Source organism: Erwinia aeris (assembly GCF_041224955.1).
GTDB lineage: Bacteria > Pseudomonadota > Gammaproteobacteria > Enterobacterales > Enterobacteriaceae > Erwinia > Erwinia aeris.
On the sequence record NZ_JBGFFX010000012.1, the window covers coordinates 111104 to 168774 of the forward strand.

At 56.3% G+C, this 57671-nt stretch carries 53 protein-coding genes (2 of these 53 running past the window's edge); 21 read left to right on the plus strand and 32 right to left on the minus strand.

Going from position 1 to position 57671, the window contains the following annotated elements:
• Positions 1-880: the 5' portion of a tRNA guanosine(34) transglycosylase Tgt gene (gene tgt / locus AB6T85_RS18260; protein ID WP_125288399.1), read on the minus strand. 245 nt of this gene lie to the left of the window's left edge; only the first 880 of its 1125 coding nucleotides appear in the window; the start codon lies at positions 878-880; its stop codon lies off the left edge, out of view.
• A 94-nt stretch (positions 881-974) separates the two neighbouring features.
• The gene (queA, locus tag AB6T85_RS18265; RefSeq protein WP_369896351.1) at positions 975-2045 is read right to left on the minus strand and encodes a tRNA preQ1(34) S-adenosylmethionine ribosyltransferase-isomerase QueA; all 1071 of its coding nucleotides are present in this window, start codon (positions 2043-2045) and stop codon (positions 975-977) included.
• Between the two features lie 168 nt (positions 2046-2213).
• Between queA and AB6T85_RS18270 the strand changes: the two genes are divergently transcribed.
• Together AB6T85_RS18270 and AB6T85_RS18275 are read left to right on the plus strand one after the other, a co-directional pair.
• The gene (locus AB6T85_RS18270) at positions 2214-2795 is read left to right on the plus strand and encodes an ACP phosphodiesterase (RefSeq protein ID WP_369896329.1); all 582 of its coding nucleotides are present in this window, start codon (positions 2214-2216) and stop codon (positions 2793-2795) included.
• A gap of 177 nt (positions 2796-2972) precedes the next feature.
• Positions 2973-3575 carry a peroxiredoxin C gene (locus AB6T85_RS18275; RefSeq protein WP_125288397.1) on the plus strand — a complete coding sequence of 201 codons (603 nt, stop codon included), beginning with the start codon at positions 2973-2975 and terminating at the stop codon, positions 3573-3575.
• A 475-nt stretch (positions 3576-4050) separates the two neighbouring features.
• On the opposite strand, the gene AB6T85_RS18280 is transcribed toward AB6T85_RS18275, so the two are convergent.
• The 3 genes from AB6T85_RS18280 to ycgZ all read right to left on the minus strand — a co-directional run bounded on the left by AB6T85_RS18280 (position 4051) and on the right by ycgZ (position 5057).
• Positions 4051-4299 carry a biofilm/acid-resistance regulator YmgB/AriR gene (locus AB6T85_RS18280; RefSeq protein ID WP_125288395.1) on the minus strand — a complete coding sequence of 83 codons (249 nt, stop codon included), beginning with the start codon at positions 4297-4299 and terminating at the stop codon, positions 4051-4053.
• Between the two features lie 45 nt (positions 4300-4344).
• Positions 4345-4638, minus strand: coding sequence for a hypothetical protein (locus tag AB6T85_RS18285; RefSeq protein ID WP_253455080.1), 294 nt, complete (start codon positions 4636-4638; stop codon positions 4345-4347).
• A gap of 173 nt (positions 4639-4811) precedes the next feature.
• A complete protein-coding gene (gene ycgZ / locus AB6T85_RS18290) occupies positions 4812-5057 on the minus strand; it encodes a regulatory protein YcgZ (RefSeq protein WP_253455081.1) in 246 nt (81 codons plus the stop codon).
• Between the two features lie 268 nt (positions 5058-5325).
• Between ycgZ and AB6T85_RS18295 the strand changes: the two genes are divergently transcribed.
• The 6 genes from AB6T85_RS18295 to AB6T85_RS18320 all read left to right on the plus strand — a co-directional run bounded on the left by AB6T85_RS18295 (position 5326) and on the right by AB6T85_RS18320 (position 19704).
• A complete protein-coding gene (locus tag AB6T85_RS18295) occupies positions 5326-6561 on the plus strand; it encodes a histidine-type phosphatase (protein ID WP_369896330.1) in 1236 nt (411 codons plus the stop codon).
• Between the two features lie 224 nt (positions 6562-6785).
• Positions 6786-8474 carry a ShlB/FhaC/HecB family hemolysin secretion/activation protein gene (locus AB6T85_RS18300; protein ID WP_301252306.1) on the plus strand — a complete coding sequence of 563 codons (1689 nt, stop codon included), beginning with the start codon at positions 6786-6788 and terminating at the stop codon, positions 8472-8474.
• 9 nt (positions 8475-8483) lie between these two features.
• Complete coding sequence (locus tag AB6T85_RS18305) at positions 8484-9029, plus strand: toxin-activating lysine-acyltransferase (protein ID WP_369896331.1); 546 nt, start codon at positions 8484-8486, stop codon at positions 9027-9029.
• Positions 9026-18061, plus strand: coding sequence for a hemagglutinin repeat-containing protein (locus AB6T85_RS18310; protein WP_369896332.1), 9036 nt, complete (start codon positions 9026-9028; stop codon positions 18059-18061). Before AB6T85_RS18305 ends, AB6T85_RS18310 begins: the two co-directional genes overlap by 4 nt.
• A gap of 193 nt (positions 18062-18254) precedes the next feature.
• Positions 18255-18968, plus strand: a complete 714-nt coding sequence (locus AB6T85_RS18315; protein WP_369896333.1) for a hypothetical protein — start codon at positions 18255-18257, stop codon at positions 18966-18968.
• Between the two features lie 202 nt (positions 18969-19170).
• Positions 19171-19704: a VENN motif pre-toxin domain-containing protein gene (locus tag AB6T85_RS18320; RefSeq protein ID WP_369896334.1), complete on the plus strand. Its 534-nt coding sequence runs from the start codon at positions 19171-19173 to the stop codon at positions 19702-19704.
• Positions 19705-19804: 100 nt separating this feature from the next.
• Here AB6T85_RS18320 and AB6T85_RS18325 read toward each other — a convergent pair whose 3' ends face one another.
• Positions 19805-20212: a SymE family type I addiction module toxin gene (locus tag AB6T85_RS18325; protein WP_369896335.1), complete on the minus strand. Its 408-nt coding sequence runs from the start codon at positions 20210-20212 to the stop codon at positions 19805-19807.
• A gap of 743 nt (positions 20213-20955) precedes the next feature.
• On the opposite strand from AB6T85_RS18325, the gene AB6T85_RS18330 reads away from it, so the two are divergent.
• A complete protein-coding gene (locus tag AB6T85_RS18330) occupies positions 20956-21534 on the plus strand; it encodes an Ail/Lom family outer membrane beta-barrel protein (protein WP_369896336.1) in 579 nt (192 codons plus the stop codon).
• A gap of 113 nt (positions 21535-21647) precedes the next feature.
• On the opposite strand, the gene AB6T85_RS18335 is transcribed toward AB6T85_RS18330, so the two are convergent.
• From AB6T85_RS18335 to phoB, 7 genes are all read right to left on the minus strand, one after another.
• The gene (locus AB6T85_RS18335; RefSeq protein WP_369896353.1) at positions 21648-22142 is read right to left on the minus strand and encodes an Hsp20 family protein; all 495 of its coding nucleotides are present in this window, start codon (positions 22140-22142) and stop codon (positions 21648-21650) included.
• Between the two features lie 237 nt (positions 22143-22379).
• Positions 22380-23735: a proline-specific permease ProY gene (gene proY, locus AB6T85_RS18340; protein ID WP_301252297.1), complete on the minus strand. Its 1356-nt coding sequence runs from the start codon at positions 23733-23735 to the stop codon at positions 22380-22382.
• A 67-nt stretch (positions 23736-23802) separates the two neighbouring features.
• Positions 23803-25125 carry a branched-chain amino acid transport system II carrier protein gene (brnQ, locus tag AB6T85_RS18345; protein ID WP_253455086.1) on the minus strand — a complete coding sequence of 441 codons (1323 nt, stop codon included), beginning with the start codon at positions 25123-25125 and terminating at the stop codon, positions 23803-23805.
• A 382-nt stretch (positions 25126-25507) separates the two neighbouring features.
• Positions 25508-26611, minus strand: coding sequence for a cobalamin-independent methionine synthase II family protein (locus AB6T85_RS18350; protein ID WP_253455088.1), 1104 nt, complete (start codon positions 26609-26611; stop codon positions 25508-25510).
• A 175-nt stretch (positions 26612-26786) separates the two neighbouring features.
• Complete coding sequence (locus AB6T85_RS18355) at positions 26787-27710, minus strand: PstS family phosphate ABC transporter substrate-binding protein (protein WP_253455089.1); 924 nt, start codon at positions 27708-27710, stop codon at positions 26787-26789.
• A 16-nt stretch (positions 27711-27726) separates the two neighbouring features.
• The gene (gene phoR, locus AB6T85_RS18360; protein WP_253455091.1) at positions 27727-29040 is read right to left on the minus strand and encodes a phosphate regulon sensor histidine kinase PhoR; all 1314 of its coding nucleotides are present in this window, start codon (positions 29038-29040) and stop codon (positions 27727-27729) included.
• Positions 29041-29063: 23 nt separating this feature from the next.
• On the minus strand, positions 29064-29753 hold the full coding sequence (phoB, locus tag AB6T85_RS18365) for a phosphate response regulator transcription factor PhoB (RefSeq protein WP_125288383.1): 690 nt from the start codon (positions 29751-29753) through the stop codon (positions 29064-29066).
• A gap of 198 nt (positions 29754-29951) precedes the next feature.
• Between phoB and sbcD the strand changes: the two genes are divergently transcribed.
• Both sbcD and AB6T85_RS18375 read left to right on the plus strand, forming a co-directional pair.
• On the plus strand, positions 29952-31160 hold the full coding sequence (gene sbcD, locus AB6T85_RS18370) for an exonuclease subunit SbcD (RefSeq protein ID WP_253455092.1): 1209 nt from the start codon (positions 29952-29954) through the stop codon (positions 31158-31160).
• Positions 31157-34825 carry an SbcC/MukB-like Walker B domain-containing protein gene (locus AB6T85_RS18375; protein ID WP_369896337.1) on the plus strand — a complete coding sequence of 1223 codons (3669 nt, stop codon included), beginning with the start codon at positions 31157-31159 and terminating at the stop codon, positions 34823-34825. The genes sbcD and AB6T85_RS18375 overlap by 4 nt, the downstream gene beginning before the upstream one ends.
• Here the strand turns inward: AB6T85_RS18375 and AB6T85_RS18380 are convergent.
• Positions 34798-35754, minus strand: coding sequence for a LysR family transcriptional regulator (locus AB6T85_RS18380; protein WP_301252292.1), 957 nt, complete (start codon positions 35752-35754; stop codon positions 34798-34800). The two genes, AB6T85_RS18375 and AB6T85_RS18380, sit on opposite strands and share 28 nt — an antisense overlap.
• Before the next feature lie 98 nt (positions 35755-35852).
• Between AB6T85_RS18380 and AB6T85_RS18385 the strand changes: the two genes are divergently transcribed.
• Both AB6T85_RS18385 and AB6T85_RS18390 read left to right on the plus strand, forming a co-directional pair.
• Positions 35853-36287 (plus strand): DMT family transporter, encoded by a 435-nt coding sequence (locus AB6T85_RS18385; RefSeq protein ID WP_253455097.1) that lies wholly within the window; start codon positions 35853-35855, stop codon positions 36285-36287.
• A gap of 7 nt (positions 36288-36294) precedes the next feature.
• Positions 36295-36765: a DMT family transporter gene (locus AB6T85_RS18390; protein ID WP_253461091.1), complete on the plus strand. Its 471-nt coding sequence runs from the start codon at positions 36295-36297 to the stop codon at positions 36763-36765.
• A 199-nt stretch (positions 36766-36964) separates the two neighbouring features.
• On the opposite strand, the gene AB6T85_RS18395 is transcribed toward AB6T85_RS18390, so the two are convergent.
• Genes AB6T85_RS18395 through AB6T85_RS18405 form a run of 3 tightly spaced genes read right to left on the minus strand, consistent with a single transcriptional unit; the run spans position 36965 to position 38654 of the window.
• Entirely contained in the window at positions 36965-37612 is a 648-nt protein-coding gene (locus AB6T85_RS18395) for a DUF799 domain-containing protein (protein ID WP_301252291.1), read from the minus strand.
• Positions 37612-37965, minus strand: coding sequence for a DUF4810 domain-containing protein (locus AB6T85_RS18400; protein WP_369896338.1), 354 nt, complete (start codon positions 37963-37965; stop codon positions 37612-37614). The genes AB6T85_RS18395 and AB6T85_RS18400 overlap by 1 nt, the downstream gene beginning before the upstream one ends.
• A gap of 11 nt (positions 37966-37976) precedes the next feature.
• The gene (locus tag AB6T85_RS18405) at positions 37977-38654 is read right to left on the minus strand and encodes a CsgG/HfaB family protein (RefSeq protein ID WP_253455103.1); all 678 of its coding nucleotides are present in this window, start codon (positions 38652-38654) and stop codon (positions 37977-37979) included.
• Between the two features lie 238 nt (positions 38655-38892).
• Between AB6T85_RS18405 and AB6T85_RS18410 the strand changes: the two genes are divergently transcribed.
• On the plus strand, positions 38893-39294 hold the full coding sequence (locus AB6T85_RS18410; protein ID WP_253455104.1) for a cell envelope integrity TolA C-terminal domain-containing protein: 402 nt from the start codon (positions 38893-38895) through the stop codon (positions 39292-39294).
• Positions 39295-39330: 36 nt separating this feature from the next.
• Here the strand turns inward: AB6T85_RS18410 and qhpR are convergent, their stop codons facing one another.
• Positions 39331-40383: an AraC-like transcriptional regulator QhpR gene (qhpR, locus tag AB6T85_RS18415; protein WP_301252289.1), complete on the minus strand. Its 1053-nt coding sequence runs from the start codon at positions 40381-40383 to the stop codon at positions 39331-39333.
• A gap of 62 nt (positions 40384-40445) precedes the next feature.
• Positions 40446-41450: a phosphotransferase enzyme family protein gene (locus tag AB6T85_RS18420; protein WP_301252332.1), complete on the minus strand. Its 1005-nt coding sequence runs from the start codon at positions 41448-41450 to the stop codon at positions 40446-40448.
• Positions 41451-41668: 218 nt separating this feature from the next.
• Here AB6T85_RS18420 and eat point away from each other — a divergent pair, with 218 nt between their 5' ends.
• Positions 41669-43033 (plus strand): ethanolamine permease, encoded by a 1365-nt coding sequence (gene eat, locus AB6T85_RS18425; RefSeq protein WP_369896339.1) that lies wholly within the window; start codon positions 41669-41671, stop codon positions 43031-43033.
• A 92-nt stretch (positions 43034-43125) separates the two neighbouring features.
• A complete protein-coding gene (gene rdgC, locus AB6T85_RS18430) occupies positions 43126-44037 on the plus strand; it encodes a recombination-associated protein RdgC (RefSeq protein WP_253455107.1) in 912 nt (303 codons plus the stop codon).
• Positions 44038-44135: 98 nt separating this feature from the next.
• Here rdgC and ppnP read toward each other — a convergent pair whose 3' ends face one another.
• From ppnP to aroL, 4 genes are all read right to left on the minus strand, one after another.
• The gene (gene ppnP / locus AB6T85_RS18435) at positions 44136-44426 is read right to left on the minus strand and encodes a pyrimidine/purine nucleoside phosphorylase (protein ID WP_253455108.1); all 291 of its coding nucleotides are present in this window, start codon (positions 44424-44426) and stop codon (positions 44136-44138) included.
• Between the two features lie 44 nt (positions 44427-44470).
• The gene (locus tag AB6T85_RS18440) at positions 44471-45178 is read right to left on the minus strand and encodes an AroM family protein (protein WP_369896340.1); all 708 of its coding nucleotides are present in this window, start codon (positions 45176-45178) and stop codon (positions 44471-44473) included.
• A gap of 382 nt (positions 45179-45560) precedes the next feature.
• Positions 45561-45752 carry a YaiA family protein gene (locus tag AB6T85_RS18445; RefSeq protein WP_125288368.1) on the minus strand — a complete coding sequence of 64 codons (192 nt, stop codon included), beginning with the start codon at positions 45750-45752 and terminating at the stop codon, positions 45561-45563.
• 129 nt (positions 45753-45881) lie between these two features.
• Positions 45882-46406, minus strand: a complete 525-nt coding sequence (gene aroL, locus AB6T85_RS18450; protein WP_253455110.1) for a shikimate kinase AroL — start codon at positions 46404-46406, stop codon at positions 45882-45884.
• A gap of 298 nt (positions 46407-46704) precedes the next feature.
• Here aroL and AB6T85_RS18455 point away from each other — a divergent pair, with 298 nt between their 5' ends.
• Positions 46705-47400 (plus strand): DUF2076 domain-containing protein, encoded by a 696-nt coding sequence (locus AB6T85_RS18455; RefSeq protein WP_369896341.1) that lies wholly within the window; start codon positions 46705-46707, stop codon positions 47398-47400.
• Between the two features lie 53 nt (positions 47401-47453).
• Here the strand turns inward: AB6T85_RS18455 and AB6T85_RS18460 are convergent, their stop codons facing one another.
• From AB6T85_RS18460 to AB6T85_RS18470, 3 genes are all read right to left on the minus strand, one after another.
• The gene (locus AB6T85_RS18460; protein ID WP_301252283.1) at positions 47454-47906 is read right to left on the minus strand and encodes a YaiI/YqxD family protein; all 453 of its coding nucleotides are present in this window, start codon (positions 47904-47906) and stop codon (positions 47454-47456) included.
• An 80-nt stretch (positions 47907-47986) separates the two neighbouring features.
• Positions 47987-48430: a DUF421 domain-containing protein gene (locus tag AB6T85_RS18465; protein ID WP_253455113.1), complete on the minus strand. Its 444-nt coding sequence runs from the start codon at positions 48428-48430 to the stop codon at positions 47987-47989.
• 9 nt (positions 48431-48439) lie between these two features.
• A complete protein-coding gene (locus AB6T85_RS18470) occupies positions 48440-48958 on the minus strand; it encodes a hypothetical protein (RefSeq protein WP_369896342.1) in 519 nt (172 codons plus the stop codon).
• A 99-nt stretch (positions 48959-49057) separates the two neighbouring features.
• Between AB6T85_RS18470 and proC the strand changes: the two genes are divergently transcribed.
• Positions 49058-49867: a pyrroline-5-carboxylate reductase gene (gene proC / locus AB6T85_RS18475; RefSeq protein WP_369896343.1), complete on the plus strand. Its 810-nt coding sequence runs from the start codon at positions 49058-49060 to the stop codon at positions 49865-49867.
• A 40-nt stretch (positions 49868-49907) separates the two neighbouring features.
• Here proC and AB6T85_RS18480 read toward each other — a convergent pair whose 3' ends face one another.
• The 4 genes from AB6T85_RS18480 to cspE all read right to left on the minus strand — a co-directional run bounded on the left by AB6T85_RS18480 (position 49908) and on the right by cspE (position 53821).
• Complete coding sequence (locus tag AB6T85_RS18480; protein ID WP_301252279.1) at positions 49908-51437, minus strand: FAD-dependent oxidoreductase; 1530 nt, start codon at positions 51435-51437, stop codon at positions 49908-49910.
• Positions 51438-51673: 236 nt separating this feature from the next.
• Complete coding sequence (locus AB6T85_RS18485) at positions 51674-51823, minus strand: hypothetical protein (RefSeq protein WP_301252278.1); 150 nt, start codon at positions 51821-51823, stop codon at positions 51674-51676.
• 171 nt (positions 51824-51994) lie between these two features.
• Complete coding sequence (locus AB6T85_RS18490) at positions 51995-53197, minus strand: multidrug efflux MFS transporter (RefSeq protein WP_301252277.1); 1203 nt, start codon at positions 53195-53197, stop codon at positions 51995-51997.
• 411 nt (positions 53198-53608) lie between these two features.
• Positions 53609-53821 (minus strand): transcription antiterminator/RNA stability regulator CspE, encoded by a 213-nt coding sequence (gene cspE, locus AB6T85_RS18495; protein WP_125288360.1) that lies wholly within the window; start codon positions 53819-53821, stop codon positions 53609-53611.
• Between the two features lie 504 nt (positions 53822-54325).
• Between cspE and AB6T85_RS18500 the strand changes: the two genes are divergently transcribed.
• Both AB6T85_RS18500 and AB6T85_RS18505 read left to right on the plus strand, forming a co-directional pair.
• Positions 54326-54580: a biofilm development regulator YmgB/AriR family protein gene (locus tag AB6T85_RS18500; protein ID WP_301252276.1), complete on the plus strand. Its 255-nt coding sequence runs from the start codon at positions 54326-54328 to the stop codon at positions 54578-54580.
• 369 nt (positions 54581-54949) lie between these two features.
• A complete protein-coding gene (locus tag AB6T85_RS18505) occupies positions 54950-55456 on the plus strand; it encodes a redoxin domain-containing protein (RefSeq protein ID WP_301729907.1) in 507 nt (168 codons plus the stop codon).
• On the opposite strand, the gene AB6T85_RS18510 is transcribed toward AB6T85_RS18505, so the two are convergent.
• On the minus strand, positions 55453-55749 hold the full coding sequence (locus tag AB6T85_RS18510; protein ID WP_253455121.1) for an I78 family peptidase inhibitor: 297 nt from the start codon (positions 55747-55749) through the stop codon (positions 55453-55455). The genes AB6T85_RS18505 and AB6T85_RS18510 overlap by 4 nt on opposite strands.
• A 57-nt stretch (positions 55750-55806) precedes the next feature.
• Between AB6T85_RS18510 and AB6T85_RS18515 the strand changes: the two genes are divergently transcribed.
• Complete coding sequence (locus tag AB6T85_RS18515) at positions 55807-55989, plus strand: hypothetical protein (protein ID WP_369896344.1); 183 nt, start codon at positions 55807-55809, stop codon at positions 55987-55989.
• 32 nt (positions 55990-56021) lie between these two features.
• Here the strand turns inward: AB6T85_RS18515 and AB6T85_RS18520 are convergent, their stop codons facing one another.
• Positions 56022-57671: the 3' portion of a bifunctional diguanylate cyclase/phosphodiesterase gene (locus AB6T85_RS18520; RefSeq protein WP_301252274.1), read on the minus strand. It continues 948 nt past the right edge of the window; 1650 of the gene's 2598 nt are visible here — the last part of the coding sequence; the start codon falls outside the window, past its right edge — the gene reads right to left on this strand; the stop codon is at positions 56022-56024.

Genomic DNA, 57671 nt, shown 5'->3' on the forward strand with positions numbered 1-57671 from the left:
CATCTTTATATTTCGCGTTACGGATTTTCACCACGCCGTCAGTCACGAACAGGTGGCCGTTACGGGCATTGCGGGTAGGCATCACGCAGTCAAACATATCGATACCGCGACGTACGCCTTCAACCAGATCTTCCGGTTTGCCGACGCCCATCAGATAGCGCGGTTTGTCCTCAGGGATCTGCGGACAGACGTGCTCCAGAATACGGTGCATGTCCTCTTTCGGCTCGCCGACCGCCAGGCCGCCCACAGCGTAACCATCAAAGCCGATCTCTACCAGTCCTTTTACGGAGACATCTCGTAAATCTTCGTAAACGCCGCCCTGAATAATCCCGAACAGCGCGTTTTTATTTTCAAGCGAATCAAAGCGGTCGCGGCTGCGCTGCGCCCAACGCAGCGACATCTCCATCGAGCGTTTGGCGTAATCCCAGTCGGCAGGATAAGGCGTGCATTCGTCGAAAATCATCACGATATCGGAACCGAGATCGTACTGGATCTCCATCGATTTTTCAGGATCGAGGAAGATCTTGTCGCCGTTAATCGGGTTGCGGAAATGCACGCCCGCTTCGGTGATTTTGCGAATGTCGCCCAGGCTGAACACCTGGAAACCGCCGGAGTCGGTCAGGATTGGCCCTTTCCACTGCATAAAGTCGTGCAGATCGCCATGCAGCTTCATGATCTCCTGGCCGGGACGCAGCCACAGATGGAAAGTGTTGCCGAGAATAATCTGCGCGCCGGTATCCTGCACTTCTTCCGGCGTCATGCCTTTTACGGTGCCGTAGGTGCCCACAGGCATAAAGGCCGGGGTTTCCACCACGCCGCGATCGAAAACCAGACGGCCACGGCGCGCGCGCCCATCAGTAGTATCTAATTCAAACTTCACGTTGCCTCCATCAGAGAAACAGTCTGATGCTTAAGAGTTGACCTGCGCCCCGGTCGGGCGCAGGCGTCGCAACCGGACAAAGCCGGTTATGGCATTATTTACCGACCTGCTCGTTTATCGCCTGCGGATTGCGGGTGATAAACATCGCGTCGCCATAGCTGAAGAAGCGATACTTCTCCGCCACCGCCTGCTCGTAAGCGTGCATGGTGTGACGGTAGCCCGCGAAAGCGGAAACCAGCATAATCAGCGTCGATTCCGGCAGATGGAAATTGGTGACCAGCGCATCAATAACCTGATACTCATAGCCGGGATAAATAAAAATTTTGGTGTCGTCGAAGAACGGCGCAATCAACGCGTCTTTGGCCGCCGCCGCTGCGCTCTCCAGCGAGCGCACGGAAGTTGTGCCTACGGCGACGACACGGTTGCCGCGCGCTTTGCACGCCAGCACCGCATCCACCACTTCCTGCGGAACCTCAGCATACTCGGCGTGCATAATATGATCTTCAATGCTGTCCACGCGTACCGGCTGGAACGTGCCCGCGCCGACGTGCAGCGTAACGAAAGCGGTTTCAATCCCTTTCGCCCGCAGCGCTTCCAGCATAGGTTCGTCAAAATGCAGGCCAGCAGTAGGCGCCGCTACCGCGCCGGGACGTTCGCTGTAAACAGTCTGGTAAAGCTCGCGATCCGCGTCTTCGTCAGGACGATCGATATAAGGCGGCAGCGGCATATGGCCGACGGCGTCCAGAATATCCAGCACGGCGCGCTCGTCGTCGAAATGCAGCTCAAAGAGCGCGTCGTGACGGGCAACCATCGTCGCTTTGACGCTTTCGTCGTCGCCAAGCAGCAGCTCGGCGCCCGCTTTCGGCGCTTTAGAGGCGCGAATATGGGCCAGCACGCGATGCTCGTCCAGCATCCGTTCAACCAGCACTTCGATTTTGCCGCCGCTGGCTTTACGTCCGAAAATACGCGCCGGGATCACGCGCGTATTGTTAAAAACCAGCAGGTCGCCCGGATTGAGCAAATCCAGTAAATCGGTGAACACCCCGTGGGTCAGCGCGCCGTCCGGGCCGTTAAGGCACAGCAGACGGCATCCGCTGCGCTGGGCCTGCGGATAGTGGGCAATCAAAGATTCGGGCAACTTAAAAGAAAAATCGGCAACGCGCATGGTCATTCACAGTCAGGGAAATCAGGGCGCACATTCTAGCTGAAAACCCGCCAATTCTGAACCATTCGCCGCATCTATCGGTTAAACCGTCCGCCAACGGGCGTCGATGCGCTCTGCACGCCACTATCAACGGTATCCCGACACGGCAGAAGCCGATATACTGCCGCGATGAACTTTCTCGCTCACCTTCATCTGGCGCGGCTGGCCAACAGCTCCCTGCTCGGCAACCTGATGGCTGACTTCGTGCGCGGCAATCCGCGTGACGTCTGGCCTGATAACGTTGCCGCCGGCATTTTGCTGCACCGACGCGTTGACGTCATGACCGACGCCCTGCCGGAAGTCCGGGTCGCACGCGGTTTTTTCCGCCCCGAAACCTATCGCGTATCGCCTATCGCGCTGGACGTCATCTGGGATCACTTTTTATCCCGTCATTGGGATGAGATCGTGCCGGAAACGGCCTTACCGGATTTTTTACGTCAGGCGCGGGCGGAGATCGGCCCGCACCTTGCCACCACGCCGGAGCGTTTCCAGCATCTGAATCGCTATCTGTGGACGGATCGCTGGATGGAAAAGTATGCGGAAGCGCCCTATTTGCAAAACGTGCTGACCGGGATGGCCAGCCGCCGTCCTCGCCTGGCCGCGCTGGCAGATTGCTATCAGGATTTTGTTGATAATTATCAACAGCTCGACGCTGTTTTCCGGCAGTTTTATCCGCAGATGATGGCAAAAGCCCGCCAGCAGTTACTGTAGCCACGATTGCCGCTTGCCCTTTTGCTGAAAAAGGTTATTGTTGGCGAACACATTGAATAAAAAAGCTTTTTGATAGGTAAAGCCTATCAGAGAAATCGGCGGTTATCGCTGGTTTACAACGCTATCCCGCCCCATACTGGCGGCCGTTTCCCTTAATTTATCCTTACAGGAGTGACTATGGTTCTCGTAACTCGTCAGGCCCCTGATTTCACCGCCGCAGCCGTGCTGGGCAACGGTGAAATCGTAGAAAACTTTAACTTTAAAAAACACACCGCTGGTAAAGCCACCGTTGTGTTCTTTTGGCCAATGGACTTCACTTTTGTTTGCCCTTCTGAGCTGATCGCTTTCGACAAGCGTTATGAAGAATTCCAGAAGCGCGGCGTGGAAGTGGTCGGCGTCTCTTTCGACTCCGAGTTCGTTCACAACGCATGGCGTAAGACCCCAATCGATAAAGGCGGCATCGGCGAAGTAAAATACGCGATGGTTGCGGATATCAAACGTGAAATCCAGAAAGCCTACGGCATCGAGCATCCGGATGCAGGCGTTGCGCTGCGCGGCTCTTTCCTGATCGACAAAGCCGGTGTGGTTCGCCACCAGGTTGTTAACGATCTGCCGCTGGGCCGTAACGTTGATGAAATGCTGCGTATGGTTGACGCGCTGCAGTTCCACGAAGAGCACGGCGAAGTGTGCCCGGCTCAGTGGGAAAAAGGCAAAGAAGGCATGGGCGCTTCTCCGGACGGCGTAGCGAAATACCTGTCTGAGAACGCTGGCAAGCTGTAATATCTTTTTGCAGACTGCTGAATAGAGCTCGCTTCGGCGAGCTTTTTTTATGCGGGCAATTCAGGCGGCTTAAGCTTTTGATGCGGGCGCACCAGGTTAAATATACAGCACGCCGCGGCGGGCTGTGATAGTCTGTTTACAGGTACAGTTCAAAGAGGGAAGAGAGTGCCCAAAAAAGAGCAGGCGTATTCTTCAGAAATCTGTGCCCTCATTGGCAGAGCCGTAGCAGAGCTGCTGGAAAGCGGCGAACCGGTAGGACGACATAACATCCTGATTAGACTTCAGATTCACAGCGCACAAGCCACAGACGAAAACATGAAGGCCGCTATTCAACGCGCTTTCCGATCGATACTCGACCGCTTCCATTAACCCCTTATAGTCCCTGCACAACCCCTTTTTTCAACTGTCCCAGGCAACAGGCTTCGGCTATGGCTTTTTGCCGATCTGCATAAGCCGCCTGGGATGTGGGTGAAGGTTATGCGTCGTCAGGCGTGCGGGCCACCACCACTTCCAGCGCCTGGCGGAAGATATCCAGCTGGACGACATCAGAGGTGTTTTCCAGCTTTTCAATCAGCTTCAGGATAATCGCTTTGTTCGTTACGTAGCCACCGGCTGCCGCAATTTCTCTGATCACGGCGCCGATAACTTTGGTTTCCTGAGCCAGTAAATCACCTTCTCCCTGAAAATGTTCAAGGATGCCCGGCTCTGAAGAGTGCTGCTGCATAGTATTCGCCTTTATAAAGGGCGGGATATCCCCACCTGAATTGACTCAATGTTTTTTGGTGCCGTCCGGCGGGCCTTCGCTGGTAAAAAGGTGCGTCACGTTATCCACGTCTCGAATTTCGTGCGTATAGCGATTGTTACCAGTCTTTATATTATTTCTGACATCGATAATAGCCTGTTTGCAGGCACGGTGCCTGGCAGCGCTTTTTTCCACGGCGGCCATCGCCTGCAGCTGACGGATCAGCGCGGCGTTATTGATGGTAGCATCGGTTTTTAACAGCACCAGTACGGCCTCACCCAGCACTATATCAATCAGTTTTTCATCGTCATTTCTGTACATACCAGCTTCTCTGTATCAGTGATGTGGGCACATAAATAGCCACAGTTCCCGGAAGTAACCCTGGGAGGCAGCAGGTTTGCCAACCACCGCCGATCAAAGGGCCAGGCGGGAAAGCAGGCCGGGCCGAGCAGAAAAGTTAGGACGTCTGGTAATCATCATCCAGGCTTTGAAACTCAGTCCTCACGGCCAAACAACATGCCTATCAGCTCGTGATAATGCTTTTCCTGTTCCGCATCGGAGGCCAGTTCAAGCCGCCTCAGCAGTTTAGAACAGATCGCCTTGCGGTTAATATTTTTACCCGAACGCAGAATCTCCACCACGATCTGCCCCAACGTTTCCTGTTGAGAGGGCATCATCGCTTCACTGAAGTAGCGACTGATATCACCTTCAGTTTTCGGGTTAAATCCATCCTGACGCATACAGCCCCCTTCAGTTGGTAGGTTAAAACGTGTTTAAATAATTCTGCGCTTAAGTTAACCAGTTTCGGCAAATGTGTACAGCTATTTTGAAGTTGTACAAGCCGATTTCTTGTAGCAAAAAGTGCGGCCCGCAGTGTAATACTCTGTCAGCCTGTTTTTTGAGAGGGATATTCAGGTGTTATAGCAGGTGAAGCTGCGTTTTTCGCTCCCTACAAATTGAATAGTCACCAGGATGCTTTTGGCAGCACGAATCTTTAAGGATGTATGGATGTACAAGTTTTTCTCCGCGGTCGTGCTTTTTGCTGGCCTCACGGCTTTTTTTAGCCAGCCCGTACAGGCGGACTACGTGCTGGAAAAGGTAGTGGAAGTCAGCCGACATGGCGTTCGCCCGCCTTCGCCGGATAACCGACGAGCTATTGAAAACGGTTCGGCCCGGCGCTGGCCCGACTGGCTGACCGCAGACGGTAACCTGACCGGTCACGGCTATACGGCAGCCTGGCTGAAAGGACGTTACGAGAGCAGTTACTATCGTGAAGCGGGCCTGCTGGGCGAAGGCTGCCCGAAGGAACGGGATTTTCACCTGATAGCCAGTCCGATGCAGCGTACCCGGGCCACAGCGCAGGTGTTAGCCGAGGCGGCTTTTCCGGGCTGCGACATTGCGGCACATGTCATGGCGGCCTCGCTGTTTCAGCTTCCCAACGAGAAAGTCAGCCAGGAGCAGGCCGCGACGCATCGTCAGGAAGCGCTACGCGCGATGGGCGGCAGCCTGGCAGACGCGCAGCGGCGGCTGCAACCGCAAATCGACGCGTTAAAAAAAGCCGTCTGTCAGCCCGCCCGGCCCTGCCCTGTTTTCAGCCAGCCCTGGCAGCTTGCCACCTGGTCGAACGGCACGGTCGGCATTCAGGGACTGGATACGCTGGCTGCAATGGCGGAAACGCTGCGGCTGGAATGGAGCGAAAACAAGCCACTTAGCGAAGTGGCCTTTGGCAAGGTTAATAATCAGGCGGAACTGGCCGCGCTGCTGCCGCTGCTGAGCGCTAAATATGATTACACCAACGATTTGCCCACGCTGGCCAGCCGCGGCGCTTCAGGGCTGATGAGCCAGATTGCCAGCGCGCTGCGCGCAGGCGCGACCGGAGAGAGAGCAACCGACGCGCCGCCGGACGTGCGCTGGCTGCTCTATGTCGCTCATGATATCAATATCGCCTGGCTGCGTACCCTGTTGGATTTCCGCTGGCAGCAGGCCGATTATCCGCACGGCAATATTCCGCCCGGCGGCAGTCTGGTATTCGAACGGTGGCGATACAAGGGCGAGCGTTTTATCCGCATCTATTTTCAGGCGCAAAGCCTTGCCCAGCTGCGCGAGCTTACGCCACTCGATAAGCAGCACCCTCCGCTGCTGACCGAGCTGACGTTTCCGGGATGCAGGCAAATGGCCCCAGGCACGCTGTGTCCCTGGCAGGCCGCTATGCAGCGGATTGAAAAACATATTGCCCCTTTGTAAGGGAGGGGCCGATCGCCTTTCTCTGAAGCGCTGCTTCCTTAGTTCTGGCCGAAAGCAGGATCGGCTTCGGCCCCTCACCTTCCTGACCAGACAATATTTCTGATTGTAAATCAGAAAAACCCTACTTATCATAAGGCGATATAGTTACGCTGTCCGATCGACCCTCGATCGTTACGCTGAAAAATTCTTTATTAATTAAATAATTATTTGACAAGGATTCGTCAATGTTGGTTTTCAGCCATCGTTTCGCCCCGCTTTGCCTTTACAGCTTCATTTTCATAACCGCTATATTGCCGTTAAAAACACTTGCCGTAACGCCCGCTAACGAACCGCTGATTTTGCAGCGGCAAAATGCCCTGGAGCAGCAGTTGCGGCCCACAGTGCCGGACGTACGCCTTACGCCACCGGCCTCAGGTTTCAGTCGGCTGGTCTTTCCCCAGGAAAAACCCTGTTTCCCACTGAACCGGGTCGTTCTGAAGGGAACAGGCGCGTTACCGCACTGGCTGCCTTTACAGCGGATCGCCGGTCAGGCTGTTGGTCACTGTCTGGGCGGGAAAGGCATTAATCTGCTGATGAGCGCGCTGCAAAACCGCCTGATCGATCACGGCTACATCACGACTCGTGTGCTGGCGCCTTCACAGGATCTGAAAAGCGGCGAGCTGAAGCTGAGCATCCTGGCGGGAAAAATTCGTCAGGTGATGCTGACGCCGGAAAGCAACCGCTATTTCACTCTCTACAGCGCTTTCCCGGCCCACGCCGGAGACCTGCTGGATCTGCGTGATATCGAACAGGGGCTGGAAAACCTGCAACGGCTGCCTACGGTGCAGGCCAGTATGGAAATCGTTCCGGGTAAAGCACCGGGAGAAAGCGATATAGTGCTGCATCGACAGCAAAGCAAAATGTGGCGCGCTGGCGTCTCGCTGGATGATTCTGGCACCCGCAGCACCGGGCGTTATCAGGGCGGTCTGACGCTGTCGCTGGATAATCCTCTTTCACTCAGCGATCTCTTCTATCTTTCCGCCAGCGCTGGCCTGATCCATCACGGCGATAAAGGCTCCCGTAATTTTACCGGCCACTATTCGCTGCCTTTAGGTTACTGGGACGCAGGGATAACCGCCAACAGCTATGACTATCATCAGACGGTCGCCGGACTTAATCAGGACTATCGCTACAGCGGTAAAAGCCAGAACATCAGTTTCCGCCTTAGCCGCCTGCTGCACCGTAACGACCGTCAGAAAACCACCTTCAGCTGGGATATTCTGGCGAGGGAAACCCGAAATTATATCAACGACACGGAAATCGAGGTTCAACGTCGTCGCACGGCTGGCTGGCGTGCCGGACTTCAGCATCGCCATTATCTGCCCTGGTCCACGCTGGATGCGGGCATCAGCTACCAGCGCGGCACCCGCTGGTTTGGCGCCATCCCGGCACCGGAAGAATACTGGGGCGAAGGCACCGCGCTGTCAAAAATCCTGCAGCTTTCTGCCCAGTTGGAGACGCCTTTTACCCTGGGCAACCAGCGCTTTCGCCACAACCTGCAATACCAACGCCAGATAAGCCACACGCCACTGACGCCGCAGGATCAGCTGGCCATCGGCAGCCGCTGGACGGTACGCGGCTTTGACGGCGAACGGACGCTAAACGCCGATCGCGGGTGGTTCGTGCGGAATGATATCGCCTGGGCCACGCCGGTGCCGGCGCAGGAACTTTATCTGGGCGTTGACTACGGCGAAGTCGGCGGGAACGGCACGCAATATCTGGTCGGCAACCACCTCGCCGGGGGCGCTATCGGCATTCGCGGTTCGGCATTTAAAACAGGCTATGACCTGTTCGCTGCCGTGCCGTTCTCCAGACCCGACGGCTTCAGCACCAATCCGGTGTCGCTGGGCTTCAACCTCAACTGGCAATATTAAGAGGCAGGGATGCAAACAGGGCCTTATAACATTCATTCACCCATGATCCTTGGTGGGGATATGAGTGAAGCTGAAGCTTTCGGTGCCGCCGTCTGGTTATGGATGCACTCGGCAGCGCATCGCGACTTGCCTCTCCATGCGCTGCCGACGGTGCTTCTGCCCATCATTAAACGGCAACAGTATGCATTGGTTAGCCGCGACGCCAGACCGCTGTTTTTCTTAAGCTGGATGTGGCTGGACGACGTTGCCGAGCGACGTTACCTGAAACAACCGGCGATCAGCGTGCAGGATCGTGACTGGGCAAGTGGCGAGCGGATGTGGATCCGCGACTGGATAGCGCCTTTTGGCGATACGATGGCCATGCGTCGCCTGGTCGGCAATACCCTTTTCCCCGAGTGCTGCTTTCGTGCGCTCTATCACCGCGGGGCTGAAAAAGGTCAGCGGGTCATAAATTTCAAAGGCGATCGTATCAGTCATCAGCAGGCCAGAGCCTGGCGTGCTGCACATCCGCTGTCTGTTCCTGTTACAGAAATGCCAGTAAGGACGCTGTCATGAATAAGAACCTCTACCGTATTGTTTTCAACAAAGCACGCGGCCTGCTGATGGTCGTGGCGGATATTGCCGGTGCAGGCCGGGCGGGCGCATCGCCGTTTTCATCCGGTACCGGCCATACCCTCAGCCAGCTGATTGGTAAGGTTCATGGCGTGAGTTTTGCCCTGCTGCTGGCGCTGGGAGCTGTTCACCCCGTGCAGGCAGGTATCGTCGCCGATGGCAGTGCGCCGGGCGGCCAGCAACCCACCATTATTCATAGCGCCAACGGTACTCCGCAGATCAATATCCAGACCCCCAGCGCCGCCGGTGTTTCCCGCAATGTCTACAGCCAGTTCGATGTGGATAAAAAAGGCGTGGTGCTCAATAACTCACACGCCAACACCCAAACGCAAATTGCCGGAATGGTCAGCAACAACCCGTGGCTGGCAAAAGGGGAAGCGAAGGTCATTCTCAATGAGGTCAATGCACGCAACCCAAGCCAGCTGAACGGCTTTATTGAGGTTGCCGGGCAGAAGGCGCAGGTGGTGATTGCTAACCCGTCGGGTATCACCTGCAACGGCTGCGGCTTTATTAACGCAAACCGCGCCACGCTGACGACAGGTCAGGCGCAGATGAATAATGGTCACCTGACAGGATACAACGTTGGCCGCGGCGAAATTGTTATTCAGGGCAACGGACTCGACAGCAGCCAGCAGGACAGCACCGACCTGATTTCGCGCGCCGTCAAAGTGAACGCCGGTATCTGGGCAAATGAACTGAATGTAACGACCGGGCGTAATCAGGTCGATGCCGCACATCAGCGCATTGATAAAAAAGCGGATGACGGCAGCGCCCGGCCACAGCTGGCGATTGATGTTTCGCAGCTTGGCGGCATGTATGCCAACAGCATTCGCCTGCTCGGTACAGAATCCGGCGTCGGCGTTCACAATGCCGGGGCGCTGGGCGCGTCGGCCGGTGATGTTGTTGTCAATGCAGACGGTAAGCTCATCAACAGCGGCGCGATAAATGCGTCGCTAAATATACAGCTGGCTGCATCGGCAACGGTGGATAACCAGGGCAAAATTTATGCGACGGCCAATACGGATATTACAAGCCAGGCCAGCCTCAGTAACACCGGCCTTATTGCCGCAGGCGCAGACACCCGCATTTCGGCAGGCAATATTAACAGCGGCGCGCAGAGCGTACTCGCGGCCGGCGTTGCCAGCGACGGCAGGCTGGCATCGACCGGGAATTTAACGCTGACCAGCCGTGGTGAATTAAAGGCGCGCGGGCAAAATATGGCAGGCGGCCAGTTGAACGCCAGTGCCACGTCTGTCGATCTCAGCGGCAGCCAGACGTATGGTGACAGCATCAGCTTGCAGGCCAGTCAAGGGGATATCAGTACCGCAAACGCCAATCTTTCCGCCATGCATCAGCTGACGGCCAGCACACGCGGAACGCTCAACAACGACGGCGGAAAAATTGCCGCAGACCAGCTTAACCTGACAGCGAACCGCCTTTCGAACCAGAAAGGCACGGTGCAGCAGCTCGGACAACAGGATCTGCAACTCTCACATGCTGGGGGCATCAACAACCGTGAAGGCTCCCTCGCCAGCAACAGCAAAAATCTGACCCTGAACAGCGCCACGCTGGATAACCAGCAGGGAACAATTTTTCATGCCGGAGACGGCCAGCTTACGATTAATACCGGCAAGCTGGACGGCGCACGGGGCACGTTGGTCGGCAACGGTGCATTAAGCCTGAGCGGTTCGGTACTCAACCTGGATAATACCGTGACGCAGGCAACGGGAATTACGCTTTATGCCGACACGGTTTCACACCATTCAGGCCAGATGACGCAAAGTGGCAGCGGGCCGATGAACCTCAACGTCACCGGACTGTTAGATAACCTGGACGGTGCTGTCACCTCACAAGGTGCATTGTCGCTTAACGCCGCGCAGCTGAATAATCAGCAAGGCCGGCTGATTGCCGCTGGCCAGAATAATCTGCAACTGACGCTCGACGGCGCGTTGAATAACCGCGCGGGCATTATTGCCGCCGGTGGAGATTTAACGTCGCTGAGCGGCGCGGTTGATAACAGCGGCGGCCTGATCCAGTCGGGAGAAGCGTTAGATCTCAACAGCCGTGGCGCAACCGTACTCAATGCTGACAGCGATGTTCAGGGCGGCATCATCAGCGCGGGCAGCATGAAGCTGGCAACGGGAGACATTGATAACCACAACGGGCAAATTGCGGCGCAATCGCTGACGGCCACCACGGGTAATGTGAATAATCAGGCAGGTAAATGGCTGGCCGATGAGGCCATATCCCTGAGCAGCGGCGCGCTGAACAATCAGTCAGGCCGGCTGCAATCCGGCGGTACATTAACGCTCGACACCCACGGCCAGCGCACCGATAACACTTCCGCCGGGCATATTGTCGCCACGGGCGTATTGTCTGTTAACAGCGGTGAACTGGACAACCGCAGCGGGAAAATAGTGAGCGGCGACGATACCTCGCTGTGGACGTCTTTGCTCAATAATGATGGCGGTCAAATCTCTGCGCTGGGCGATCTTTCACTGACCAACCAGGGTGTGCAAAACAACGACCGCGGTCTGATCCAGAGCGCTAAAAATCTGCTGATTGATACGCAGGGAGCAATGCTGAGTAACAACAGAAGTGGCAGCACCGGCGGCATCACCAGCCAGGGCACTCTGACCGTTAAAGCCGGAGCGCTGGAAAATCAGCAAGGCGCGATGATAAGCAATCAGCAAATAACCCTTACTGCTGAGGATGTGGATAACCAGCAGGGACAGATTGTGGCCCTGGGCGATATCGCTGCCACGAGCCGGGCGCTGGACAATCAAAGGGGCACCTTGCAGTCCGGGCAAAACGTGCGGTGGAATACGCAGGGTTTTACGTTGAACAATCGGGGCGGCACGCTGAGCGCACAAAACCGGGTATCACTGGATACCGCTGATTTCGACAATCAGCAGGGGGTGCTGGCAGCCGGCGGCGCAATGTCACTCACCGCTGCCGTTTTCGATAACAGCCAGCAAGGGCACATTGCCAGCAAAGGCTCGCTGGATCTGACGACCCAGAGGCTCAGTAACCGTCAGGGACAAATCCAGTCATTGGGGGACATGGTTCTCAGCGCGGCGCAGTCGGTGATTGATAACGGTGCCGGCCTCATCCACGGTGCGGCCAATGTCACCCTCAACGCCGCACAGGCGCTTAATCAAAATACCCGTGCCGTCAGCCTGGGGATCCAGGGCAGCACTGTAACCCTCAATGCCACCGATCTGGACAACAGCAACGGGCAAATTCTGGCCGACGACGGCCTGAATTTAAACCTCGGCGGAGAACTGAACAACAGCACAGGTTTGCTCAGTTCGCAAAACAGTCTGAACGCACAGGCTCAGCAGATTATTAACAGCGCCGGTGATATTGAGGCGGGCACACTTATCCGCCTCTCCGGCGACGCAATGACCGGCGACGGTAAACTGTTATCGCTGGGCGACCTGACGCTCACGCTGACGAAGGACTTGCTCAACACCGGCAGCATTCAGGCCAACAACAATCTGAGCCTGACCACTCAAGGCAATCTGACCAACCAGGCATTGATCCAGGCAGGCCGCGTCCTCACACTGTCGGCAAACAACGTCTTCAACGGCGCGGCGGCAGAAATCAACGCAGGAACCACGCAGGTAAATGCGGCACATGCCGTGTCCAACTCCGGGCTTATCGACGGTTTTTACACCCGCATTAACGGGGAAACCGTCAGCAATATTGGCAGCGGGCGCATCTACGGTGACGCGCTGGCGATTAGCGCGGGAACGCTGAACAACCTGGCGGAGAATGGGCAAGCGGCTACGATTGCTGCCCGGCAAAGGCTGGATATTGGCGCCACCACCATTAACAACCGCGATCGCGCACTGATCTACAGCGATGGGCTGATGGCCGTCGGCGGCGCGCTCAATGGCGACTATCAGGCCATCGGTCAGGCCGCGACGCTGAACAACCACAGCGCGACCCTCGAATCTGCGGGGGATATGGCGCTAAATATTGCCAGTATCAACAATATCAATGACCACTTCTCACTGGAGAACGTACTGGTTTCTCAGGAAGATATCTCTGAGTATGAGGTCTCTCGTCTGAAAAATGGCGTGCGCTATAACGACAAAGATTACACCATCTACATCTATCAGGATGAGGTCAATATTCTTTGTATTGAAGGCGTTATCTGTCATACCACAGACGGCGATCGCTTCACCCATTACGCCTACACCCGCACCATCACCGAAGATCGCGTTAAAGAAAGTGACCCGGCGAAGATTATTGCGGGCGGCAACCTCGGCATCAATGCTAATGATCTCCTTAACGACAAGAGCCAGATTGTTGCCGGTGGCGCGCTGGCGCTTCAGGGGACCACTATCAATAACGTGGAAGTGGAAGCCAACCGTCAGACGAAAGATGTCGGTAAAGCAATCTTCTATTCCCGTCATCAAGACAAAGGCGGCGACTCATCAAAAGTTGATACCACAGATTACGTACCGCCCACGGTGATCCAGGCTATCGCCCTTAAACCCAGCACGGTGCAGGAATATACTCAGGGGCAAGGCAGCGGTCTGACTGTTTCCGATCGCCAGAACAGCGACATCAGCGGCATTGTTCAACATGCGGATAACCTGAATATCCTGCCTGATGCCGGGCCGAACGCGGGCAGTTTATTAGCAGTCATGCCGGGTGCGGTGACCCTGCCCGCAGGTAAAACGTTTGAAGTGAAAACCGGGAGTTCGGGCAGTGTCGTTCGCGCCATTGGGCCAAACACCCGCCTGCCGGATAATAGCCTGTTCCGCACGCACCCGGAAAACACCAGCCCTTATCTGGTGGAAACCGATCCGCGCTTTACTAACCAGAAAAAGTGGCTGGGCTCCGATTACATGATGGATGCCTTTACCAGCAATGCTGACAACGTCCTCAAACGCCTGGGCGATGGCTATTATGAACAGCGGCTGATTCGGGAACAGATCATTGCCCTGACCGGGCAGCGCTATCTTAAGGGTGCGCAAAATGATGAAGAGCAGTATAAGGCGTTGATGAACGAAGGTATCGCCTTCGGTCAAAAATATAACCTGACGCTCGGCGTGGCGCTGAGCGCTGAGCAGATGAGTCACATGACAGGCGATATGGTCTGGCTGGTTGCTCAGACCGTCCAGCTTGCCGATGGCAGCACGCAGCAAATACTGGTACCGCAGGTTTACGCTATGGTTCAGGCGGGTGACGTGGACGGCAGCGGCGCACTGCTGGCCGGTAAAAATGTCAGTCTGAACCTGAGCGGCGATTTGATTAACAGCGGACGTATTATCGGGCAGCAAAATACCCAAATCCTGGCTGACAATATTAATAGTCTGGGCGGGCTTATCCAGGGGAATGATGTCGCCGTGCACGCACGCACGGATATCAACAACGCAGGCGGGATATTCTCAGGTAATAGCAGTCTCTCGATCCTTGCTGGTCGTGACATCAATGCAATCACGACTACGCGCAGCGCAGAGAGCGCCGGTGGCGACTTTGTCCGCAACACTATTGACCGCGTGGCGGGTTTTTACGTTCAGCAGGCTAACGGCACGCTGGCGTTGCAGGCCGGGCGAGATATTAATCTTCAGGCCGCGCAGGTAATCAACAGCGGCGAAGGAGGCACGACGTCCGTTGTGGCGGGCCGTGACCTCAATCTGAATACGGTGACCACCGGAAGTAAGGACAACCTCAACTGGGGCGATAACTGGCTGCACCAGTCCACCAGCCAGCAGATTGGCAGTGAGGTGACCGGCGCGGGTGATGTACAAATGGTCGCCGGAAATAATGTGAACGTGACGGCAGGTAATATCTCCGCCAGCCAGCAGCTCAGCGTGACCGCAGGCAATGACATCAACCTTCAGCACGGCATCGATACTGAGACCTTCGATCAGCATTATAAAGCCACGGGCAGCAGTAGCTTTGGCTCCAGAACCACCACTGAAGTGCGCGATACCTTCAGCAATCAGACCGCCAGCGGCAGCCTGCTGAGCGGAGACAGCGTAAACGTGAAGGCCGGGCACGACCTGACCGTCACAGGCAGCAACGTGGTCGGTACGCAGGATGTCAGTCTTGCCGCCGGGAACGACCTGAACATTCAGGCCGCTACCACTGAGCAGCAAGAATCTCACTTCTACAGCGAGAAGAAATCGGGCCTTTCCGGTACGGGCGGCATTGGTGTGAGCATAGGAACAAACAGCCTGAAAACCACCGATGATGGCAAAACCCTCAGCAGCACGGGCAGCACCGTCGGCAGCACGCAGGGTAGCGTTAATCTGACGGCCGGTAACGGGCTGACCGTGAAAGGTTCAGACGTGCTGGCCGGGAAAGACATCAGCCTGAGCGGCAAGGAGGTCAGCATCCTCGCGGCGGAAAACCAGTCTTCACAAACGCATAAAACGGAGCAGAAGACATTCGGCCTGACGCTGGCGCTTTCCGGCACGGCGGGCTCGGCGCTTAACGCGGCGGTGACCACGGCTAAGCAGGCCAGTGAAGAGAGCGACGGCCGCGTGGCGGCGTTGCAGGGCATAAAGGCAGCGCTGAGCGGCGTGAGCGCGGCCCAGGCGGCACGGCTGGACGCGGCGAAGGGGGACGACCCGGCGAACAATGCGACCGTCGGCGTCAGTGTTTCTTACGGCAGCCAGTCGTCAAAATCTGAAAGTTCACTGACACAGACCACGCAGCAGGGCAGCGGCCTGACGGCGGGCGGCAACCTGAGCATCACCGCGACAGGAAGCGGCGTGAAAGGTCAGGACGGCGATATCACCGTGCAGGGCAGCCAGCTTCAGGCCGGTAAGGATATGCTGCTGTCGGCAAACCGCGACGTGAACCTGCTGTCGGCGGAGGAAAGCAGCAGCACGCGCGCCACCAACAGCAGCAAAGGCGGCAGCGTGGGCGTGGGCATCACCGCCGGTTCGGGCGGCACCGGCTTTAACGTCTCGGCGAGCGTGAACAAAGGCAAAGGCCACGAGAACGCGGACGGCGTCAGCCATGTGGAAACCACGCTTAACGCGGGGAACAACGTCAGCATCACCAGCGGCCGTGATACCGCCCTGACCGGCGCGCAGGTGAACGGCGAGGCGGTGAGGCTGGAGGTGGGCCGCAACCTGACGCTGACCAGCGAGCAGGACAGCGAGACCTTCGACTCGAAGCAGCAGAATGCCGGCGCGGGAGCGGGCTACACCTTCGGGGCGGGCACGGCAACGGCGAGCGTGAACGCGTCGCGGGATAAAATGAACAGCGACTGGCGGTCGGTGACGGAGCAGACGGGCATCTTTGCCGGAAAAGGCGGCTTTGATATTACGGTGGGTGAGCATACGCAGCTGGACGGCGCGGTTATCAGCTCGACGGCGCAGGCGGAGAAAAACCGGCTGGATACGGGCACGCTGGGCTGGAGCGATATCAACAATCACGCGGAATACAGGGTTGAGCACGCGGGTGCGGGTATCAGCACGGGTGGTTCCATCGGCAGCCAGTTCGAAGGAAACATGGCGAGCAATATTCTGGCGGGCCTGAACGGCTCGGACAGCGCCAGTTCCACCACCCACTCTGCCGTCAGCGAAGGCACGATAGTTATCCGCGATGAAGCAAATCAGCAGCAGGAAGTTGCAGAGCTGAGCCGCGACGTGGAAAATGCGAATCCGGGTCTTGCGCAAATCTTCGACAAGGAGAAAGAGCAGAACCGGCTGAAGGCGGCGCAGCTGATAGCGGAGATAGGGTCTCAGGTTGGCGATATCGCCAGAACCGAGGGCCAGATAGCCGGGGAAAAAGCGAAGCGTGACCCGGCAGCGCTTCAGGCGGCCAGAGAACAACTCGCCGCTTCCGGCAAGCCGTTCACGGATGCGGACGTGGCGAAGCAGGCGTACAACAACGCGATGGCGCCGTTCGGCACGGGAAGTGCACTGCAACAGGGTATCCAGGCGGCCACCGCTGCGATACAGGGTCTGGCGGGCGGAAATATCGGTCAGGCCATCAGCGGTGCGGCAAGCCCGTATCTGGCAGAGCAGATACACGTCCTGACGGAAGGCAACCCGGAAGCGAAAGCGATGGCCCACGCGGTCGTCGGGGCGGTAGCGTCTTACGCATCCGGCAACTCGGCGCTGGCAGGCGCGGCGGGCGCGGTCAGCGGCGAACTGATGGCCGGGCTGGTGATGAAACAGCTGTATCCGGGCAAGGAAGTCGGTGACCTGACGGAAACGGAGAAGCAAACCATCAGCGCGCTGGGCACGCTGGCGGCAGGACTTGCCGGAGGCGTCGCTGGTGACAGTGCGGCGAATGCTGTTGCGGGTGCCCAGGTTGGTAAGAATGCGGTTGAGAATAATTTACTCGGCGGTAGTGAAGATGCTCAGGCTGCATGGATACGCCAGCATGGCGTCGATATGGCGACCTGTTCTGACAATCCGAGTGGGGCCGCATGTCAGAAAGCAATGAATGAACGTGATGCCGTAGGGTTTGCGCTTGCTACAGGTAGTGTTGCCCTGTTACCGGGTGGCGCTCAGACTATGTGGGGTCTTGGAGCCGGTGCGAATGCAGGCATCAGTTATCTGGCGGATGGCACGATAGATCCGGCTAATGCGGCTATTGCTGGCTGGGTAAACGTTATCAGTATGGGTAACGGCCTGGCGGGTTCCATTGGCTGGAATGCTGCGGGCGGGGCATTAGGAAACTGGATAGACGATAAAGATCCTCTAACTGGAGCAATAACAAATGGTGTTGGTGCGGGTATTGGTTACGGTATAGGAAAGGGTATTTCTTGGGGGACTAATGCAGGGGCAAACTGGTGGAAAGATGGCTGGGATCCGAAATTCAATTCAACCTTACAGAAATATACAGAGATAAAAGGTGATTTTGGTATTTCGAAGGAAATGACACCAAGTAATTTCCCTGGTTTGACTGGTGATATTGGGGGAAGTATCACTTCAGAGTTAGGGGGAAAGTATACAGAACAAAAAATGAAGCAAGAGGAAAATAAGAAATGAGGTCAATATTACTGCTTGTTTTCTTTGTTTTGATTAGCATGCTGTCTATCTTCCTGACTGGTCTTGCTTTATATGCCATTGGAGAGTTTTTCTTCCTTTTTTATAAACAGATTCCAGTATCTTTTACTACGTATGATTTTTTGCTCATATGTAAAATCAGTTTTTATGTTGGTAGTTTTGTAGGAATGGTCATGTGGGTTGCAAGGTTATTAAAAGTAAAGGGTTTTTAACATTTGTAAAAGATTCCCGGCCCCTGAGTCGGGGATCTTACTTTATAGCTGAGAATAATTCACTCGGAGCAATGGGTGGATCAGACTTGGGCTTCTGGCTTGGTAAAATACCGGATGCTACAGCTGAGGATAAAGTGAAACTTGCAGCTGATATTGTGAAAGGTAACGCAGTAGTATCTGTACATCTGGCTGGTACTGTGGGACTGGGCGTATTACCGAAAGGCGCGCTGGTAACAGCAGCAATCGGTGGTGGCGCAAATACGATTATTCAGTATGTAGTTGATGGCAAAGTTAATTATACCGATGCGCTGATAGCCAGCTGGGTTGGCGCGGCCACATCAAACACCGGCCTGTTGGGTACGATAGGCTGGAATGCGGCAGGTGGAGCTACCTCAAACTATATTAAGGGTGATGATCAGCTAACCGGTGCAATAATAAGTGGCGGAACGGCAAGTATTGGTTATGGCGTTGGTAAAGTTATTCAGGGGCCACTGGAAAAACTGATTAACCCCAACTGGAAAAACTGGAAATGGGTTGAGATTGGTATGGGAGCTAGTAAACCTTTGCCATTAAGCCCAGTACCGGGTATCGCAGGAAATGTAGGTTCCTCTATTGGTTCCGAAGCATCGAATGCTCTCATCCAGGAACAGCTAAAAAACAAGCAGGAGAATAAGTAATGCAATCAAAATTTCGCCTGTTACGTTTTCTAGCGACAAATATTATATGGGTAATTGCTATATTCATTTTGGCAACATTGATATTTTTCATTATGAGAGTTGTTGCATTCTATTGGATAGGAGGAGAATTTTTATTCTCCTCTAATGACATATTTAAATCTTTTAAAATTAGTATGTTATGCGGGCCACTATGTAGCATAGGATGCTGGTTTTTATACTGGCACAAGAGCAGATACACGTCCTGACAGAAGGCAACCCGGAAGCAAAAGCGATGGCCCATGCGGTCGTCGGGGCGGTAGTAGCGTCTTACGCATCCGGTAACTCGGCGCTGGCGGGCGCGGTCAGCGGCAAGCTGATGGCCGGGCTGGTGATGAAACAGCTGTATACGGGTAAAGACGTCGGTGACCTGACGGAAACGGAGAAACAGACCATCAGCGCGCTGGGCACGCTGGCGGCAGGACTTGCCGGAGGCGTGACTGGTGACAGCACGGCGAATGCTGTGGCCGGGGCGCAGGCTGGGAAGAATGTGCCTGAGAACAATAACCTTTCACTGCCAGGCGGGCTAATGGGATACGGCCAGGCAGCTTCAACGCAGGGAATCTCAATGATTGATGCCGGAGCAACCATGGAAGAAACCAGTGCCGCGCTGAGTAAGAATGCGAAAGGTGATTTACCGGAAGGCGCAAATATTACTAAAGCCATTGTTGAGGGTTATAAAGATGGCGTACTGATTTGATAAACAAAATTAAGAGCCGAAAATCTCCCCCGTCAGATCCCCAATAAACAGGGATCCCGGCCAAAGCGCCGGGATTTTACCTTATAACCAGTCCGTTACCTCAGACAGGCCGCCACTCAATCGTCCCTTCCGGGATCTTACGGGGCCGCTTTTGCGGCGTGGCAATTACCCGGATAAACTCCTCAACCTGCCGTTGCTTGTGAGCCGAAAGCTTTTTACAGGCCTTACGCAGCGTGCTTACTACCTCCGGTTCGGCGGGCAGTTCCGGCGCGGGTTCACACATGCTCAGGATTAGGCAGCCCGGCAAAACCCGTACCTCAACCGCCTGCCCGGTTGCAAACCCCGCCTCTTCCAGCCAGTGACCTTTAAGGTTAAGACTGGGGCACTGGCTGTAGTATGTGGTCATACCGGTTGAACGATTTTCGTGACGTATGTTGGTATATCCCACTTTCAGTTTACGTAATGCTTTGGAAATACTCGCCTCTGGCTTAATATCATGCTCAGCCATGATCAACTCCTTACTAGTTGCTTGTGGTCAGCGGCGGTAAAGGGGTCCAGCCCAATATCGCCGCGCTAAAAATCATCTATCCACTTTTACTCTTCCTGCTTTTACCTGTTTAAATATACACCCTCCCCCATGCAAACTCACTGAAAAGACAATATTAAAATGCGAGGCGACTCGGAAAAATCAATTATTCTCCCCTACCCTTTCAGACTGAGACTAACCTGCAAAGCGGCAAGGATTATCAGCATTCCGCGCTATAAAGCACAGGATAAAATTCAGGTCGGTTTCCGCACCAGCATTATAAATAACACATACCGTTAAGCCCCCTGTTTTTATCCTGCATCAGGCGAGACAGGTCCGCGTAAAACTCTATATAAATCGGACTTTACATAATTAACTTTCAGGACAGTGATTTATGACAGCAGGATAATCGACACACAATAAGTATAAGCATTTTAAAATAATAACAAATTATGCCATTTACGTTAAGTAATGCTATTTTTTTTGTTAAAAACCAAGCAAAACAACAGAAAATCCAGACAAAGGCTCTTGATTTTTATGACAAAAAACAATGAAATAAAAATAAGACTTGGATCATAATTTAAATCTCACCCTTCCCAAAGCAAATATCACCATGTTATTATGCAGCTGTTTCAGCAGAAATACAGGCATCTTCAATCTTTATAGTAAGCACGCCCTTTAGCTGAATCTGTAACACAATGTCAATTTTAAATTAAGGATGATTTATGAAAAATCTGGCTATTGTCAGCATTGTTTTTGCAACTCTGGGTTTCAGCGCGACCGCGAATGCCGATCAACAGACCTTCAGCATCGGTTACGCACAAAGCAAAGTGCAGGATTTTAAAAATATCAGAGGGGTTAACCTTAAATACCGTTACGAGTGGAATTCACCGTTTGGTATTATTGGCTCCTTTACTTATATGAGCGGTAAAGAAAACAGTACTTCTATGGCATACCGGGATATAATAAATAACCATATTAATTTAAAATATTACTCTTTCGCAGCTGGCCCAACATATCGTTTCAATGAGTATATCAGCGCCTATGGATTATTAGGGGTAAATTATAACAAGCTGGATTATCGCTCAAAGTGGAATAATTATGAGGGTGACAGGGGGTATATTAACAAGGGAGAAGAGTCCGGCAATCAAAACAAAGCTTCTCTGATGTACGGCATCGGCCTGCAAATCAATCCGGTAGAGTATCTGGCCATTGATATTGGTTATGAAGGCTCTCGCCTGGATGCTGGCAATAAAAACCATTCTATCAACGGTTTTAATATTGGTATTGGCTACAGCTTTTAATCATACGAATAATAAAGCAAGTTCACCTCTTTCTCAGGCGGTGATGTAAAGCTGACAAAAAAGGAGCCACGGCACGATGCCGCAGCTCCTTTTTTACTCCGTCGTAAAAGCTTTTACGCAGACTGATGCTCAATAGCCTGCTGGCTTTCAATTGCCTGCTGGCCGTGAGTGATAGGGATACGGCGAGGTTTTTCGCTTTCAGGGATTTCCTGATACAGATCCACAGCAAGAATGCCGTCCTGCAGTTTCGCGCCGGTGACTTTTACATGCTCCGGCACCGTGTAGCTAAGACGGAAGTCGGCACGGCTGATGCCACGATGCAGCCAGCCATTTTCTGCGCTTTCCGTTTCTTTCTGCTCTTCCCTCTTACCGGAAATGGTTAGCTGTCCGCCTACCGTTTCAATAGACAGCTCGCTCCCTTTCCAGCCGGGTACGCTCACCGCCAGCGCATAGCGATCTTTATCTACGCGACGAATATCATAGGCGGGCGTAGCGGCTACGGGCGTGTCGCCGGTCAGCTGGCTGAACAGCCGATCCATACGGTTGAAACGGTCTGAAAACAGCGCGTCGCTTAAGGAAGGGATCAGGGAGAAGTTGCGTACGGTCATCATCATAACCTCCTGAATACAGTCTCTATTCAAAAGCTCATTTCGGGCAGGTTCGCCGCCTGCTCGTAAGTAAAATAGGGTCGGCCGAATCTATTTCAAGCGTTGCAAATAAAATTTTTTTACCGCCTGTTTGCCATCGTCGCCCTGAGTCTGACGCATAAAAAAACCTGAGCCGGGCGTGCTGCCGGACTCAGGCTTTTTCAGGATGGCAGGCAGAAATGCTGTTCGCTTTCCGGCCTACGCCTTGATTCTTTTCTTCACCAGCGTCCAGCTGATCAGCAGCAGGGCTATCCAGCCAATACCGACGTAAAGCGATACGCGGGTATCCGGGAAGTAGCCAATCAGGCCGATAATAAAGAACAGGAACAGGATACCGACGATGGCCGTGAATATCCCGCCAGGCATGGCGAACTTCAGCTCTTTCGCCTGCGCGGGCGTCAGCGTGCGGCGGAAGCCGATCTGGGCGAAAAGGATCATAATCCATACCCAGACGGTGGCAAACGTCGCCAGCGAGGCAATCACCAGGAAGACTTTCTCCGGCATCAGGTAGTTCAGGTATACCGCAATCAGCATCGCTAACATCATCACCAGCACGGTGATCCACGGAATACCACGGCGTGAGACGGTGGCGAAAATTTTAGGCGCATGGCCCTGCTCCGCCATACCGTGCAGCATCCGGCCAACGCCGAAAACATCGCTGTTAATCGCCGAAAGCGAAGCCGTAATCACCACAAAGTTCAGAATGGCTGCCGCAGCGGCTATGCCCATATGCTGGAAAGTGAGGACGAACGGGCTACCGTTGGTGCCAACCTGGTTCCAGGGATAGATGGACATAATCACAAACAGCGTGCCGACATAAAACACCAGGATACGCAGCGGCACCGTGTTAATCGCACGTGGGATCGACGTGGCGGGATCTTTCGCTTCGCCGGCGGTGATACCGATAATCTCAATACCGCCGTAGGCGAACATCACGATTTGCAACGACAGCACCATGCCGATAACGCCGTGCGCAAAGAAGCCGCCGTTGGTCCATAAATTGCTGATGCCGGTAGGCTGGCCGCCGTTGCCGATGCCCCAGAAAATAATACCGATGCCCGCCACGATCATAATAATGATGGTGGCGACCTTGAACAGCGACAGCCAGAATTCCACCTCGCCAAACACTCTTACCGTGGCCAGGTTAATCGCGCCGATAATCAGCACCACGCTCAGCACCCATACCCAGTGCGGCACGTCAGGGAACCAGACGCCCATATAGATGCCGAAAGCGGTTACGTCGGCAATGGCGACGATCAGAATTTCAAAGCAGTAGGTCCAGCCGGTGATATAGCCAGCCAGCGGGCCAAGATAATCCTGAGCATAGCGGGAGAACGAGCTGGCCTGCGGGTTGTTCACCGACATTTCGCCCAGCGCGCGCATGATGATATAGGCGATAGCGCCGCCGATAATATAGGCGAGGATCACGCTTGGCCCGGCCATTTTCATTGCGTCAGCCGAACCGTAAAACAGACCCGTGCCGATGGCCGAACCGAGCGCCATAAAGCGGATGTGGCGGGTACTCAGTCCCTTTTTGAGCGTATTATTTTTCATCTTTCATTCTGCTTAAACTCTGTCAACTTCTCCTGCCGGAGATCGGGCAGGAGAAGGTATCACACTTTTACTGCTGGTGCGCATTCACCTGCGCGCGTCCCATAACGCGATCGCAGATGGCCACGACGACCAGTATTGCCAGCGAAGGCGGCAGCCAGGCCAGGCCCTGCTCGGCCAGCGGCAGATTGGCCGTAAATGCAGGCAACGCATCCTTAAAACCGGTGGTTTTGATAGCGTCGATAACGCCGAAAATCAGGCTCACCAGCATGGTCGGTGCGATAATACGCGTACTCTTGTTCCACCAGCGCAGCGTAAAGCTCAGCAAAATCAGCACGATGCAAGGCGGATAGATAGCCGTCAGCACGGGTATAGAGAACTGGATCAGCTGGCTCAGCCCCAGGTTGGACACCAGCATCGAGAACAGGCCCAGAATAAATACCAGCTGGCGATAGGTCAGCGGCAGATACTGCTGGAAGAACTCGGCACAGGCGCAGGTCAGGCCAACCGCCGTCACCATACAGGCAACAAAAATCAGCGCCGCCAGGAACAGGCTACCCAGGTCGCCGAAAGTATGCTGCACATAGGCGTGCAGAATAGCAGCGCCGTTGGCGTTCTGATCGACTATAGAGGCGCTGTCGGAACCCAGTTTAAACAGAGCAAGGTAAACCAGCGTCAAACCAACCCCGGCGATCAGGCCCGCGATAATGGTATAGCGCGTCAGCAGACCGGCTTCGCTGACGCCGCGAGAACGCGCCGCGTTAACGATAACGATGCCAAACACCAGCGCGCCCAGCGTATCCATCGTCAGATAGCCGTTAATAAAGCCGCTGGAGAAAGCGCCATGCTGATAAGCCTCGGTAGCCGGTGCCAGGCCGCCCGCTGGCCAGATCAGCGCGGCGATGCCCAGTACGGCCAGCGCCACGATCTTCAGCGGTGCCAGGATATGCCCGACGGTATCCAGCAGCTTGCCCGGATAAAGGGAGATACCAATGACCAGCGCGAAATAGACCAGGCTGTAAATAAACAGCGGCAGCGGGCTGTCGCCGGTCATCGGCGCAATACCCACTTCAAAAGAGACGGTCGCGGTGCGCGGCGTGGCGAACAGCGGGCCGACGGCCAGATAGCAGACGGTGGCCAGCACGATGCCCGCCGCTTTGCCAATCGGCGAGCTGAGCGCATCGATACCGCCCCCCACGCGCGCCAGCGCGACAACGGTGATAACCGGCAGGCCGACGGCGGTCAGCAAAAAGCCAAGCGCGGCGATCCAGACGTGTTCCCCGGACTGAATACCCACCATCGGCGGGAAAATAATGTTACCGGCACCCACAAACAGGGCGAATGTCATAAAGCCCAGCGCGAGGATGTCTTTAGAAGTTAAACGATTTGTCATAAGGCCCGTACTGATGTTGAGTGAAATCGCGATGTCGGTTCTGTTTCCCCGTGCGCTTTCAGCGCCCGATCTTTTGCCACGGCGGATAACTGCCTGACAGAAATACCGGCGCGTTTGCGCTATTTATGATCTTTTATACAGGGAGATAAATAAAACGGCGGTAAGTAAAACGTTTATAGCGGAGAAAGGCAATACGGGATCGAGAAAGCAGAGTGATATAGCGTAGAAATTGCTTAAGCCAGATAATCACTTCAGATTACAGGCGAGATGCCTTACATGATTTGTATTTTTTTTGAACTTCCCGGCGTTATTTTCTGCATTATTTTGCCAATGGATGCACAAAAGGCGCGTATAAACGCGCCTTTTGCATCTTTTGCCCGGCTTACCAGACCTGTTTAGCGATATCCACCACCAGGCGCAGCTTGGCCCACTGCTGCGCTTCGGTCAGGCTGTTGCCCTCTTCCGTAGAAGCAAAGCCGCACTGCGGGCTGAGGCAGATTTGATCCAGGCTGACGAACTGCGCCGCTTCCGCGATGCGCTTCTTCACCGTTTCCGGATCTTCCAATTCGCCAGTTTTGGTCGTTACCAGACCCAGTACCACCTGCTGTTTGCCCGGTTTGATAAAGCGCAGCGGCTCAAACCCGCCAGAACGCTCGTTGTCGTACTCCAGGAAGAAGGCGTCGATATTCACGGTGCCGAACAGAATTTCCGCGACCGGCTCATAGCCGCCTTCGGAAATCCAGGTCGAGCGGAAGTTACCACGGCAAACATGCAGGCCCACGGTCATATCGTCCGGCTTGCCTTCCAGCGCTTTATTCAGCACCTGAGCATAGATGTTCGCCAGCTCTTCAGGATCGTCGCCGCGCTCGCGGATTTGACGCTTTTGATCTTCCGAACACAGATAAGCCCAGACGGTATCGTCCAGCTGCAAATAGCGGCAGCCAGCGTCATAAAAACCTTTAATCGCATCGCGGTAAGTCAGCGCCAGATCGTTGAAGTAATCCTTCAGATCGGGATAGACATTAGCGTCAATCACTTTACGGCCGCCGCGAAAGTGCAGCACGCTTGGGCTTGGGATAGTCATTTTAGGGATAGCGTCGCCGCTGATGCTTTTCAGGAAACGGAAATCTTCCAGCATCGGATGGTTGCCGAAGCCCAGCTTGCCGGTGACCTTCACACCGCGCGCTTTGGTCTGCACGCCGTTGAACTGAATGCCCTGCTCCGCTTCATAGCGCTCCACGCCGTCCAGGCCGTCAAAGAAATCGAAGTGCCACCACGCGCGGCGGAACTCGCCGTCGGTGACTACTTTCAGGCCGCTGGCGCGCTGGTGCTCTACCACCTCGCGGATCGCTTTGTCTTCGATCTGGCGCAGGGCGGCGGCGTCGATTTCCCCGGCCTGAAACTGCTCGCGGGCCTGCTTGATAACGGCAGGACGCAGAAAACTTCCTACAACTTCGGCGCGGTATTGGGCTGAATCTCTTTGCATGATCGGTCACTCCTGGCCTGCGCAGCGGCGCATAATTTCATGGTGAAATAGTTACTGTTTGTTATCCTGAGACATCTGGATGTCTAAATGGCTGAATGCAAGAATGTCATGAGAAAGATTCAGCGGCAAACGAGGAAATTTCATTACCCATGAAAAAAATTCATGTTGATGGTGCTTACCCCTCCACCATTGCTCTGGCCTTCTTCAGCTGATCGTCCGACAGCGGCAGATAGCCCGCCTGGGTGACCAGCGCCTGGCCCTGCGCCGACAGCGCCTGCCGTAAAAAAGCCTTTGTCAGCGGCTCCAGCGGCTGGCCCGGCGCTTTGTTGACATAGATATAGAGCGGACGCGCGTAGGGATAGCGGCCGCTGCGAATATTCTCTACCGAAGGCGCAATCTCGCGATCGCCGTCAAGGGCGACTGGCAGCGTTTTTACCCCGGTCATATGCGCGCCCATGCTGGCGTAGCCGATACCGTTCAGCGTGCTTGCCACCGCCTGGATCACCGCAGCGGAACCGGGATATTCGCCCACGTCGTTACGAAAATCGCCGTTGCACAGCGCCTGCTGGCGGAAGAACCCCCAGGTGCCGGAAGCGGAATTGCGGCCAAAGCGCTGCACAGGCCGCTGCGCCCATTGCTGCTGCTTAAGCTGAAGATCGCCCCAGTTGCGTACGGCAAACGTCGCGCCGCAGCGGCGGGTTACGGAGAAAATAGCGTCGAGCTGCTGAGCGTTGATGCCCTGTAGCGGATTATCCTGATTGACCACCACCACCAGCGCGTCCATCGCCACCGGCACGGCCAGCGGCGCATAGCCGTAGCGGTTCTCGAACAGCTGGCGCTCCACCGCCTGCATGGGGCGACTCATCGCGCCAAGCTGTGCGGCGCCCGCCGCCAGCGCGGTCGGCGCCGTCGACGATCCCGCAGCCTGAATCTGTACGTTAACGCCCGGATAGTGGCGGTTAAAGCTCTCCCCCCACAGCGCCATCAGCGTGCCGAGCGTATCCGAACCCACGCTGCTGAGGTTGCCCGCCAGCATCCCTTCGTTCGCGCCTGTTGCCGTGCCGCACAGCAGCAGCAGCGCCAAAAACCACTTTTTCATTTTTTTATCCGCCAGCTCAGTGAACCGCATTCTGAGCCAGTTCGTTGTTGACGATCAACCTTGCAGGCAGCGAGAAGCAGAAACAGGTTTCTTTACCCGGCTGGCTGGTAATTTCCAGACGGGCATGGTGATGGCTGAGCGCGTGTTTGACGATAGCCAGCCCCAGCCCGCTGCCGCCGGTCTGCCGCGAGCGCGCCTTATCGACGCGATAAAAACGTTCGGTCAGGCGAGGAATATGCTCGGCGGCGATGCCCGGCCCGTTGTCGCAGACCTTAAACTGCGCGCCGTGCGACGTCTTTTGCCAGCTGACGGTGATGCGCGTGCCGTCCGGCGTATGGTTGACGGCGTTATAGACGAGATTGGAAATGGCGCTGCGCAGCTGCTCATCGTTACCGAATACCCGCAGCTGCGGATCGGCGGAAAAGTGGATTTCGTGCCGCCCCTGGCTGAGCGTTTCCGCCTCGCGCTGGAGCAGCCGCAGCATCAGCGGCACATCGACTTTTTCCTGCAAATCAAGCGCGGGCGCGGCTTCGATCCGCGACAGCGTCAGCAGCTGTTTAACCAGGGCATCCATGCGGCGGGTTTGTTCCTGCATGGTATGCAGCGCCTTATTGCGCGACGGGCCTTCCAGCACCGCGTCGCTCATCATCTCCAGGTAGCCCTGAAGCACGGTAAGCGGCGTGCGCAGCTCATGGCTGACGTTGGCGAAAAAGTTGCGCCGCGCGCCTTCCAGCTGATGCATTTGCGTCACGTCGCGCGCCACCAGCAGCCACTGGCCTTCGCTATAGGGCATCACGCGGAACTCAAGATGGCGATGGCTGTTCAGCACCAGCGTCAGCGGCCGCGAGAAATCGCGCTGGCGCAGATAGAGGGTAAATTCAGGATAGCGCAGCAGGTTTAAGATATTTTGGCCGTTGTCTTCCGGCCAGCGCAGCCCCAGCAGCTGCTGCGCCAGACCGTTGCACCAGAAAATCGTGCCCTCTTCCGTGGTCAGCACCAGCGCATCCGGCAAGGATTCCGCGCCGCTGCGAAAGCGTTTAATCAGATGGCCCAGCTCTCGCCGCCGACGACGGTTGCGCGCCTGCATCTGGTAAAGGCCGTAAAAAAGCGGTTCCCAGCTGCCGCGTCCGGTTGGCGGCGTGATGCTGCGGTCGATCCACAGCCAGTGGGAAAGACGAAGCAGGTTAGCAAAATGCCAGCCCAGCACGGCCAGTACGGCCAGCAGCAGCCACCACGGCAGCCCGCCGACCAGCAGACCGACAATCAGCGCTGGCAGGCAGGCGAGCAGCAGCTCAAGCAGCAATCTCTTCCAGGAGAGGCGTTCCAGCACGATGAAAACTCCAGTGGGGACAATCAGTAACGCGCAGAGAAGCGGTAACCCGTTCCGCGCACTGTCTGCACCATACGATCGTGCCCGGTCAGTTCAAGTGCCTTACGCAGACGGCGAATATGCACGTCTACAGTACGATCTTCCACGTACACGTTAGTGCCCCAGACGTTATTAAGCAACTGCTCGCGGCTGTAGACGCGCTCGGGGTGCGTCATAAAGAAATGCAGCAGCTTATATTCCGTCGGCCCCATCTCCAGCGGCTGCGTTGCCGACATCACGCGGTGCGAGGAGGGATCCAGGCTCAGGCCCTGAATTTCAATCACCTCTTCCACCGCCATGGGCGAAATACGGCGCATCACCGCTTTGATGCGGGCCACCAGCTCTTTGGGCGAAAAAGGCTTGATAATATAGTCGTCCGCGCCCACTTCCAGCCCGCGCACGCGGTCTTCCTCTTCGCCGCGCGCGGTCAGCATCATCACCGGAATATCGCGGGTCATCGCCTCGCGCTTCAGATGGCGGATAAACTGAATACCGGTGCCGCCGGGCAGCATCCAGTCCAGCAGGATCAAATCGGGCCACGGCTCAATCAACAGATTAATGGCGCTGTCATAATCTTCCGCTTCTATCGGCTGATAGTCATTTTGCTCCAGCACAAAACACAACATCTCACGGATTGGGGCTTCATCTTCGACCACCAGAATGCGCTTAGCCATTATTGCTCCTGCGTTTGTGACGGAATGTCACTGGATATGCGGCGTCATTATGCGTCAGATTTATGACACTTTTATGAAAAAAGCGCCGGCTAATCATCAGTTTTATAACACTTTCAGCAGGATGGAAATGCGTAGCTGAGGTTTTTTGGCCAGGCGTTTATAATCGGCGTTTCGCTTACCTGACACTGAAGGGACGCTATGCGACTTATTCATACCGCCGACTGGCATCTGGGCCAGTTTTTTTACACCAAAAGCCGGGCGCCGGAGCATGACGCTTTTCTGACATGGCTGGTCGGACAGGTTGAGCAACATCAGGTCGATGCCGTGATCGTCGCGGGCGACGTGTTTGATACCGGCTCGCCGCCCAGCTACGCGCGCGAGCTGTACAATCGCTTTGTGGTCAGGCTGCATCAGACCGGCTGCCAGCTGATTATTCTGGCGGGCAACCACGACTCCGTCGCCATGCTGAACGAATCGCGCGAGCTGCTGGCCTGTCTGAATACGCGGGTGATTGCCGCCGCCAGCGAGGATCCGGCCGATCAGGTGCTGATGCTGAACCAGCGGGACGGTCAGCCCGGCGCGGTGCTCTGCGCTATTCCTTTTTTACGCCCCCGCGATATTACCGTCAGCAAAGCGGGTCAGTCGGGACGGGAAAAACAGCAGACGCTGCTGGAAGCGATTACTCACCACTATCAGCGCAGCTACGCGGCAGCGGTGCAAATACGCGGCGAGCTGCCGCTGCCCATTATTGCCACCGGCCATCTGACCACAATGGGCGTCACCAAAAGCGACGCCGTACGCGACATCTATATCGGCACGCTGGACGCTTTTCCCGCCCAGGCCTTTCCCCCTGCGGATTATATCGCGCTGGGCCATATTCACCGCGCGCAGCGCATCGCCGATACGGATCATATTCGCTACAGCGGCTCGCCCATTCCGCTCAGCTTTGACGAGCTGGGACGCGATAAAAGCGTGTTCCTGGTCGATTTCGCCGACGGCCAGCTACAGCAGGTCATGCCGCTGACGGTGCCGCTCTTTCAGCCCATGCAGATGATTAAAGGCTCGCTGGAAGAGATCGAGCGCCAGCTGCGCGAGATCCAGCCGCCGGAAACGGGGCAGAAAGTCTGGCTGGATATCGAAATCGCCACGCAAACCTGGCTCAACGACCTCCAGCGGCGTATCCAGGAACTGACGGAAAGCCTGCCGGTCGAGGTGGTGCTGCTGCGCCGCAGCCGCGAGCAGCGCGACAGCATTATCAGCCGGCAGAACAACGAAACCCTGAGCGAGCTGAGTGTGGAGGAAGTCTTTCAGCGCCGTCTGGCCGCCGAAGAAGAAGAGCCGGAGCGCATCGCGCGCGCCACGCTGCTGTTCAGCCAGACGCTGGCGGACATGGAGGAGCCATCATGAAGATCCTGACGCTAAGGTTTAAAAACCTCAACTCGTTGAAAGGCGAATGGAAAATTGACTTTACCGCCGAACCGTTCGCCAGCAACGGGCTGTTCGCCATTACCGGCCCGACCGGCGCGGGCAAAACCACGCTGCTGGATGCCATCTGCCTGGCGCTTTATCACGAAACGTCGCGGCTGGGTAAGCTGTCGCAGTCACAGAACGACCTGATGACGCGGGATACCTCAGAATGCCTGGCCGAGGTGGAGTTTGAAGTAAAAGGCGTCGCCTGGCGGGCGTTCTGGAGCCAGAACCGCGCACGCGGTGCCGTAGACGGCAATCTTCAGGCACCGCGCGTCGAGCTGGCCCGCTGCGACAATAACAAAATCGTCGCCGACAAGGTAAAAGACAAGCTGGAGATGCTGACCGAGCTGACCGGGCTGGATTTTGAGCGCTTCACCAAGTCGATGATGCTCTCGCAGGGACAGTTTGCCGCCTTTCTTAACGCCGACGCCAACAGCCGCGCCGAGCTGCTGGAGGAGCTGACCGGCACGGAAATCTACGGTCGCCTTTCCGCCAGCGTTTTTGAGCGGCATAAAAACGCCCGTGGCGCGCTGGAGAATCTGCGGGCGCAGGCCGCCGGGATGGCGCTGCTGGATAATGAACAGGTTCAACAACTTACGTTACAGTCAGCCCGGCTGCTGGCAGAGGAGCAGGCGCTCACTTCGCAGCTTCAGCATCGGCAGCAGCTGGTGCACTGGCACCAGCAGTACCAGACGGCGCTACAGGCAAAAGAAGCGGCCGTCGCCGGGCAGCAGGAGGTGGAAGCGGCCTGGCAGGAAGCGATGCCGCAGCTGAACCGGCTGCAACAGGCCGAACCGGCGGAAAAGCTGCGCCCTCAGTGGCTACTGCGCAATCAGCATCGGCAGGATCGGCTCGCGCTCGCTGAGCAGCAGCAGCACATCAATACGCAGCGCCAGCAGGCTCAACAGCAGCTGGACGAGCTGGCCGACGAGCTGAAAAAGGCGGAGGCGGCCCGGCAGCAGCACGAAAACGACAGGCAGCAGCAGGAGACGCTGATCGCCGAACAGCTGCTGCCGCTGGATAACCGTATCGACACGCTGGCCCAACAGAACCAGGCGCTGGAAAAAGAAGTAAGCGATTACCAACTTCATCTTAACGCGCGCCAGGCCGCGCTGCATCAGGCCCAAAACCAGCACAAGGAAAACGCGGCCCGCCAGCAGGAGCAGCAGCGCTGGCAGCAGCAGCACGCCCATTTTGCCCACTGGGGAGAATCGCTGCCGCTGTGGCGCGCGCGCTTCGAACAGCGGCAGCAAAGCGAACAGGCGCTGGCCGCGCTGCGCCAGCGTATCCACGAACAGCAGCAGGCGGTCAGCCGACTACGGCAGCAGATTGCCCAGGCGGAACAGCAGGCGCAGCCGCAGCAGGCTCAGCTTGAAGCGCAGCAAAAACAGGTCGCGGAAGCCGAAGCGGCGTTAACCAGCCAGCGGCAGCAGCGTTCCGAAGAGCAGCTACAGGCCTCGCTGACCAGGCTACAGCAGCAGCGGCCGCAGCGGCAACGCCTGGCGCTGATCGCCTCGCAGTGGCCGCCGCTGATGCAGCGAAGCCAAAGCCAGCACAACGATCGCACCGCGTTGCAGCAGCAGCTCCAGCAGGCGCAGGCCGATCTGCAAAACCTGCGCAGCGGCTGGAAAGAGAAGCGGCAGCATTTGCAGGACCTGGAAAAACGCTGCGAGCTGGAGCAGCGCATCGCCGATCTGGAGCAGTATCGCGCCCGGCTGGAGCCGGAACAGCCCTGCCCGCTGTGCGGCTCCTGCCAGCATCCCGCCGTCGCCGACTATCAGGCGCTTGAGCTTTCTGAAAACCAGCAGCGCCTTGCCGCCTTAAGGCTGGAAGTCGACCAGCTGAAGGATCGCGGCACCGCCAGAGGCGAACAGGTGAAAAGCCTGCAGGCGCAGCTGGAAAAGCTGCAGCGTGAGCTGACGGAAAGCGACAGCGAAGCGGCGCGCCTGCGCGAACAGTGGCAGAGCACGGCGCAGGCGCTGGGTCTGAGCGCTTCGCCGGACGATCTGCAACAGACCAGCGACTGGCTGACCGCTCAGGAACGCCAGGAAAGCGAAACGCAGACGCAGCTGCTGGATTTGCAGCAGCGCGCCCGCCAGCTTCAGCAGCAGAAAGATCGGCTGGCGGAAATGCAGAAAGCGCTCAGCGAGATGAAGCAGCAGCAGGAGCTGGCAGGTCAGCAACTGCTTACTTCTGTCAGAACGCAGGAAGAGCTGGAGCAGTCGCTCGCCCAGCAGCAGCAGCAGGCGCAGCAGCAGCATGACAGCCTGCGCGCTGCGCTGGCCGAACGGGATCTGATGCTGCCGCCGGCGGAGGAAACCGAAAACTGGCTGCATGAACGACAGAAAGAGTGGGATGCGTGGAACACTGTTGCGCAGTCGCTGACGGCTTCGGCTTCGCAGCTGACCGCGCTGGCCGCGCAGCAGCAGGCGTTGCAGGAAGAGATCGCGCGTGAACAGGCGCAGCTGATCCAGCGCGAGCAGCGCAGCCAGGCCGGTCAACAGGCGCTGGCCGTCCTGCGCGACCAGCGGCGACAGCTGTTTGGCGACAAGGTGGCGGCCGAGGTGCAGCAGCAGCTGCGCGCGCTGTCGCAGCAGCATCTTGAGCGCGGCCAGCAGCTACAGCAGCAGTGGCAGCAGCGGCAGAACCAGTTAAATACCCTGACCGGACAGCATAATTCGCTGGACGAGCAGCTGACCGTGCTGACGCACAGGCTGGAACAGGCGCAGCAGGCCTTTAGCGCGGCGCTGGAAGCCAGCGACTTCAGCAGCGAGGCGGCCTTTACGGCGGCGCTGCTGGATGAAGATCGGCTGCGGCAGCTGCAGGCGCTACAGAAAACGCACGAGCAGCGACGCCAGCAGGCAGCGATCCTGCTGGCTCAGGCAGAAAAAACCCTGACGGCGCTGCCGGAAAAGCCGCAGGATCTGCCGGAAGATCCTTCTGCGCTGCACGCCGCCGTGGAAAGCCTCTCGCAACAGCTGAAAGAAAACGCCCGTCAACAGGGCGAGACGCGACAGCAGCTCAGCAGCGACGCGGCCCGCCGCGAGCAGCAAAAAAACCTGCTGGCGACCATTGAGCAGGAAACGCGCCAGGTTGAAGACTGGAGCTATCTCAATCAGCTTATCGGCTCGAAGGAAGGCGATAAGTTCCGCAAATTCGCCCAGGGCCTGACGCTGGATCATCTTGTCTGGCTGGCGAACAACCAGCTAAACCGCCTGCACGGCCGCTATTTGCTCCAGCGCAAATCGCAGGAGGCGCTGGAGCTGCAGGTCGTGGATACCTGGCAGGCGGACGCGCTGCGCGATACGCGCACCCTTTCCGGCGGCGAAAGTTTTCTGGTGAGCCTGGCGCTGGCGCTGGCGCTCTCGGATCTGGTCAGCCATAAAACGCAGATCGAATCGCTGTTTCTGGACGAAGGCTTCGGTACGCTGGATGCCGCCACCCTGGACGGCGCGCTGGATGCGCTGGATGCGCTGAACGCCAGCGGTAAAACCATTGGCGTAATCAGCCATGTGGAAGCGATGAAAGAGCGTATCCCGGTGCAGATCAAGGTGCGCAAAATCAACGGACTGGGTTACAGCCGACTGGAAGTGCCGGGCTGAATCTGCCAGTAAAGCGGCGAGCCGAAAGCCTCAACAAAATGGTCGATGACCGCCCTGACGTTAAGAGGAGGATGCCGCGTATGGGGGTAAATCGCAGCGATATGCTGCGGCTCGGTAGTGATAGCGGCAGCAAAATCCGGCAGCAGCCTGACCAGCTCGCCCGTTTGCAGTCTGTCGCCGATCAGCCAGTCCGGATAGAGCAGCAGCCCCATGCCCCCCAGCGCGGCGACCAGCAGCGTTTCCGCATGGTTTGACGCCAGCAGCGGCGACACGGGATAGTGGATCCACTCCCTGCCCGGCTGGCGGAAAAACCAGCGGTTCGGGCCGGACGAACCGCGGTAAACCAGACAGCGGTGGCGATGCAGTTCGTCGGGATGGACAAGCGCGCCATGCTTACGCACATACTCAGGCGAAGCGGCCAGATAATAGTATTGCGTGCCGAATACGCGGGCGTGAAAAGAAGAATCGGTCAGCGCGCCGATACGAAAGATCACATCAGCCGGTTCTTTATGCGGATCGATATAGTCATCGGTTTGCATCATCTCGATGGTCAGCTGCGGATAGCGTTCGGCTAATGCCGCGAGGCCAGGCGCGACGTGCCGCTGGCCAAAGTAGATTGGCGCGTTAATCCGTACCAGACCAGAAGGCGCCAGCGTTCTTTCGTGCAGCGTTCTGCGCGCCTCCTCCATATTGCCGGTTATGCCGCGCGCATAATCGATAAATAGCCGCCCGCTTTCCGTGGGCGCTATCGCGCGGGTATTGCGATAAAAAAGCTGCTGGCCCAGCGAATCCTCCAGCTGATGGATCACGCGCGACACCTGAGAGGCGGAGATGCCCTCACGTCTGGCTACCGCCGAGAAGTTTTGCGCATCGTAAACCGCAATAAAGAGTTTTATCGCGCGCAGATTGACCGATTCCAGACCCGGCATTAATGCATTTCCTGCAAAAGTGTTTACCGCACTATAGCATTTCTATCATCTCTCGACCGCTGTAACCTTCCGCGCCTGATTAACGGGGAAATTTTGCTATGCAACTTTTATTGATTGTCCTGGTTATTGCCGGCGGTATGGGCCTGTCCGTAGAGGCAGGCCTGTTAGGGCCGCTGGGCGGAGAAGTGGGCGACCTGTGGGCAACCTTCAGTATTTTCGGTGTTGGCGCCGCGCTGACCTTTCTGCTGATGCTTTTTTTCAGCCCGCGCAACAGCCCGTCGTTTTTTGCCCAGCCCGGCTGGCAGCTGCTGGGCGGCGTACTGGGGCCGATTTACGTGGTTATCCTTACCGTTGCCACGCCGACCATCGGCGTCGCGATGACCATGATCGGCATTCTTGCCGGGCAGGTGTTTAAAAGCCTGATCATCGATCACTTCGGCCTGCTGGGCACGCCGCAAAGAAAAACGGACGGCAAGCGCCTGATCGCGCTGCTATTTATTGTCGTCGCGCTGGTATTGGTGGCAAGGGGGTAAAACAATGATAACGATTTTGATGATTATTCTGGCAGTGGCTGGCGGCGCGATGCTGAGCATTCAGGCCGCGATCAACGGCCAATTGGGCAGTAAAGTGGGCGTGTTCCGCTGCGCCTTTCTGACGTTTTCCGTCGGCGCGCTGATTACGGCTCTGCTGATCTTTTTCTTTGAACCGAAGCAGGCGGTCAGCCTGCTTGACGTGCCGAAGTGGCAGCTGCTGGGCGCGCTGTGCGGCGTTCCCTACATTGTGATTATGGTGCTGGCGGTACAGCGTATCGGGACGGCGGTCGCCACGGTGGCGGTGATCTTCGGCCAGCTAGCGATGAGTATGCTGATTGATAATTTTGGCTGGCTGGGCAACGCGGCCGTGTCGTTTTCGGCCAGTCGTCTGGGCGCTATTGTTTGTCTCGGCATCGCCCTGTTCTTTATCTACGCCAGCAACCGCAGTAAAAACGCGGCGGCCGTCGGGCGCGACTGACTAACGCCCTGCAACGTGAAAAAGCAACGGCCCGGCACGCGTGAATGCGAGCCGGGCCGTTTTACCTTCGCCAAACGGTAAACCATCAGATTTTACCGTTTTACTTAGCCAGATGGTGAACCATCAAATTTCACCGTTTTGCTTAACCAGACGGCAAACCATCAAATTTCACCGTTTTACTTAGCCAGACGGTAAACCGTCAGATCTTCCCGGCCTTAGCGCGCGGGCCTGGCAGAAGCGCACCGTCGTCGCCAGCCGTCAGCAGGCGGGCGCTGGTAATGGCCGCGACATCATGGGCTTTATCCGAGACGTTGCTGGCGATCTGGTGCACGGCGGCGGCGATCAGCATCCCCAGCGCGGACTGATTGTTGTTGCTGCTCTCATTATCGGAGGCCGTCGCCGACCCGCTCCAGATCTGCTTGCCGCTGCGTAAATCCACCAGTTTTGCCGAAGCGGTCACGCGCGTTTCGCTGTCCACGATCAGGTATTTAGTGCCGTAGGTGTTGATATCAATATACAGCGCCGCGTCGGCGTTAAAAATATCGTGCAGCTTAGTGGTGGAAACGCTGCGAATATCCGTGGCGTTGTTCAGACCGTTCTGCTTAAAGGTTTCCTCAACCACCGCCACGGGGAAAACGTAATAGCCGGATTCCGCCAGCGGCTGGGTGACCAGCGAAGTAAGGCTGTGCGCCGCCGCGATATCCGTTGTGTGGTTTTCCGCAGGCAGTACCAGAATGGAAGCGGGCTTGCTGGCGCGAAACGCGCTGTAGTCATGCGGCGTTTTTTTTGCACAGCCGGTCAGCGTGATAACGGCCAGCAGAGCGGTAAAGGCGAAAAGCTTTTTCATTATTTTGCTCCCTGCTTATTACGCATCAGGAAATCCATATAAGAAGCGGACTCAGGAAAAGCCGTTTTCTCGGCGGTAAACTGTTGGAAAGCTAAATCGGGCTGGCCAGCGTTAACATAAAGTAATCCCAGCTGCGCGTGCAGGCCCGGTGCCACCGGTTTATTTTTAGCTTTCACCTCTTCAATCACTTTATTCAGCGTAGCGATTTCTTTTTCCGGCGCGCTGCCGTTTTGATAAAAGCTGTAAAGCGAATTCTGGTAGTCGCCCCAGTAATAGATATTTTCTTTTTTCTGCGCGCAGGCGGTTAACAGCAGTGCCGTGGCAACCGCTGCGGTATATTTTATTACTCGCATTTTTTTCTCCTTTATTTAACCGGACGCCACGCGCCTGATTCCAGACCGCTGACCAGATGATTTACCGCTTCGCGTACCGCCAGGTCCATGACCTTGCCATTAAGCGTGGAGTCGTAGCTGGCGGTGCCGCCAAAGCCGATGACTTCGCGGTTGGAGAGTGCGTATTCGCCCGCGCCCTGCACGGAGTAGACCACTTCTGAGGTCGCTACGTCGACAACGTTCAGGTTGACCTTTGCATAGGCTACCTGCGTTTTGCCGCGGCCCAGGATGCCCCACAGCTGCTGATCGCCGACTTCTTTACGACCGAATTCGGTAATATCGCCGGTGATAACGTAATCCGCGCCTTTAATCGTTTGAGTACTGTGCTTATAGCCCGCTTCGTTTTTCAGCTCATCAAGGTTGGCACGATCCAGCACGTTAAAACGACCGGTTTGTTGCAGATGAGTAATAAGAATGGTTTTAGACTGATTGCCCAGGCGATCCACGCCGTCAGAGAAAATACCGTTCATATAAGAAGAGCGGTTATCGAATTTGCCAATGGCTATCGGGCTTTTTGCGCCCTGATATACCGGCTGGCTGGCGGCAGCTACCTGCGGCGCTTCAATAGCTCGGGAGGATTCGGTGGCGCAGCCGCTAAGCAGCGCGCAGCTTAATAAAGAAAAAGCTACAAGGTTATAACGATATTTCATTCTTTTCTTTTCCATGAATAAAAAAATACATCCAGCGTCCGCGCGCAGAATACAATAATGATGCAGAAAAACACAGGAAATAATAGCGTTTGACGAACAAGCGGTATTTTACTGCCTGGCCATGACAGGGAAATAATCTGTAAATGGCCCAGGATCGCCGGAATAACCTGTCAGCCTGAGGCTAACAGGCTAAACTATCGGCTTACATCAGAAAACCTTTAGTAATCATGGGAAAAAAATGCCATCGGGAATGATTAAAAGCGGACTGACGCTGCTGGCGCTGCTGCTGACGGCCTGCCACTCTCCGCCAGAAGAGCCGCGTCCTGTACCGGCCACGCCGCAGGAGATGCAGGCATGGGCGGATAAAGTCTGTAGCGGCCGCACGGAGAATAACTGTCGCTATTTTGCTGAGATGCAGTACGGCATTCAGCGCAATTTTTACAATGCGCATCGCTATCATGGACGCACCTGTACCGTCACCGTCACCTGGCGCCAGAACGGCCGCTACGGCGTACAGAGCACCCGGGGCGATGAACAGCTCTGCCTGAAAGCATGGGGCGTGATCGGCAGCGCGGAAAACCTGCCGCCGCCGCCGCCTTCGCTGCCGACCTCAATGGTTATCGAGCTGAAGCCTGACTAGCTGGCCGGCTTCAATGGCTATCGAGCTTAAGCCGGACTAGCTGGCCTGCCGCCACTGGCGCGGGCTGACGCCAAACCAGCGCCGAAAAGCGCGCGAAAAGGCGCTGACTTCTGAATAACCCAGCAGCAGCGCCATTTCGGATACCGGCAGCTGCCGCTGCTGTAAATACGAGGTCGCCAGCTCGCAGCGCACCTTATCCACCAGCGCGGTAAAGCTCAGGTTCTCTTCGCGCAGGCGGCGCTGGAGCGACCAGCTCGACATGCCCATTTTTTCTGCCACCTCGGGCAGCGCCGGCTCGCCCTGCATCAGCATCAGACGCACCTGCGAACGCGCCCGATCGACCACGCTCTGGCGCGGCGTCGCGCTGTTCAGACGCCGGATCGCGTCCTGCATCACCAGCAGCAGCATCGGATCGCTTTCCGGCATCGCGCGCGCCAGATCTTTTTTAGGGATGATCATCGCATTACAGGGCTGTTCAAACCAAACCGGTGCGTCAAAGACTTTGCAGTGCTCATGCCACTGCTCGGGGCGGGGATGTTCAAAGTGCACTTCTCTTGGCGCCCAGTGCCTGCCGGCAACGTGACGGATCAGGTTCATAAACATGCCCATCGTCAGCTCGGCGTCCTGCCTGCGGCATAAAATCGCGCCGTGGCGTACCTGGTAGTCCAGTCGCCAGCAGTCGCCTTTGTCGGTCAGCCGCGTCAGGGTATCGTGCTGATGCCACGGAAAAGCGTTGACGACGTTGTGCAGCGCCTGCTCCAGCGTGGCGGAGCAAAGCCCGACATAGCCAATCAGGCCTAATGACTGCGGTTTAAACTGCCTGCCGTAGTGCAAACCGAAGTTATCAAACCCTGAGCAGCGCGCCGCTTCCTCCATTACCCGGCAGTAGTTAACCAGCCCCAGGCTCAGCGTCGGGCTGGCGAGCTGCTCCGGATCGATGCCGCTGACGCCGAAAATGCGGTCGACGTCGCCGCCTTTTTCCGTGATAAATTCACCGAGGCCGCTGGCAGCGGCGGCCAGCACGCCATGGTTACAGCCAGCATTCAGCACCGCTGCCATCTCAGGCCGTTTGATCGCTCCGCTTTCCATTATTTATCGCCTCGCTGCAGAAAACACTCTGCTTACTCAGCAATTTCTATACCAGCTGGCGGCTAAGCGCCCACCGGTAGCTCGCTGGTTTCCAGGTAGCGATGGCAGAGGCGCACCGAATGATCGGCCCACAGCGGCCCCAGGCTCAGCGCCATCGCGGTCTGCGCGTGCGAGCCGACCCAGGCCAGCAGCTGTATACGGCGCTGGATAAGCAGCGTCGGCACCAGCGCCAGCTCCGCATCGCTGATATGCGCCACCTGCTCATAGCCTTTGATCCAGTTGTCCACCCATTGCGCTGCACGAGGATGGTGCTCCACAAAGCTGATGGCTGCCGCAAGATCGTGCAGATACCAGCCCATGCCGCAGTCGTCGAAGTCAATCACCCGCGTTTCGCCTTTATGCCGCAGCAAATTGGTCAGGCGCAGATCGGCATGGATCAGGCCGTAGCGGGAAGGATCTTTGCCGAATCGGGCCAGCTCTTCGCCAGCGCGGGTAATGGCCTGCTCCACCACGCCGCGATCGTCACGCCGCAAGCCCGGTGCGTCTCGCCAGTCGCCCCAGTGACTTTGCGGGCTGACCATGGTCTGATGATCCCAGATGATGCGCTGGAAACCCGCCGGTTTTTGCCAGCTTTTGCTGTGCTGATGCAGCCGCGCGGTGATTTGACCAAGATCCTGGAACGCGCGGGGATCGACGTCGGTGTCCGGCATCTCGCCTTCGATCCAGTCGAACAGCACCGCGTGGCGCAGGCTGCCGTCCGCCAGCCGCAAATCCTGAACGGTCTGCCCTTCCCGATCGGCAAGCGCCTGCGGCACCACGATACCCGTTTCGCGCAGCGCATCCAGCCAGCGCAGCTCGCTGAGGATATCGGCGCGCTGATGATAATTGCCGCGATGCAGGCGCAGCGCATAGCGTTTTCCGGCGGCCTCCAGCAGAAAGGTAGCGTTCTCCGAGCGGCAAAGCAGGCTGAGTTTGCCCTGTAAAGCGGCCGGATAGCGGCTCAGAGCGCGGTGGGCAAGCGCCAGCAGCGCGGCATTGGTCAGGTCGTCATATTGGCTGGTCATCAGTGTGGCTCCTGAAAGAAGTTGATACGGCCTGAACCAGCATGGCGTGACGCTTCCTCAATCGCTTGACCGCAGGTAACCCTCTTTTGACTTTAGCGTACAGCGGGCACTTTTTTTGCTTGTGAGTTGACAGCAGAGCGCAAAAATCCTTATGCCCGCGTCAAGTTTCCCCGGGACGACGGCTGCATTATCAATCAACACTTACTGGCGGGAACAGCGATATGACAAGCAAGCTAAAGCCTACTCTGGGCACGATACATTTGTGGGGCATTGCGGTAGGCCTGGTCATTTCCGGCGAATATTTCGGCTGGAGCTACGGCTGGGGCGTGGCGGGCACCATGGGTTTTCTGGTGACGACCGCCCTGATTGCCCTTATGTACACCTGCTTTATCTTCAGCTTTACCGAACTGACCACGGCGCTTCCGCACGCGGGCGGCCCTTTCGCCTACAGCCGCCGCGCCTTTGGCGAAACCGGCGGGCTGATCGCCGGAATGGCGACGCTGATTGAGTTTGTCTTCGCTCCCCCGGCCATTGCCATGGCGATCGGCGCTTACCTTAACGTGCAGTATCCGGGATTGAATCCTAAATATGCCGCGGTCGGCGCTTACCTGATTTTTATGACGCTGAATATCCTGGGCGTCAGGCTGGCGGCCATGTTTGAACTGGTGGTGACGGTGCTGGCGGTGATCGAGCTGCTGGTCTTTATGGGCGTGGTCGCACCGGGCTTCAGCCTGAGCAATTTTACCGCGCACGGCTGGGCGGGCAGCGAAAGCTTCGGCCTGCCCGCCGTCTCCGGCATTTTTGCCGCTATCCCTTTTGCCATCTGGTTTTTTCTGGCCATTGAAGGCGCGGCGATGGCGGCCGAAGAGGCCCGCGATCCCAAACGCACCATCCCTAAGGCCTATATCGCCGGGATCCTGACGCTGGTGCTGCTGGCGATTGGCGTGATGCTGCTGGCGGGCGGCGCGGGCGACTGGCGCAGGCTTTCGGACATCAACGATCCGCTGCCGCAGGCCATGAAAATGATTGTCGGCGAGCACTCTAACTGGATGCATATGCTGGTCTGGATCGGTCTTTTTGGCCTGGTCGCCAGCTTCCACGGCATTATTCTCGGCTATTCGCGCCAGTTCTTCGCGCTTTCTCGCGCGGGCTACCTGCCCGCCGGGCTGGCGAAGCTTTCCCGTTTTCAGACGCCGCACCGCGCTATTATCGCCGGCGGCGTGATTGGTATCGCCGCCATTTTTAGCGACGGCTGGATCAATCTTCAGGGCATGACGCTGACGGCGGCGATGATCACCATGGCGGTGTTTGGTGCCATCGTAATGTACCTGATGAGTATGTTAAGCCTGTTCCGCCTGCGGCGTAGCGCGCCGGATCTGGAACGCAGTTTCCGCGCGCCGGGCTACCCTGTTGTGCCCGGCATCGCGCTGCTGCTGGCGCTGGTCTGCCTGGTGGCGATGCTGTGGTTTAACCCGGTTATTGGCGGGCTGTTTGCGCTGTTAATGTCCGCTGGCTACGGCTATTTCCTGCTGACCAAAGCCCAGCGCGCCAGCGCGCCGCGCGATGCGATGCTGGTCGGAGAATAACGACAAAAGGCAATGAAACCCCGTCGCCGATTCGCTATCATGCGCGCTGACTTTGAATGAGCGCGCATGACGCGCCGGAGAGGGAAAGTACAATGCTGTGGTTTAAAAATTTGATGGTATATCGTCTGAATCGCGAGATCCCGCTGGCGGCAGACGAAATGGAAAAACAACTTGAGGCATTCTCTTTCACTCCCTGCGGCAGTCAGGACATGGCGAAAACCGGCTGGGTTGCGCCGATGGGATCCAAAAGCGATGCGCTGACCCACGTCAATAACGGACAGATCCTGATCTGCGCCCGCAAAGAGGAGAAAATCCTGCCGTCGCCGGTGATCAAACAGGCGCTGGAAGCGAAAATCAGCAAGCTGGAAGCGGAGCAGCAGCGCAAGCTGAAGAAAACGGAAAAGGATTCGTTAAAGGATGAAGTGCTGCACAGCCTGCTGCCGCGCGCCTTCAGCCGCTTCAGCCAGACCTTTGTCTGGATCGACACCGTTAACAACATGATTATGGTCGACTGCGCCAGCGCCAAAAAAGCGGAAGATACGCTGGCCCTGCTGCGTAAAAGCCTGGGGTCGCTGCCGGTGGTACCGCTAACGCTGGAAAGCCCGATTGAGCTGACGCTGACCGAATGGGTTCGCTCCGGCGATACGCCGGCGGGCTTTGCGCTGATGGATGAAGCGGAGCTGAAAGCGCTGCTGGAAGACGGCGGCGTGATCCGCTGTAAAAAGCAGGATCTGGTGTGCGATGAAATCGCTAATCATATCGAAGCGGGCAAGCTGGTAACGAAGCTGGCGCTGGACTGGCAGGAACGCGTGCAGCTGGTGCTGTCGGACGACGGATCGTTGAAACGCCTGAAGTTCGCCGATACGCTGCGTGAGCAGAATGACGACATCGACAGGGAAGACGTGGCGGCACGCTTTGATGCCGACTTTATCCTGATGACCGGCGAGCTGTCTGCACTGATAGCCAATACTATCGAAGCGCTGGGCGGCGAAGCGCAGCGTTAAGCAAAGCACGGAGGCCGGATGCCCGGCCTCTCTGCATCACGCTTTCAGGTAACGACAAAGCCAGGAAACACGAAGGCCGGATAACCGGCCTCTCTGCATCACGCTTTCAGGTAACGGCAAAGGTAGGAAGAAGGTTCGGCTACCTGCAGGTGAAACTCGCTGTGGCCCGGCACGTTGAAAACCTGGCCCGGATCGTAGTGACGCCATTCGGTTTCGCCCGGCAGCAGCACTTTAAACGAGCCGCTGACCACGGTCATCTCTTCCGGATCGCCGGTGCTAAAAGTATACTCCCCTTCCGCCATCACGCCGACGCTGGCGCGCCCTGTGCTGGCGCTGTCAAACCCGATCGATTTCACTTTTCCTTCGAAGTACTCGCTGACGTTGAGCATGGCACTATCCTTTATCAGAGATGAAAACGGGCGGCCCGTAATCGTTACGCTACCAGCTCTGCGGCCAGTCCGGCCAGCAGCACGTTGGAGAGCAGTACAGGGATACCCAGCAGTTTTTGTAAGAAATCACGATGACGCTGCTGATAGCCCAGGCAGTCCAGCACCACAACATCGGCGCCCTGCTCCTGAAGCTGTAGCGCGGCGTCAATCAGCTCGTCGTCGTGCTTTACCCAGGGATTGGCTACGGCAAAGCGAGGTCTTGAAGACAGACTTTGCCACTTATAGCCCTGCTCGCCCAGATATTCTTTTCGCGCCACCATGACGCCGACCTGATGGCCGTCGGTAATGGCGTTAACCAACGGCGGCAGCATACGGTACGCATCCAGCAGAACAGCGCTGCTGGTCTTAAGGTTTTTGTACTCGCCTGCGCAAAGAACCAGAATATTTTCAAATCCTTCCGCTTCCAGCTTGTTGATCAACTTTTGCAGGGATGCCTCGACCTTCGCGGCAGAGAGAATGACGAAAGAGCCATCCTCCATGTGCGTCATCGTCACCTTTTCGCCCGCTACCGGCCCATAACGCTGTTCGATGTCGGCCGCTGAAAGGCCGTCAAGCAATCCGAAGTGTGCGATATTCTCTTCAGGCAGGTGTTCCAGCAGCAGAGGCAGCAGATCTCTGCGAGGCGCCTTTCCTAAGGTTAAGGTAGCCAGTTTGTGGGTATTGCTTTCTGCCTCATGAAACACGTCGGACATAAAACTTCCGGAAAACAGGATATCGGTTCCGGAAAAAGACGACGGATTTGGATGGGAAAGCGGAGTGGTGAAGATCTCGGTCAATGGTCTGTCCAGTTAAAGGCGATGGAAGCGTCAGGCTTATAAACTTGCAGCGAAAATATGACGCCAGTCGCTTTCGGTCAAGCCCGGATCCCATGATACAAATATCAATACACAGCAAATTATGTTGGTAATTTGTCTTCTGCCGCAAAATTATTTTTTGCTTGAGCCAGACAGCTTGCTGTCGCAACAACAGCGGTCGTTTTGGCAGAAGATTCGCCTGAATTACAGGTGGTAGCGCTTACATTTTAACCACGCCTTGCTGTGCCCCGGTGTTTTACGGCGTCCATGCCGTCATACGTTACTCTTTTTCGATATCTTCATAACGAGCTTTAGCGTCGACCGCTTCCTGCTCGCTTTGGTGCTCACTGATTAGCGTATCCGGCTTAGGATGATCGGCACGAAGTTCGTACCAGGTGACACAATTTTCTTCCGTTCCTTTTTTTATCGGAACAATATGCGCTTCACGAGGATAGGGCGGTCTGCCAGGCATATCTTTTCCCTCCTTAAAGTATTACCGAGCTGGCCGGGATTTACCGCGCGGCCAGCTTCCGTACTTCAAGTATAGACAAAGGCTGATAATTCTCTGTCCGCTCTGCGCAACTTGGGAAAAATCGTAGGTTTAACTGGCGCGAGCCAGCGCCAGCGCGCTAATAATTTCCTCAACCACGACCTCAGGTTGCTGCATGGCATCGATAATATAGTGGGCCGCCTCATGATAAAGCTTATCGCGGGCGGCCAGCACGTCGACCATTTCATCAGCAATAGGTCGGCCCGTTAACGTGGGCCGCTGCGCCTGTTCCGGATAGGCTTCCAGCCTGGCGGCCAGTACGGCGGCATCGGCTTTCAGATAGATAACCTGGCCGTGCTCGCGCATAAACTGCCGGTTTTCCGCTGCCAGCACCATGCCGCCGCCGGTAGCAATAACCGTGCGATCGGCCGTTACCGCCTGTAAAGAAAGCGACTCGCGCTGCCGGAAGCCCTGCCATCCTTCAGCCGCAACAATTTCCGTGACGGTCAGTCCGGTGGTCTGCTGTAGATGTTTGTCCGTATCGCTGAAGGCGTAGCCCAGCGCCAGCGCCAATGCCTGGCCAACCGTGGTTTTTCCGCAGCCGCGCGCGCCGATAAGATAGAGGGGTAAGGACATGGCGAAAAATTCCTCAGCCTTGTTTACTGGCCGCTTAGCAGCAACCGGCAGTGAATAATGAGAGGCAGGCATCATACCGAGAATTCTTGTTTGTCACCAGCAGTCACTTTTTCTTTACACCCATTGCACGACAGAAACAGCACATCCCTTTGATATAAAGCAAAAATAGCATGTAAACCTTCCGTTACATACATTTTAGCCTGGCGGTAAGCCCGGCAACATTTCCTTACCCGAACCTCGTTTACTTTCCCCGGTTCTGCCCCAAAATAAAGGGACAGCCCGTTAATGAGGATCTCTTATGCAGAGCGAAGAACAAAAGTTAATTGAAAGCCTGTTTGGCCGACTGAAACAGGCTGAAACCCAGTCCGGCCCGCGTGATGCCGCCGCAGAAAAACTGATCCAGCAACAGCTTCAGCAGCAGCCTGGCGCGCCTTATTACATGGCGCAGGCGATCCTGATCCAGGAAGCGGCCCTGAAACAGCTGAACAATCGGGTGAGCGAATTAGAGGCGAAGCTGGCGGCCCAGCCGCAGCAAAGCAGCGGCGGCTTTCTTTCCGGCCTGTTTGGCGGCGGCCGCCAGCAGCAGCAGCAATCCTACAACGCGCCACAGCAGCAGTCTGCCTGGGGCAATGCACCACAGCAGCAGCAGCCGTGGAATAACGCGCAGCAGCCCTATTCTGCGCCCGCGGCGCCTTCGGCTGGCCGAGGCTTTTTAGGCGGCGCGCTACAGACGGCGGTCGGCGTGGCGGGCGGCGTAGTGATGGCGGATATGCTGACCAGCATGTTCCACCACTCGCAGCCGGAAGAGATCGTAAACATTATTAACGAACCGGCGCTGCCGCAGGAAAGTTTCGACAATAATCTGGATACGTTTAACAACGGCACCGACGCCCCCTTCCTGAATCAGGATGCCGGACTGCCGCAGGATTACGCCAGCGACTACGATAATGATTTCGATAACGGCGGTTTTGACGACGACGACAGCTTTGTCTGAATAAGGTCGAGGCTGGTTGCATAAATGAAAGGCGGGGATTTCCCCGCCTTTTGCTATTTGCCGCGCTGCGCCTGTAGCCATTTATCCAGCTCGTTGGCGAACTGCTGACGGTCGCGCTGGTTCAGCGTCGCAGGGCCGCCGGTCTGCACGCCGCTCGCCCGCATCGTGTCCATAAAATCGCGCATGGTCAGCCGCTCTTTTATCGTCGCCTCGCTGTAGCGTTCGCCGCGCGGATTCAGCGCCACGGCCCCTTTTTCCATCACTTCCGCCGCCAGCGGAATATCCGCCGTGATCACCAGATCGCCGGGTTGCGCCCTTCGAACAATTTCATTATCCGCTACGTCAAAACCCGCCGGCACCCGCAGCGTGCGTAAGAAACGCGAGGGCGGCACGCTCAGCGACTGATTCGCCACCAGCGTCACCATTACCTGCTCGCGCTCCGCCGCACGATACAGCACTTCTTTAATTACCTTTGGACATGCATCGGCATCTACCCAGACTGGCATCGCCCTTTCCTTTATCAACACAACACTGCCTGCGATCTTGCCTGGCTTTTCAGGAATGGCAACCTGTTATTCACCGCATCTTAGCGCTGCGGGATAATACTGATCTTGCCGTTCTTCTCCAGAATAGCGAATTTGATCTGATCCAGCCGCTCCAGCCCGGCGGTGCTGCGGGCAGAATTCAGGATATCCTCTTCGGAAATGCCCGCTTTTCTGGCTCTTTCCGGCAGCAGACTGCCGTTTTCCACCAGGATTAGCGCCGTGCCGTCAATCAGCATATCCAGCCGGGGAAAACGCGCCTTCAACATGCCGAACAGGATGTCGACCACCACCAGAGTGATAATCGTCAGCGACGCGCCGGTGACCGAAAAATCGTTGCCCAGCAGCGCCTGCTGCGTCGCCTCGCTGATAATCAGCAGCAGGATCAAATCAAACGAGGTCATCTCCATCAGCGTGCGGCGTCCGGCGATTTTCAACACTACCAGCAGCAATAAATACATACTGGCAGCCCGCAAAACGGTTTCCATAATTGGCTCCTAAGGATAAATCCACTGGGTAAACTGCACGCTGGTTTTATTGTCCAGCGTCACGGTAACCGGATAGCGGCCAGGGTTCTGCGCCTGTAGGCCAATCCACACCGTCGCGCCTTCGCGATAGCGAGGAGAAGACCAGTGCAGTTCAAGAGCATTGCCACGGCTGAACGCCTGCTGCGGCTGCGGCTGAAGCGACTGAATTTGAAAGTTGTCCATCTCCTCGCCGTTGAGCACCAGCCTGAAGTCACCGTCCTGCTGCGGCCTGATGCGGATAGTCATCGACATATCGCTCGCCAGCCGCCCGAAACGCTCGTACTCCACCTCCAGGGCGCCGTCTGCCGACTTCACCCGTTTGTTGCTCAGTATCCCTTTTGAGAAAAGCCCGCAGGCGCCCAGGATCACGATAGTAAACAGAAAAAGATAGCCAATACGCTGTATCCGCCATTCAATCCGCTGCAGGCGCATATGCTCCTGAACCGGATAGCGGCGGCTGTCCATTTCATCTTGTTTCTTTAGATTCATCTGCGGCTCCTGGTTGTCGCTTAAGCGTAGCCGAAGCTGAATTAAGCCGGGTAATGACGTAAGCTGAACGGAATGAAAAGACAAAAAAGAGGCAGAAGGATGACGAAAAAAATCGGTTTTATCGGCTGCGGTAATATGTCGAAAGCTATTATTGGCGGCCTGGTTGCCGCCGGCCAGGTGAAAGCGGAAGACATCTGGGTTTACGATCGCAAGCCCGAAACGAATCAGGCCATGCACGAGCAGTACGGCATTACGCCGGGCAGCAGCGCGGAAGAAGTCGCGAAACAGGCCGATATTTTATTCGGCGCGGTGAAGCCCAACGTTATCCTTAGCGTACTCAAGGAAATTTCCGGCTGCCTGAACAAAGATACCGTGGTGGTTTCCATCGCGGCTGGCGTCACGCTTGATTCGCTGGCGCAGGCGCTGGGGCACGATCGCAAACTGGTGCGCGTAATGCCCAATACGCCAGCGCTGGTCAATGAAGGCATGACCTCCGTGACGCCGAACGTGCTGGTGACCAAAGAAGAAGCGGATGAAATCGTGGCGATTTTTAACGGCTTCGGCAAGGCGGCGCTGGTGCCGGAATATCAAATCCACGCCGTGGTCGGCGTCAGCGGCTCTGCGCCGGCCTACGTTTTTATGTTTATCGAGGCGATGGCCGACGCGGCGGTGCTCGGCGGGATGCCAAGAGCGCAGGCCTATCAGTTTGCGGCGCAGGCGGTAAAAGGCTCCGCGCAGATGGTGCTGGAAACCGGCAAGCATCCCGGCGAGCTGAAAGATATGGTCTGCTCGCCAGGCGGCACCACCATCGAAGCGGTAAAAGTGCTGGAGGAGAAAGGATTCCGTGCGGCGGTCATGGAAGCGATGCAGCAGTGCATGAACAAGTCGGAACGGATGAGTAAAGATTGACCCACTTCAGCCCCTCATTACGGAGGGGCTGAATGCGTATTCAGCCCAGCGCTTTTTGCGCCAGCGCCGCGCCTTCGGCCATGGTCATCGGCTGCTGCATCCGACGCACCAGATCGGCGGTAAAGGTATACAGCCCGCAGGAGGCGACCGCGGCCAGCTGGCCTCTTTGCCCGTAGAGCGCCACAAAGGTTTTTTCCTTCAGCGAGCCGAACAGCCGAAAATCATCCCACTCTTTGGCATGACCCAGATACTCGTAGCGCGTGCCGAACTGCGCCGTCCAGAAAAAGGGCACGCGATCGAACTTCTCGCCGCGACCAAGCATGTTCTTCGCCGCCACCCGGCCCTGCTGCTGCGCCACGCGCCAGTGTTCGATGCGCATGGGGCCGGAAGCGGCGGGCCAGGTGGCGATATCGCCCGCGCTCCAGACGTTGGTCGCGATTTCCAGCTCCTCGCTGGCCGTCAGGCTGCCGTCATCGTTCAGCGGCAGATCGTGAATAAACCCGGTGCCGGGCGCGACGCCCGTTGCCAGCAGCACGGCAGTGGCGGGCACCACGCGACCGTTTTTAAGCTCGACGCCGCTGACGTGGCCTTTCTCGCCCTGCAGCGCGGCCACTTCGCCTTCGATAAACTCCACGCCGTTTTCTTCATGCAGCTCCCGAAAATAGCGCGCGATTTGCTCGCCGAACTGCTTTTTAAACGGCAGCGCATCGGGCGCGATAACCTGCACCTGCACTTTTTTGGCTCTTAGCGCAGAAGCCAGCTCCATGCTGATAAAACTGTTGCCGACGATCACCAGCTGACTGCTTTCATCCACCTCCTGCAACAGCGTCGCCGCCTGTTCAAGGCTGCGCAGCACGTGTACGCCGAACAGCGCCTTGCCGCTGAAATCGGGCCGCTGCGGGATCCCGCCGGTGGCAATCAGCAGCCGGTCATAATGCAGAGTGGAGCCATCGGCAAAGCGCAGCAGCTGCTCGCGGCTGTCCAGCTGCTCCACGTCGCCGTGCTTGCGTTCGGCATAGTGCCAGAAATCGTCATCCAGCAGAGGCGGCACCTCATCAATCGCCATCTTGCCGGACGGCACGAATTTGCTCAGCACGGTGCGATCGTAAGGTGCCTGCTGTTCGCGATCGACCAGCACCAGCCTTCCCTTAAAGCCTTCCCGACGCAGCGTCCAGGCCGCCGCCGCGCCTGCCGCGCCGGTGCCCAGGATCGCGAACACCGGCTCATCTTCTTCTTCTGCAAATTGATACAGCGGGGGAAGCGCTTCGGGATCCACCTGCACCATGCCGTTCTCGACCCTGACCGGATAGCGTTGCAGATCGCTTAGCGCCAGCGGCTCGCACAGACTGCCGTCGCTGATGGCGAAATTGGCCTTATGCCAGGGACAAACCAGATAGCCGTCACGGATAGCGCCCTGCTCCAGCGGCGCGCCGGAATGCGGGCATTTGGCCTGGTAGGCCTTGATTTCATCGTCTTGCCGAATCAGCAGGATCTCCTGCTCCCCAATGGGCACCCTGACCGGTTTCAGCTGCGGTAAATCCTGCAGGACGATAGCGTTTTGATAGCTCACGACAGGCTCCTTTCTTGTTATGCTTTTGTATTATCAGACTTGATAAGCCTGGCATTAACAGGGAGATCGGCCATCTTAAAGCGAAGCATGCCGTGCGCAGGATTGGATAAACTATTGTTATTTATACTGATTAAATTTTATGGCGGATAGCGAACAAGCCATGCTGTTGGCAAGCGGCTGTGAGAAACGTACTGGTAAAAAAAGCGCCGGCGTAAACCACGCCGGCCCGTCATCCGTTAGCGGCCCGGCCCCTGGGAGAAACCGCCGCGTGGGCCGCCGCCGCCCCAACCGCCGTGACCGCCACCGCCGCCCGGCGGCGGGAACAGACATCCGCTCAATGCTGTTACCAGCGCGACCACACTCACTGCTTTAATCAAACGACTCATTGCTCTTTCCTCATGGTAACAATGGCGCTGATAGTAAGCGTCGCCACACGAGCCGACAATGCAGAAAACTCCTGTTAGCCCCTGTTTTTACCCGGCGTAACCACGCTTAACGCTTTCCTTGCGGGAAAGCGCGAAAAACCTTAAAAGGCTAAAGCCGCAAACGAGGCGTGATCAGGCCGCCGCAGCCGCTTTTCTGCGCCGCCAGACCAGCATCAGCTGCACGGTATTAATCAGCACCACGATCGCCGTGGCGGTAAAGACCCAGCGGAAACCGCCGATGGCGGAAACGCCTGAGCCAATCAGCGGCCCGACCACGTTACCCAGATACATAAACGACTGGTTATAGCCAAAAATCCGTCCGGTAATGCGGTCGCTGGAGTAGCGCAGCAGCAGCGTTTGCACCGCCGGCATCATGGCGCCTTCGGCAAACCCCAGCAGAAAACGCAGCGCACCGAGTTGTAAGGCGCTGCTTGCCCACGACATGGCGAGAAACAGCACTATCGTCAGCATTAACGCGGCAAATAAAATGCGCTGCGCGCCGATTCGGTCGCCCAGCTTGCCCAGTCGGGGCGCGGAAAAGAGCGCCGATACGCCGGGAATGGCCGCCACGACGCCGCTGATAAAGGCAATATTTTCTACGTTCGGCTCCAGCTGGCGCACAAACAGCGTAAGGATTGGACTAATTGAGCCGTTGCAAAGCTGGATAACCAGCGTGGTGATAAACAGGCTGATAATTAATCCGGGATGACTCAGCGAACGAAAAACCATGGCGCCGCTGAGCTTTTCTTCTTTGCTGATTTTGCGATGCCCGGTTTCCTTGATCAGAAACAGCGTAATCATAAAGCTGGTCAGCAGCAGGCAGGAGGTAATAAAAAATACGGCACGTAGCCCGACCCAGTCGGCCAGAAAGCCGCCCAGCAGTGGCCCCATAATCACGCCGCAGATTTGCGCGGTGGAAACCATGCTCAACGCCCAGCCGCTGCGCTCGCGCGGCACCTGCGAAGCGACCAGCGCCATGGCGTTGGGAATATAGCCGGAGGTCAGCCCCATCAACGCCCGTAACAGCAGCAGCTGCCAGACATTGGTTACAAAAGCCTGTAAAAAAATGACTATTCCCATGCCCAGCGAAGCGCGCAGCAGCATCAGCTTGCGCCCTTTACGATCGGCAAGGCTGCCCCACATTGGCGAGACGATGGCTGAAACCATAAAGGTAATGCTGAAGATTAACCCTGACCACAGCGTCAGCGCGCTGGGATCGGTGACGCCCAGCTGCTCCACGTAGAGCGGCAGAAAAGGAATAATCTGGCTGATAGCAAGGCCGGTAAACAGGCAGCCAAACCAGACCGAAATAAGGTTAACCTTCCAGGATTCCATGTTTTTTTATGCTCTGCAGGAGAATGCGAGCCATGAGTGTAACAACTCCCTGCCTGAACGCCAAAACGGTCAGACATCGTTACAGGCCATCGGCATGGTTCACAAGCGGTTGTTTTCACGGTGGGACGCTGCCCGCAAAGCGCGCGCGCCGGCGATAAATAGCAAAGCGGTAAGCCATCAATGAGCGGTGGTCAGAAGGTCAGAAGACCATAAAGGCGCCAGGCCAAAACAGCAGGCCACAACTGAAGACAAGCGATAGCTTCAGAAGGCGGATAACGGCTGGCGTGCAAAGCCAGAAACAGAAAACAGGCGGCAGAGGGTAATTCTTCTGACGCTAAACGCAAAAAACCCGCCATAAGGCGGGTTTTTGTTCTTCTGCCCGACGAGGTCGCAGCAGAAGTTTCTCTCGAATTACAGTGCAGTTACGTTAGCAGCTGCAGGGCCTTTCTGGCCGTTTTCGATAGAGAATTCAACTTTCTGACCTTCTTCCAGAGTTTTGAAACCCTGGTTCTGGATTGCAGAGAAGTGTACGAACACGTCTTTGCTGCCGTCAGTTGGAGAGATAAAGCCGAAACCTTTCTCAGCGTTGAACCATTTTACTAAACCAGTCATTTTGTTAGACATTTGTCTTTCCTTCAATAAGTATAAAGCCGTTAAGGCACGAGGTTTGTCAACAGGGTAGACTTATGGGGCACTCAAGAAGGAAGTCAGGAAGAAGAGATATCTGAGATAACGCTTTAACTGAAAACTGCTTTACTAAAATTGCTCGCATACGTGTCTGTTTCAAAACCGACGGTGCATTTACTCATAACCAGCGCTGCGGCACAAGCGCTGATGACTAAAAAAAAGTAATTTAATGTCAATTCGCTGATTTTTATAAAGATAATTTTCATCTTTTTGCCGCATTCAGTTAAACCTTCACTCGCGACGCTTTTTGCTACGGCATAACGAAAAAAAAATATTGCGGCGGCGGCTGGACATTCCGCTACGCCCATCCAGACTAATAAAAATCTCCACCTGGTTATTTTCCAGGCTAAATGGCAATTTATTCGGTTTGGTAAATTAGCCCGTTAAGCCTTTCCCGATCTCATTGCCGGGCTGTCGATGGCGCTTTGCAGGAGGTTTACCATGGTTCATCACGCTACCGGCGCAGGCCGGGAAATCACCGAGTATTTTAACAGCCCTGCTTTCAACGCGCCGAAAGAGAGCGAGCTGCTGGCGGCCATCATGACCGAACTGATGCGTAACGGCAGACCAACCACCAGCAAAGCGATTATCGCTACCGTTATTGCCAGGCTGGAAGGCGAGATAGATGAAACCCAACTGCAGGGCTATCGCAACTTGCTGACCCAGCTACTGGAAGAAAAACGCCCTGAACGGTAACGCCTCTGAAGCGGGAGCAGTGCGCTTACCTTAGGCCTTATTTTTTTTACTGATAACGCCGTGATAATGCTCGCCCAAAAAAAACCCGCACGGGGCGGGAAGCAAACGGGCATACCTGTCTGTGGCGAGATCAAAATGTCACCTTTATTAATAGTGTAAAGTACAGCGCGCCTGTTGCAGGTGTATGACAATCAGATAACCTTTCGTATCGTGAAAGAGACTGACATTTCAAATGATAAGGTGAACGGACTTCTCTTTATCAGCAACGGTCGGATCCGTTGCTCCTACTCAGGTAAAAGGACATGCTTACAGGCTTTACAACGGCGTATTGCGCTCATCTGCCCCGGACGCGCAGGGTGGGACAGGCTCATGGCTAATATCAGACAGGGCTTGCGGACGATTTTTTCATTATTGCTGGCGATTGCTGTGGTGTTATGGCTGATGGACTGGCTGCGCGCACCGAAACCGCCAGAAGATTTTGCCCAACAGATTTTCCATACTATTGATGGCCGGACGATTACTATCGCCGAGCTGAGCGCAAAAAAACCGCTGCTGATTTACTTCTGGAGTGGCAACTGTAGCGTTTGTCGTTATACCACCCGCGATATCACTAACCTGAGCAACAGCGGCTATAACGTGCTGGCCATTGTGCACCATGCCGGCAACGATATTCAGATCGTCCGTCTGCTGAACGGTAAACATCTTACCCTGCCGGTCATTAACGATCCCACCGGCGCTATAGCCGCACGCTGGCAGACAGACGTGATGCCAACGCTGTTAATCGTGAAGAAAAGCAAGGTGGTGCAAAGCACCACCGGCTGGACCAGCGCCACGGGCATTCGGCTGCGCCACTGGTGGGTGAATAAGTGGTATTAGCCGCAGTAGACGCGGGTGATAGTATTCTGGCTGTCGCCCATAAAATTCAACCGGTTAAGATTAAAATCCATGGTAACCGCTGAGTTCCACGGCACCGCACGAGCCGGGTGCTCAAAGCGGAGCCCGTCAATGGCGGAAAGCGGTTTGCCAACGTACTGCTGGTAGTCGGAAGCGCCGCAGCGATCCAGTTCTGGATCCGTCGGGCCGGACGCCGCACCTTTGTGTGCGCCCGACTGACAACCCGCCAGCAGAATCGCCGCCGCAAAAGCGGCCAGTGTTTTCTTACCGATCATGATTTCTCTCCTCAGCTTGCTTTTTTGTCGTCGCAAGGGTAGCAGATAAGCGCCAGGGTGCAAAAACGCGGTCTTTTCGCGCAGCGATTCCAGCGGAAAATGGCACGGATTGCTTTTATTTTAAACAGGAAAATCCGCTATAATTTAGGAATTATCTCAACAAAGGAGCAACTCATGGATCTGATAGTGTTCATGCTGATTGCGGCCATGATGACGCTGGTCGCGGTGAAAGTCCGTTAATCAACAGCCCGCTTTTAGCGGGCTGTTGTTATTCAACTGCGAACGATATCGCAAGGCGCGTCCAGCAGCTGCCTGAAGCGATCCAGCGGCATCGGTCGGCCCAGATAGTAGCCCTGCCCTTCCTGACAGGCGATAGCCTGAAGCTCCTGCAACTGCTCCTGCGTTTCAATCCCTTCCGCCGTTACCGTCAGCGAGAAAGCTTTCCCCAGCCCGATAATGCCTTCAACAATCGACAGCGCCTGTGGAGAGTGCGGGAAATCGCTCATATAGGATCGATCCATCTTCATGCCGTCAAACGGGAACATTTTCAGATAGCCCAACGAAGCATGGCCCGCGCCAAAATCATCCACCGTCAGCTTTACGCCCAGCGCTTTGAGCGACTGCATCACTTCCAGCGCGCTTTGCGGATTTTCGAGCGTAATGTTTTCGGTAATCTCCAGTTCAAGCCGGTGCGCTTCCAGGCCGCTGGTGGCCAACGCGCTGGCTACGCGCTGCGCCAGATTGCCGCTACGAAACTCCACCGGCGAGATATTCACCGAAACGTACATCGGCTCCGGCCAGCCCAGCGCGTCGTGGCAGGCCCGATGCAGCACCCAGTCGCTGATATCAATAATCAGCCCGGTCTCTTCCGCCAGCGAAATAAATTTATCCGGCATAATCAGGCCGTGGCTCGGATGCTCCCAGCGGATCAGCGCTTCCGCGCCGTCCAGCCGCGTGTTTCTCAGACAATAGCGCGGCTGGTAAAAGAGCTTTAGTTCGTTTCCGGCGATAGCCTTACGCAAATTGCGCTCCATCTCGCGACGCAGCACCAGCTGTTCGGCCATTTCCGCGCTGTACCACGTCCAGCGATTTCGCCCTTCCCGCTTCGACTTATAAAGCGCAATATCCGCCAGCCGCAGCAGTTCGTCGGCCTGCATCGCATCGTCAGGCGCCAGCGCAATCCCCATGCTCGCGCCGATAAAAATTTCCTGCTGACCCAGCTGGAAAGGTCGGCAAACCTCGTCCAGCAGCGCCTGGCAGCAAGCGTCAATCTCATGTTCGCCGTTCAGATCGGAAACGATAATAATAAATTCGTCGCCGCCCTGCCGCGACACCAGATCGCCGGCTTTGAGCACGCTGCGCAACCGGTGCGAGACCTCATTCAGCACGCTGTCGCCCGCCGCGTGGCCCCATGTATCATTGATCGGCTTAAAATGATCGAGATCGAGACTGATCAACACCAGCGGTTTTTCTGCCGTGGGCTGCGCCTGTAGCCTGCTCAGCAAAAACTCGCTCATATAGAGCCGGTTTGGCAGCCCGGTCAGCGCGTCGTGCTGCGACAGATAGTGAATGCGTGCCTGAGACTCGATCTCCTGAGTAATGTCGGAAACCGTGCCGCGATAGCCGCTAATCTGTCCGCCCGTTTCTACGGCGTTAGCCACCAGGCTACAGATGCGCTTTTCGCCGCTGGCCGATACCGAATAGCAGCGCAGGGTATGGCGATGCCCTTCCTGCCGATGCTGAAACAGCCATTCGGAAACCGGCTGCGTATCGTGCTGCAGGATCGCGTCAATCGATTTATCCAGCAGCTTTTCCACCGCAAAGCCCGTGGCGACGGTAAAGCGCCGGGAAAGGTAGGTCAGCACGCCTTCGGCGTTGGTTTCCCAAATCCAGTCAGACGCGGTTTCGGCCACGTCGCGAAA

Coding starts and splice junctions, on each gene's coding strand:
- queA (WP_369896351.1), bottom strand. CDS start 2,045: ATGCGCGTTGCCGATTTTTCTTTTAAGTTGCCCGAATCTTTGATTGCC.
- AB6T85_RS18270 (WP_369896329.1), top strand. CDS start 2,214: ATGAACTTTCTCGCTCACCTTCATCTGGCGCGGCTGGCCAACAGCTCC.
- AB6T85_RS18275 (WP_125288397.1), top strand. CDS start 2,973: ATGGTTCTCGTAACTCGTCAGGCCCCTGATTTCACCGCCGCAGCCGTG.
- AB6T85_RS18280 (WP_125288395.1), bottom strand. CDS start 4,299: ATGCAGCAGCACTCTTCAGAGCCGGGCATCCTTGAACATTTTCAGGGA.
- AB6T85_RS18285 (WP_253455080.1), bottom strand. CDS start 4,638: ATGTACAGAAATGACGATGAAAAACTGATTGATATAGTGCTGGGTGAG.
- ycgZ (WP_253455081.1), bottom strand. CDS start 5,057: ATGCGTCAGGATGGATTTAACCCGAAAACTGAAGGTGATATCAGTCGC.
- AB6T85_RS18295 (WP_369896330.1), top strand. CDS start 5,326: ATGTACAAGTTTTTCTCCGCGGTCGTGCTTTTTGCTGGCCTCACGGCT.
- AB6T85_RS18300 (WP_301252306.1), top strand. CDS start 6,786: ATGTTGGTTTTCAGCCATCGTTTCGCCCCGCTTTGCCTTTACAGCTTC.
- AB6T85_RS18305 (WP_369896331.1), top strand. CDS start 8,484: ATGCAAACAGGGCCTTATAACATTCATTCACCCATGATCCTTGGTGGG.
- AB6T85_RS18310 (WP_369896332.1), top strand. CDS start 9,026: ATGAATAAGAACCTCTACCGTATTGTTTTCAACAAAGCACGCGGCCTG.
- AB6T85_RS18320 (WP_369896334.1), top strand. CDS start 19,171: ATGCTGGTTTTTATACTGGCACAAGAGCAGATACACGTCCTGACAGAA.
- AB6T85_RS18325 (WP_369896335.1), bottom strand. CDS start 20,212: ATGGCTGAGCATGATATTAAGCCAGAGGCGAGTATTTCCAAAGCATTA.
- AB6T85_RS18330 (WP_369896336.1), top strand. CDS start 20,956: ATGAAAAATCTGGCTATTGTCAGCATTGTTTTTGCAACTCTGGGTTTC.
- AB6T85_RS18335 (WP_369896353.1), bottom strand. CDS start 22,142: ATGACCGTACGCAACTTCTCCCTGATCCCTTCCTTAAGCGACGCGCTG.
- proY (WP_301252297.1), bottom strand. CDS start 23,735: ATGAAAAATAATACGCTCAAAAAGGGACTGAGTACCCGCCACATCCGC.
- brnQ (WP_253455086.1), bottom strand. CDS start 25,125: ATGACAAATCGTTTAACTTCTAAAGACATCCTCGCGCTGGGCTTTATG.
- AB6T85_RS18350 (WP_253455088.1), bottom strand. CDS start 26,611: ATGCAAAGAGATTCAGCCCAATACCGCGCCGAAGTTGTAGGAAGTTTT.
- AB6T85_RS18355 (WP_253455089.1), bottom strand. CDS start 27,710: ATGAAAAAGTGGTTTTTGGCGCTGCTGCTGCTGTGCGGCACGGCAACA.
- phoB (WP_125288383.1), bottom strand. CDS start 29,753: ATGGCTAAGCGCATTCTGGTGGTCGAAGATGAAGCCCCAATCCGTGAG.
- sbcD (WP_253455092.1), top strand. CDS start 29,952: ATGCGACTTATTCATACCGCCGACTGGCATCTGGGCCAGTTTTTTTAC.
- AB6T85_RS18375 (WP_369896337.1), top strand. CDS start 31,157: ATGAAGATCCTGACGCTAAGGTTTAAAAACCTCAACTCGTTGAAAGGC.
- AB6T85_RS18380 (WP_301252292.1), bottom strand. CDS start 35,754: ATGCCGGGTCTGGAATCGGTCAATCTGCGCGCGATAAAACTCTTTATT.
- AB6T85_RS18385 (WP_253455097.1), top strand. CDS start 35,853: ATGCAACTTTTATTGATTGTCCTGGTTATTGCCGGCGGTATGGGCCTG.
- AB6T85_RS18395 (WP_301252291.1), bottom strand. CDS start 37,612: ATGAAAAAGCTTTTCGCCTTTACCGCTCTGCTGGCCGTTATCACGCTG.
- AB6T85_RS18400 (WP_369896338.1), bottom strand. CDS start 37,965: ATGCGAGTAATAAAATATACCGCAGCGGTTGCCACGGCACTGCTGTTA.
- AB6T85_RS18405 (WP_253455103.1), bottom strand. CDS start 38,654: ATGAAATATCGTTATAACCTTGTAGCTTTTTCTTTATTAAGCTGCGCG.
- AB6T85_RS18410 (WP_253455104.1), top strand. CDS start 38,893: ATGCCATCGGGAATGATTAAAAGCGGACTGACGCTGCTGGCGCTGCTG.
- qhpR (WP_301252289.1), bottom strand. CDS start 40,383: ATGGAAAGCGGAGCGATCAAACGGCCTGAGATGGCAGCGGTGCTGAAT.
- eat (WP_369896339.1), top strand. CDS start 41,669: ATGACAAGCAAGCTAAAGCCTACTCTGGGCACGATACATTTGTGGGGC.
- rdgC (WP_253455107.1), top strand. CDS start 43,126: ATGCTGTGGTTTAAAAATTTGATGGTATATCGTCTGAATCGCGAGATC.
- ppnP (WP_253455108.1), bottom strand. CDS start 44,426: ATGCTCAACGTCAGCGAGTACTTCGAAGGAAAAGTGAAATCGATCGGG.
- AB6T85_RS18440 (WP_369896340.1), bottom strand. CDS start 45,178: ATGTCCGACGTGTTTCATGAGGCAGAAAGCAATACCCACAAACTGGCT.
- AB6T85_RS18445 (WP_125288368.1), bottom strand. CDS start 45,752: ATGCCTGGCAGACCGCCCTATCCTCGTGAAGCGCATATTGTTCCGATA.
- aroL (WP_253455110.1), bottom strand. CDS start 46,406: ATGTCCTTACCCCTCTATCTTATCGGCGCGCGCGGCTGCGGAAAAACC.
- AB6T85_RS18455 (WP_369896341.1), top strand. CDS start 46,705: ATGCAGAGCGAAGAACAAAAGTTAATTGAAAGCCTGTTTGGCCGACTG.
- AB6T85_RS18460 (WP_301252283.1), bottom strand. CDS start 47,906: ATGCCAGTCTGGGTAGATGCCGATGCATGTCCAAAGGTAATTAAAGAA.
- AB6T85_RS18465 (WP_253455113.1), bottom strand. CDS start 48,430: ATGGAAACCGTTTTGCGGGCTGCCAGTATGTATTTATTGCTGCTGGTA.
- AB6T85_RS18470 (WP_369896342.1), bottom strand. CDS start 48,958: ATGAATCTAAAGAAACAAGATGAAATGGACAGCCGCCGCTATCCGGTT.
- proC (WP_369896343.1), top strand. CDS start 49,058: ATGACGAAAAAAATCGGTTTTATCGGCTGCGGTAATATGTCGAAAGCT.
- AB6T85_RS18485 (WP_301252278.1), bottom strand. CDS start 51,823: ATGAGTCGTTTGATTAAAGCAGTGAGTGTGGTCGCGCTGGTAACAGCA.
- AB6T85_RS18490 (WP_301252277.1), bottom strand. CDS start 53,197: ATGGAATCCTGGAAGGTTAACCTTATTTCGGTCTGGTTTGGCTGCCTG.
- cspE (WP_125288360.1), bottom strand. CDS start 53,821: ATGTCTAACAAAATGACTGGTTTAGTAAAATGGTTCAACGCTGAGAAA.
- AB6T85_RS18500 (WP_301252276.1), top strand. CDS start 54,326: ATGGTTCATCACGCTACCGGCGCAGGCCGGGAAATCACCGAGTATTTT.
- AB6T85_RS18505 (WP_301729907.1), top strand. CDS start 54,950: ATGGCTAATATCAGACAGGGCTTGCGGACGATTTTTTCATTATTGCTG.
- AB6T85_RS18510 (WP_253455121.1), bottom strand. CDS start 55,749: ATGATCGGTAAGAAAACACTGGCCGCTTTTGCGGCGGCGATTCTGCTG.